We start from the raw sequence: 57528 nt of genomic DNA on the forward strand, positions 1-57528 counted from the left end.
CCTTGCTGCTGGGCCTGCCCGCCGCCACCGAGACCCTCGGCCTCGCCCCCGCCGCCACCGCCGTGATCGAGACCGACGGCACCCTGGAGCAGGCCGACTCGCTCAAATCCGCGTACGAGGGGGCGGCCGCCACCGGGATGGCGCTGCGGACCCACAGCTTCGACGAGTTCCTCGACCATCCGGGGCTGGCCGCCCGCCAGCTCGGGGCGGCGGCCCTCGCCGACACCTGCCGCGCCTGCGAGCTCGTCGCCGTCTGCGGCGGCGGCCACTACCCGCACCGCTACCGCGCCGGCGAGGGCTTCCGTCAGCCGTCCGTGTACTGCGAGGACCTCCAGGCCGTCATCCGGCACATCGCCGCCGCCCTCCACCGCGCCGCCGCAGACGCGGCCGCCCCCGACGCAGCCGTCCCACGCGCGGCCGCTCCCGGTGCGGCCGTCCCGCGCGCAGTCGTCCCCGGTGCGGTCGTCCCCCAGGCGGCCGCCTCATGACCGGCTCCCCCGCCGGCTCCCTCGCCGCCTTCACCGTCGCCCCGCCCGTCCTGCGCGCCCTCGCCTCCACCGAACCCTCCGCCGAGGGCAGCCGCCTCGTCCGCGACATCCGCCGCTCCAAACGGCTGGTCCTGCTCCGCGCCGTGCTCGACGCCGCCCCCGGCGGCCGGTCCGGCGAAGCCGCCGACCACTGGGCCCTGCTGGAGGAGGCCGAGCGGCACGACCCCGACGCCGTCCGCGACGTCCTGCACTACCCGGCCACCGGCGTCTGGGCGGAGGAGGCCCTGCGCCGGCTGCACGCCCCGCACGGGCCCGCCGCCGACCTCGGCCACCTCGGCGCCCTCGCCGTCGCCGCCGCCCTGCGCGCAGGCATCGGCTTCAAGGCCACCCTGAAGCCCGTCGGCGGCCGCCTCGCGCTCCCCACCCTCGGCCTGCTCCGCCCGGCCCGGCCCGGCCCGCTCGCCCTCACCGAACGCTCCTGGGACCCCGACGACCCCGCCGCCCTGCCCCTGCACGCCCTGCCCGGCGGCCGCACCGCCCTCGACGACCTCGACCCCTACCGGGCCCCCGGCCACGCCCGCCCCGCGCCCGTCCGCGCCGCCCGCCGCCTCACCCCCAAGGGCCACAAGCGCTGGGACACCCAGTGGGCCGGCGCCCTCACCCTGCTGGAGCGGTACGACACCGCCCGCGCCGGCGAGACGGGCCTGCTGCTGCGCTCCGTGGTCCCGCTGTCCGGCGGCTCCCGCTCCAGCGGCGCCACCCTGCCCGCGGCCGCCGGCTCCGTCCTCGCCCGCCCCCAGGCCCCGCCCGCCCTGGCCGCCACCCTCGTCCACGAGGTCCAGCACGGCAAACTGACCGCCCTCGCCGACGTCCTCACCCTGCACACCGCCGACGCCGCCCCCCGGCACTGGGCCCCCTGGCGGGCCGACCCCCGCCCGCTGGAGGGGCTCCTGCACGGCGCGTACGCCCACCTGGCCCTCGCCGGCTACTGGCAGCGCGCCGCCCTCTACGGCGCCCGCGGCGCCTGGGCCCAGCACGCCCGCACCCGCGCCCAGGTGGCCGCCGTCCTCCCCGTGCTCCACTCGCATCCGCAACTGACGCCGACCGGGCGGGAGTTCACCGCGGCGATGGCCGCCGCCGAACGGGCCATGGACGAGCTGCCGCCGCCCGGCGACCAGCACGCCGTCGCCCGCCGCGCCGTCGACCGGGCCCGCCGCGCCTGGTACGCGGAACACCCCGAACTCGCCCCGCACGAACAGGGCTGACGGCCCGTCGGCTGCGGTACCTTTTCAAACCCGTCCACTGCCCGGATTCCAGGGAGACGGCCGCATGACCACCGGTATTCGGCAGGAACGCGATCCGGCCCCCGCGCGGCCGCAGCGCTTCCTCATCAGCTTCGCCGGCTTCAACCGGCCCTGGGCCGTGTGGATCGCCCACCGGCTGGAGGAGCACGGCCACCGCGTCGCCCTGCAGCGCTGGGACCCGCAGTTCGAAGGCGGCCTCACCCAGGCCCTCGACGACCTGGCCCGCAGCGGCAGCCGCGTCCTCCTCATCCTCAGCGAGCGGTTCTTCTCCGCCGGCACCCACTCCGACGAGGAGTGGAACACCGCACTGCGCGCGGTCACCGACAGCCACCCCGACCGGTTCGCCGCCGTCAGCCTCACCGACGCGCCCCTGCCCAGCGCCGTCGCCGTCCTGGAGAAGACCGACCTGTGGGGCCTGGACGCGTACGAGGCCGAGTACCGCGTGCTGCGCCGCCTGGAGCTGCCCACCGACCGGGTCGGCACCGAGACCGGCCGCCGCGGCCCCCGCTTCCCCAACGACCCCCCGGAGATCTGGGGCCGCGTCCCGCGCCGCAACCCCCGCTTCACCGGCCGCAACGACGTCATCGGCAGACTGCGCGCCGCCCTCAGCGAGGCGCCCCCCGGCGCCTCCACCGTCACCCTGCTCGGCCTGTCCGGCGTCGGCAAGACCCAGGTCGCCACCGAGTACGCCTACCGCTTCGCCTCCGAGTACGACGTCGTGTGGTGGGTCCCCGCCGAGGACCGGCCCACCCTGCGCGAACGGCTCGCCGACCTCGCCCCCGAGATGGGCCTGCCGCGCGGCGCCGGCAGCTACGGCGAGCAGATCCGGTCCGTCCTGGAGGCGCTGCGGCGCGGATCCCCGTACAGCCGCTGGCTGATCGTCTTCGACGGCTGCGACAACCCCGACGACCTCACCGACCTGCTGCCCGCCGGCGCCGGCGACGTCATCATCACCTCCCGCAACCGCGAGTGGGCCTCCCGGCACACCAGCCTCGTCGAGGTCCCCCTCTACGCCCGGCCCGAGTCGGTCACCTTCATCCGCCGCCGGGCCCGCCGGCTCACCGGCCCGGAGGCCGACCAGCTCGCCGAGGCCCTGGAGGACTACCCGCTCGCCCTCGACCAGACCGCCGGCTGGCTCGCCGACTCCCCGCTGACCGTCGACGACTACCTCGCGCTGCTGCGCCGCCGCCTGGACTCCCACGAGGCCGTCACCGTCTCCGACGACTACCCGCTGCCCTTCCCCACCGCCCTCGCGATACTGCTCAACAACGTCCGCGAGAACTTCCCCGACGCCCTCGCCCTGCTCCGGCTGTTCGTGTTCTTCGCGCCCGGCCCGGTGCCGCTGCGGCTGCTGCGCGAGTTCCCCGTCGACGACGTACCCGAGCAGCTCGCCGGGCTGATCAACGACCAGATCCGGTGGAACGCCGCCCTCAACAAGCTGGTGCAGTTCTCCGTCGTCCGCCTGGAGTACTCCGACCTGGCCGTGGAGGAGGGCGGCGGCGGGCTGGAGACCGTACAGCTCCACCGCATGGTGCACGGCATCGTCCGCGAGAACCTCTCCGAGGAGGAGGCCGGCCCCCTCGCCCGAGCCGTCCGCCAGGTCCTCGCCGCCGCCGACCCGGGCCGGCCCTCCGACTCCCGGCTGTGGCCCCGCTTCGCCGAGCTGATCCCGCACCTGGAGACCGCCGGCGTGCTGACCAGCAGCAACCCGCGGATCCAGCACTTCCTGCTGAACTGCCTGCGCTACCTGATCCTCGCCGGCGAGTACCGCACCTGCCTGCGCCTCGCCGAGCAGACCGACACCGTCTGGCGGGCGATGCTCGGCGACGACCACGACCAGGTCCGCGAACTCAGCTACCACTACGGCGGCGCCCTGCGCATGCTCGGGCACTTCAAACAGGCCGAGGCCCTCGCCAGGACCGTCGCCGACCGGCTCCTCGCCGAACGCGGCGACCGCGACCTGGAAACCCTGCGCGCCACCAGCACCTACGCGGGGGTCCTGCTCGGCACCGCCAAGTTCGAGCAGGCCCGGAAACTGCTGGAACACGCCTTCGCCCGCTACCGCGAGCTCCTCGGCGAGGATGACTCCACCACCCTCAACGCCGAGAACAACGTCGCCGTCGCCCTCCGGCTGCTGGGCCGCTACCAGGAGGCGTACGAGACCGACCTCGACACCCTGCGCCGCCGCGAGCGCGTCCTGCGCGTCCGCCACATCGCCACCCTCTCCTCCGGGATCGGCTGCGCCATGGGGCTGCGCCTGATGGGCCGCTACCGCGAGGCCCTCGCCCGGCAGGAGCAGGGCCTCAAGCTCAACTCCCAGGTGCTCGGCCCCAACCACCCGCAGACCCTGCGCGCCGAGCACAACCTCGGCATGTGCCTGCGCCGCTCCGGGGACATCCCCGGCGCCGGGGCCCGGCTGCGCAGCGTGCTGGAGCGCTCCACGCGGGTCTTCGGTGCGGAGTTCCCCTGGACGCTGATGGTGGCCTCCGACTACGCCACCTACCTGCGCGAGTACGGGGACATCGGCGAGGCCCGCCGGATCTCCGAGGAGGTCGTGCGCGGCTACCAGACACAGCTCGGCCTCGCGCACCCGTACAGCATCGGCACCGTCGGCAACCTCGCCCTCGTGCTGCGCGCCCAGGGCGAGCGCCGCGAGGCGCTGAACCTCGCCGAGCAGGCCCTCGTCGGCATGCGCGGCGCGGTCGGCGAGCGGCACCCGTGGGCGCTGGGCTGCGCCCTGAACGCCACCGGGCACCGCAACATCACCGGGCACCTCCAGGACGCGCTGGACCTCAGCCGCGAGACGCTGCGCAACTGCGAGCAGGTGCTGGGCCCGGACCACCCGATGGCGCTGAGCGCGCAGATCGCCCTGGCGGCGGACCTGCGCGCCGTACGGGAGGACACGGAGGCGGCCAAGCACGAGGACTCCGGCCTGAAGGCGCTGACCCGCACCCTGGGCCCGCAGCACGTCCACACCGTCTCGGCCCGCCAGCAGATGCGCCCGTACTGGGACTTCGAGCCCCAGCCGTAGCGGACGGCAGCGCCCCGCCGCGGTACCGCGCCCCGCAGGGGCGCGGGGAACTGCGCGACCGGCCCCCACCGGCCCGCAGCTTCATGGGCCCGCAGTCTCATGGGCCCGCAGTCATGACCGGACTCCCCGCGGAGCGCCTAGGCCAGCCAGCCCTGCCGGACGGCGCGTACGCCCGCTTCGAAGCGGCTGCGCGCCCCCAGGCGTTCCATCAGGCCCGTCGCGATCCGGCGGGCCGTCCGGTGCGAGACCCCCAGCCGCTTGGCGATGGCCTCGTCGGTGAACCCGTCCGCCAGCAGCTTCAGCGCGGTCGACTCGGTGTCGGTCAGGCCGTCCTCGTCCCGGTGCGCCTTCTCGCCGAAGGGCTTCGCCGCCTCCCAGACGCTCTCGAACAGTGCGCTGAGGGCGGCCAGGGTGCCGTGCCCGGTGAGCACCACCGCGCCCGCCGAGGTGTCCTCGCTGTCGACCGGGATGACGGCGGTGCTCCGGTCCGTGATGATCATCCGGATCGGCAGGGTCGGCACGGTCCGCGCCTGCCGGCCGAGCTCGCCCAGCCATTCCGCGTAGGCGACGGTGTGCGGGCTGTTGCGGACGCTGTCCAAGTAGACCGTGCGCATCCGGATCCCCCGCTTCAGCAGGGCTTCGTCCAGCGGCCGGGAGGCCTCCAGGTTCTCCGGGGTCTGCTCGCCGTCCGGGGCGAAGACCATCACCTCGCGCTCGACATCGCGGTGCAGCAGTGTGAGGCGCTCGCGGATCCGGTCCAGTCCGACCAGATGCTCGACGCCGGGCTCGGAGGCCGCCGGCCGCAGGTCCGCGTACTCGGAGATGAGCTGGGCGGCGGCGGCCCGGGAGGCCTCGATCCGCTGCTGCTGGGCGGCGAGTTCGGCCTGCTGCCGGGCGAGCAGCACCTCCATGCCCACCTCGGGGCTGACCGCCCGCAAGCGGCCGGGCTCCTCGTACGAGGGCCGGACCAGGGCCAGTTCGCTCAGCTGGTCAAGGCCGGAGCGGACGGCTTCCTCGGGCAGGTCCAGGCGGGCGCACAGGCCCGCCACGCCGTCACCGGGGTGCCCCAGCATCGCCCGGTAGACGGCTTCCGTTGTTCCGTCGAGACCCAGAAGGGTCAACATGCGCATCCCCCCAATGCGTGATCCTCACTCTTGATCATCGCATGATCACGGCGAGGCGTGGAGGGCCGACGGAGCGGTTGGCCTCTTCCGTCCAGAGCCTCAACGGGCCAGCGGGGCACACTGGTTGAGAAGCTCCCGGATTGCCAGTCTCGGAACCATGTACCTGATTCATGCTCAGTTCCGCGCCCCCTTCGGCAGCGCCCTCCCGGCCGACGCGGCCCGCCGCGCGCTCGCTCTCGCGCAGGCCGGTGAAGGCGTCGAACACGTCAGCGCGCATCCGTACGCCGAACCCCATCCGGTGCTGGGGCTGTTCCTGACGGCGTCCTCCCTGCGTGAGGCCGAGGGGCGGGCGGCCGGGGTCTGCCGGCGCCTGCTGCGGGAGCACACCGGCATGTCCGGCTGGGCGCTGGTGAGGGCGGAAGTGCCCCTGCTGGCCCCATTGGGACATGGCCCGTTGGGTCCACCGGAAAGCCCTTCCACCACTCCCGGCCTGCGGCGAAAGTAGTTCTCGCCGGAAGGGAACACCGCCCGGCAGGCAACACCGGCGCCACGTCACCGCGGGATGCGGGGCTGGATCCGTCCCACAGCTTCCCCGTTTGCCGAAAGGTCAACTGCCATGAACGCCGTCCGTGTCGCCAAGGCCGCCGCGGTCACCGTCCTCGCCGCCGCGTCCGTTCTCCTCGGTTCCTCGACCGCCCAGGCCGTCGACCTCGGCACCAACGACTTCGGCTGGCAGACCGTCTCCGCGGCCCCGAAGAACGACTTCGGCTGGCAGACCGTGACGGCGGCCCCGAAGAACGACTTCGGCTGGCAGTAGTCGGCCCGCTCGCCCCCCCACAGCTGCACCTGCAGGGCAGCTGTCCCCCTGACCGGGCGAGCCGCACGCCTCTGACGCAGGACACGCCGAAGGCCCGGCCCCGTGACGGGGCCGGGCCTTCGGCGTCAGACCGCAGTGCCGACTAGGCCTCGAAGACCTCGTTGAGCAGCTGCTGCTGCTCGGCCTGGTGCCGCTTGGCGGAACCCACGGCCGGGGACGAGCCGTGCGCACGCGAGATGCGGCGCAGGCGCTCGCCGGCCGGGATGTCCGCGCCGACGGCCAGGTCGAGGTGGTCGATCAGGTTGAGCGCGATGAACGGCCAGGCACCCTGGTTCGCCGGCTCCTCCTGGGCCCAGATGTACTTCGCCGCGTTCGGGTACTTGGCGATCTCGGCCTGGAGCTCCGCACCCGGCAGCGGGTACAGGCGCTCGATGCGGATGATGGCGGTGTCGGTGATGCCGCGCTTCTCCCGCTCGGCCTCCAGGTCGTAGTAGACCTTGCCCGCGCAGAACACGACCTTGCGGACCGCGTTCGCGTCGACGGTCGAGTCGCCGATGACCGGGCGGAACGTGCCGCTCGTGAACTCCTCCGCCTTCGACGCCGCGGCCTTCAGGCGCAGCATCGACTTCGGGGTGAAGACGACCAGCGGCTTGTGGTGCGGGTTGTGGACCTGCCAGCGCAGCAGGTGGAAGTAGTTCGACGGCAGCGTCGGCATGGCGACCGTCATGTTGTTCTGGGCGCACAGCTGCAGGAACCGCTCCGGGCGGGCCGAGCTGTGGTCCGGGCCCTGGCCCTCGTAGCCGTGCGGCAGCAGCAGGGTGACGCCCGACGTCTGGCCCCACTTCTGCTCGGCCGAGGAGATGAACTCGTCGACGACGGTCTGGGCGCCGTTGACGAAGTCGCCGAACTGGGCCTCCCACAGGACGAGCGCGTCCGGGCGGGCCAGCGAGTAGCCGTACTCGAAGCCCATCGCCGCGTACTCGGAGAGCAGCGAGTCGTAGACGTTGTAGCGGGCCTGGTCGTCCGTCAGGTGCTGCAGCGGGGTGTAGTCCTCGCCGGTCTCACGGTCGATCAGCACCGCGTGGCGCTGGCCGAAGGTGCCGCGGCGGGAGTCCTGGCCGGACAGCCGGACCGGGGTGCCCTCCATCAGCAGCGAGCCGAAGGCGAGGGTCTCGCCGAAGCCCCAGTCGATGGTGCCGTCGTCGACCATCGCCGCGCGGCGCTGCAGCTGCGGCAGCAGACGCGGGTGGACCGTGTGCGCCTCGGGGATGCTGACCTGCGACTCGGCGATCCGCTTGACCACCTCGAAGGAGATGGAGGTGTTCACGGTGACCGGGAACTCGGCCTGCTCCATCGGGGCGGGGGCGCCGACCGCCGGCTGCGTGGCGGCCTCGCGGACCTCCGCGAAGACCTTCTCCAGCTGGCCCTGGAAGTCCTGCAGGGCCTGCTCGGCCTCTTCCAGGGTGATGTCGCCGCGACCGATGAGGGACTCGGTGTACAGCTTGCGCACCGAGCGCTTCTTGTCGATCAGGTCGTACATCAGCGGCTGCGTGAAGGCCGGGTTGTCCGACTCGTTGTGGCCGCGGCGGCGGTAGCAGATGAGGTCGATGACCACGTCCTTGTTGAACGCCTGGCGGAACTCGAAGGCGAGCCGCGCGACGCGGACCACGGCCTCCGGGTCGTCGCCGTTCACGTGGAAGATCGGCGCCTCGATCATGCGGGCCACGTCGGTCGCGTACATGGAGGAACGCGAGGACTCCGGGGCGGCGGTGAAGCCGACCTGGTTGTTGATCACGACGTGGACGGTGCCGCCGGTGCGGTAGCCGCGCAGCTGCGACATGTTCAGGGTCTCGGCGACGACACCCTGGCCGGCGAAGGCCGCGTCACCGTGCAGGGCGACCGGCAGGACGGTGAAGTCCGTGCCGCCCTTGTTGATGATGTCCTGCTTGGCGCGGGCGACACCCTCCAGGACCGGGTCGACGGCCTCCAGGTGGGAGGGGTTCGCGACGAGCGAGACCTTGATCTGCTCGCCGTCGAGGCCCGTGAAGGTGCCCTCGGCGCCCAGGTGGTACTTCACGTCGCCGGAGCCGTGCATCGACTTCGGGTCGAGGTTGCCCTCGAACTCGCGGAAGATCTGCGCGTACGACTTGCCGACGATGTTCGCGAGGACGTTCAGGCGGCCGCGGTGGGCCATGCCGATGACGACCTCTTCGAGGCGGGCCTCGGCCGCGGAGTCGATGACCGCGTCGAGCAGCGGGATGACGGACTCGCCGCCCTCCAGCGAGAAGCGCTTCTGGCCGACGTACTTGGTCTGCAGGAAGGTCTCGAAGGCCTCGGCCGCGTTCAGGCGGCGCAGGATGCGCAGCTGCTCCTCGCGCTCCGGCTTGGAGTGCGGGCGTTCGATGCGGTCCTGGATCCAGCGGCGCTGCTTCGGGTCCTGGATGTGCATGAACTCGACGCCGGTGGTGCGGCAGTACGAGTCGCGCAGCACGCCGAGGATGTCGCGGAGCTTCATCATCGACTTGCCGGCGAAGCCGCCGACCGCGAACTCGCGCTCCAGGTCCCACAGGGTGAGGCCGTGCTCGGTGATGTCGAGGTCGGGGTGCTTGCGCTGCTTGTACTCCAGCGGGTCGGTGTCGGCCATGACGTGGCCGCGGACCCGGTAGGAGTGGATCAGCTCGAAGACGCGGGCGGCCTTCGTGACGTCGTCGTCGTGGCTGGCGTCGATGTCGCGGTTCCAGCGGACCGGCTCGTACGGGATCCGCAGCGACTCGAAGACGCGGTCGTAGAAGCCGTCCTCGCCGAGGAGGAGGTTCGCGACGATGCGCAGGAACTCGCCGGAGGCCGCGCCCTGGATGACCCGGTGGTCGTAGGTCGAGGTCAGGGTCATGACCTTGGAGATACCCAGCTTGTTCAGGGTGTCCTGGGAGGTGCCCTGGAACTCGGCCGGGTAGTCCATGGAGCCGACGCCCATGATGACCGACTGTCCGGGCATCAGGCGGGGCACGGAGTGGACGGTGCCGAGGCCGCCCGGGTTGGTCAGGGAGACCGTGACGCCGGTGAAGTCGTCCATCGTCAGCTTGCCGACGCGGGCGCGGCGGACGATGTCCTCGTAGGCCTGCCAGAATTCGAAGAAGTTGAGGGTCTCGGCCTTCTTGATGCCGGCGACGACGAGCTGGCGGTCGCCGTTCGGCTTGACCAGGTCGATCGCGAGGCCGAAGTTGACGTGCTCCGGCTTGACCAGGGTCGGCTTGCCGTCCTTCTCCGCGAAGGAGTGGTTCATCGACGGCATGGCCTTGATGGCCTGCACCATCGCGTAGCCGATCAGGTGCGTGAAGGAGATCTTCCCGCCCCGGGCGCGCTTCAGGTGGTTGTTGATGACGATGCGGTTGTCGAACAGCAGCTTCACCGGGACGGCGCGGACCGAGGTGGCCGTCGGCACGTCGAGGGAGGCGTTCATGTTCTTCGCGACCGCGGCGGCCGGGCCGCGGAGCGTCACCAGCTCGGGGCCCGCCGGGGCCTCGGTGGTGGCAGCAGCGGGCGCGGCGACAGCCGCTCCGGTGGAGCCGGTGCTTGCACCGGGCTTCTGGGCGGCGACGGGGGCGGGCGCGGCCGGAGCGGCGGCCGAGGCCTGGGAGGTGACAGTCACAGCAGGGGCACCAGAGGGAGTGGCAGGAGCAGGGGCAGGAGCTGACACGGGCGAAGAGGTCGGCACGGCGCTCGCCGCCCCCGTGGCGGCGGCGTCGGAGGCCTTCGCGGCTTCGCTGACGGCGGCGGCCTGTGCGGAGGCGCCGTCCGTCGGGGTCTTCACCGGCTCCTCGGCCTTGGCGGGAGCGGTCGCGCCCCCCGGCTTGTAGTCGGCGAAGAAGTCCCACCAGGCCCGGTCGACCGAATTCGGGTCCTGGAGGTACTGCTGGTAGATCTCGTCGACGAGCCACTCATTGGCGCCGAAGCCTGAGGCAGGGGTCTTCCCGCCCTCTGCTGCTTCGGTCGTGGTGCTCGGGTTACTCGGGGACTGTGGCGACACGGCGGCAACCGCCCTCTTCCGCTTCACAAGGTATGGACAGCGGGAATAAAGGCTACGCCTCCCTGGCGGGGAGATGCAGACCGGGCGGGACTTACGTCATGTAGGTCACACCGAACGGCGGGTTTCGCCGCTCTGAATGGCGGGAAACCAACGGGGTTCGGGTATGCGGTAGCCGGGTTGCGACCCCCCTGGCTTCGCACCCCTGACGGACCTCGTGCACGTGTGGCCGAGATCATGTCCTTCCCAGTCGAACCCTACGTCAATGCGACGCCGCGGGGCTGCCCGGAAGCGTGACGAGGATGCGGCAGCCGCGTGACGATTCGGCCACGCGGATCCGGCCGCCGTGCAGCTCCACGGCCCAGCGGGCGATCGCCAGGCCCAGCCCGGTGCCGCCGTCGCCGCCGTTCGCGCTGCCCCGGTTGAACCGCTCGAAGACGCGGTGCCGCTCGGCCTCGGGAATGCCGGGGCCCTCGTCCACCACCTCCAGCGCCAGGCTGCCGGGGGTCTCCCCGGCCCGGGCGCGGACCGTGACCCGGCCGAGGGCGGGGCTGTGCTTGACCGCGTTGTCGATCAGGTTCGCCACCACCTGGTGCAGGCGCTCGGCGTCCGCGTACGCCGTCAGCCCCGACGGGAACACGTCCAGGTGCAGGTGCACGTCGTTGCGGGTGTGCCCGCCGGAGCCCGAGGCCAGCCCCGGCCGGCCCGCGGCGGCCAGGCCGGACTCCTTCAGCACCCCGGACAGGTACGGCCACACCTCGAAGCGGCGGGCCTTCAGCGGGACCACCCCGTTGTCCACCCGGGACAGGTCCAGCAGCGTCTCCACCAGCCGGCCCAGCCGCTCGGTCTGCTTCAGCATCGTCCGCATGGTCTCCGGATCGGCCTCGGAGACCCCGTCGACCACGTTCTCCAGCACCGCGCGCAGCGCCGCGATGGGTGTGCGCAGCTCGTGCGAGACGTTGGCGACCAGCTCCCGGCGGTGCCGGTCCACGGCCTCCAGGTCGTCCGCCATCAGGTTGATCGTGGAGGCCAGGTCGCCGAGCTCGTCGCGGCGGCCGGCCCCCCGGACCCGACGGGTGAAGTCCCCGTGCGAGATCGCCCGGGCCACCCGGGTCATGTCGTCCAGCGGGGCCGTCAGGCTGTGCGCGACGAACTGGGTGATCAGCATCGACGCGATCACCGAGAACACCGTGATGAAGCGGAGCTCGGTGTCCGTGCGCAGGGCCACCAGCAGCAGTCCCGTGGTGATGAACACCGAGACCACGACCAGCGTGCCCAGCTTGGTCTTGATCGAGAACGGCGAGAACGGGCGGAGCCCCCCGCTGCAGGCATCGGCTCCGCCGGAGCGGCCGGCGCCGCGCCCCCTGCCGGGGCGTCCGCCGCTCACGCCTGCGCCGGGGTCTCCAGGGCGTACCCGACCCCGTGGACCGTACGGATCCGCTCGGCCCCGATCTTCCGGCGCAGGGCCTTGATGTGGCTGTCGACGGTACGGGTCCCGGACGCGTCGGCCCAGTCCCACACCTCGGCCAGCAGCTGCTCGCGCGAGAGGACCGCCCGCGGGGTGCCGGCCAGGCAGACGAGCAGGTCGAACTCGGTCGGCGTCAGGTGGACGTCCTCCGCCTGCACCCGGACCCGGCGCTGCGCGTGGTCGATCTCCAGGTCCCCCAGGCGCAGGGTGGCCCCGCGCGGGGCGGTCGCGGCCAGCGTGGCGCGCTCCACCCGGCGCAGCAGGACGTGGACCCGGGCCGCCAGCTCGCGCATCGAGAACGGCTTGGTCATGTAGTCGTCGGCCCCGACGCCGAGCCCGACCAGCATGTCGGTCTCGTCGTCGCGCGCGGTGAGCATCAGCACCGGCACCGGCCGCTGGGCCTGGACCCGGCGGCACACCTCCAGGCCGTCGAAGCCCGGCAGCATCACATCGAGCACCAGCAGCTCGGGCTGCCAGCTCTCGGCCGCCGCCACGGCGGCCGGCCCGTCGTGGGCGGCCTGCACCTGGAAGCCCTCGGCGCGCAGCCGGGCCGTGATGGCGTCGGCGATGGTGCGGTCGTCCTCGACCACGAGCACGCGCCGCTGAGCGCCGGGGGTGGCCGCGGCGCCGCCGGTGTGGGTGGTGTGTGTCTGTTCCATGTCCCGCCCCTGGAGATCCGCGTGATGGGGTGCAGCGTAGAGGAGCCACCGGCCTGCGGCTATGCCGGGTTCGGACAGTGCGTCAGGCGGAGGTGTTGATTCCGATTGCGGTCGGAATGGGGATATGGGCGGCGATGCCGGGTGGGATCGGGGCGGCCGGGAGGGCGCTCCCGGAGGGGTGCCGGGGGCCTGTTCCCGGGGGGTTGTCGGGATCCGCCGAAGCCTCGCGGGGAGTCGCCCCGCGGGCTCGGTGAAGTCCGGTGGGATACCCGCGTCCCGTAGGGGCGCGGGGAACTGCGCGACCAGCCCCACCGGCCCGCGGTGTCGTGACCGGACTTCCGGCGGAGCCCGCGGAGGGCTGCCGGGGTCCGCCCCGGAGATGCCGCGGGGGCGCGCCCCGGGGACCGTCGCGGGGGCGTCCCCCGGGACGGCCGGGGGCGGTCGCGGCCGGGTCAGCGGGCTTCGAAGGAGGGCAGTGCCGACAGGACGTCCGCCAGGCCCGGCGGGATCGACCCGTCCTCGGCGGCGACCTCGTGGCCGCCGTGCACGAAGGCGTACCGGAACCCGTCGTAGATCGTCGGCCCGCCCGTCGCGACCCGGGGCAGGCGGGGGAAGTCCGCCGCCGCGAGCGCGGCCCGCAGCCTCGCGAGCCCGTCCGGCGACAGCTTCCCCGAGCCGATCTGCCGGGCCTTCCCGTCCAGCCGGGTCCACGAGCCGTCGCCCTTGACCACCACGCTCGTCGTCAGCCCGGCGAAACCGCCGCTGCGGGTGACCGTGACCAGGCGCCCGTCCGCCGAGGACGGTGCGGGGGAGGGGGGCGACGGCGTGGCCGTCGGGCCCGGTGTCGCGGGAGCGCCCCCGCTGGGTGCCGGGCCGTCCGGGGCCGGGGCGTTCGACGCGGGCGGCGCACCCGCCGTGCCCGGCTGCGCCGAGTCGGCCGGGGGGCTCGCCCCGCCCGCATCGCACCCGGCCAGGGCCGCCGCACCCAGCAGCACCGCCGCCACCGCTCGTACCGCGCGCACACCCCACCTCCGCAGGATTTCGGGCCGACCCCGAGTATGGAGTCCGCCCGCCCGTACGGAAAGCACCCGGAGGACGACATCCGCACCGCCGCCCGGCGATGGCTGCCGCCGCTCCTCGCCCTCCTCCTCGGCCTGTGGGGCCTGGGCCGGGGCGGCAGCATGTGGCGCGACGAGTCCGTGACCTGGCAGGTGGCGCACCGCCCGCTCGGCGGCCTGGCCGAGCTGTCCGGGCAGGTGGACGCGGTGCACGGGCTGTACTACCTGCTGATGCACGGCGTGCTGGCGGCCGTGGGGCCCGACCCGTCGGCCGCCGGGCTGTGGCTGCTGCGGCTGCCGTCCGTCGCCGCCACCGCCCTCGCCGCCGCCGGGGTGGCCGCGGTCGGCCGCCGGCTCGCGGGGGAGCGGGCCGGGCTGCTCGCCGGCGCCGTGTACGCGGTGCTGCCGCCGGTGCAGATGTACGCCCAGGAGGGGCGCTCGTACGCCCTCGTCACGGCGGCCGTGGTGTGGGCGACGTACCTGATGCTGTGCGAGCGGTGGACCGCGTACGCCGCGGTGCTGCTCCTCGGCTGCTGGCTGCACGAGTTCGCCGTGCTCGCGCTGCTCGCGCACGCCGTCACCGCCCGCCGCTCGCCCGGCTGGCGGCGCAGCGCGGCCGCCGTCCTCGTCCTGCTGCTGCCGCTCGCCTGGCTCGGCGCCCGGCAGGTCGGGCAGCAGCTGGGCTGGCTGGGCCGGCCCGGCTGGGGGGACTGGGCGGCGTACGGGGCGGTCGCGGCCGCGATGTGGCTGCTGACACGGGGGAGCGCGGTGCCGCGGGAGCTGGTGCGGGTCGCCGTGCCGCTCGCGCTGCTGCCGCCCGGGCTGCTGATCGCCGTCTCGCTGGTGCACCCGCTGTACGTCGACCGGTACGTGCTCTACGCCCTGGCCGGGCTCGCCCTGGCCGCCGGGGCCCGGCTCGCGGCCGTGCGCCGGTGGCGGAGGGTGCTGCCGTGGCCGCTGGTGGCCGCCGTGCTGGTGCCCTTCGGGTGGTGGTCGGTGTGGCTGCGCACCCCCGACAGCCGCAAGGACGACGCGCTCGCCGTGGCCGCCGCGGTCCGGGAGCGGGCCCGGCCCGGGGACGCGGTGCTGTTCCTGCCGGCCCGGCGGCGCGAGTGGCTGCTGTCCTCGCCCGCCGTGTACCGGGGGCTGTGGGACCTGGCCCTGGACCGCTCCCCGGCGGCCTCGGCGAGCCTGTGGGGCACCGAGCTGCCCTCGGCGGAGATCTGGGCGCGGCTGGTGGACGGCGCCCCGCGGGTGATCGGGCTGATGGACCCGGCGGGGCAGCCGCTCGACCGGTACCCGCGGGAGGCCGTCAAACGGCAGACGCTGGTCGCCCACTTCGAGCTGTGCTCCGTGGACGAGGTGCGGGGGGCCCGGATCGCGGTTTGGGCCCGCCCCGGCGGATGCCCCTGAGGCGGCCGGCCGGGGCAGGATGGGTGCCGTCGATGCTGCACGAGGCCCCGGGGGGACCCACCGCATGACCGAGAACACGCAGACGCACACCACCACGGGCGCAGGTACGGAGCCGGAGCCGGAGCTGGCGCCGGGGCCGGGGCCGGGGCCGGAGGGTGCCGGGCCCCTCGTCGGGGCGGACTGGCTGGCCGCCCGCCTCGGCACGCCCGGCCTGGTTGTCCTCGACGCCTCCGTCGGCGCCCACCGCGGCGCCGCCCGGCGGATCCCGGGCGCCCGCCCCTTCGACCTCGACGGCGCCCTCTCCGACCACGACGCCCCCGCCCCGCACACCATGCCCGGCCCGGCCGCGTTCACCGAGGCCGTGCGCGGCCTCGGCATCGACGACACCGGCACCGTCGTCGTCTACGACGGGGCCGGCATCTACTCCAGCGCCCGCGCCTGGTGGATGCTGCGCGCCATGGGCTTCGACCGGGCGGCCGTCCTCGACGGCGGCCTGCCGGCCTGGACCGCCGCCGGGCTGCCCGTCGAGGAGACCGGACCCGCGTACGAGGGCCCCCGCGGCTCCTTCACGGCCCGCCCCCGCGCCGGGCTCCTCGTGGACGGCGACGCCGTCGCCGCGGCTCTGGCCGACCCGGCCGCGGCCGTGCTCGACGCCCGGACCCGGGAGCGCTTCACCGGCACGGCCCCCGAGCCGCGGCCGGGGCTGCGCGGGGGCCACATGCCGGGGGCGGTCAACCTGCCGTTCGGGGAGCTGCTGGGGGAGGGCGGCCTGATGCGGCCCGCCGGGGAACTCCGCGATGCCTTCGGCGCGTTGGCGGGGAGCCGGGAGCGGCTGTACTTCAGCTGCGGGTCCGGGGTGACGGCCTGCGTCCTCGCGCTCGGGGCCGTCCTCGCCGGGTACCCGTCCGACACCCTCGCGGTGTACGACGGCTCGTGGACGGACTGGGCCATGCGCCCGGAGCTGCCCGCCGTGACGGGCCGGCGGGTGGAGCTGGTCCCGGGCCAGGCCTCCGAGCGGCGCTTCGCCGGGCCGGCAACCGGCGACGAGCGGAGCATCCTCACCGGCGTCCTGGAGGCGCAGCGCACGACGCTGGAGCTGAAGTGCGCCGGGCTGGACGGGGAGCTGGCCCTGCGGGCGGTCGAGCCGTCCACGCTCTCGCTGCTCGGCCTCGTCCGGCACCTCGCCGACGTGGAGCGGCGCTGGTTCCGGCGGGTCCTGGCCGGGCAGGACGCGTCGGCCCTGTTCTCCTCGGCGGCGGACCCGGACGGCGACTTCGACTTCGACGGGGCCGGCCGGCCCGGCCCCGCCACCGCCGGGACCGCGAAGGAGGCGTGGGAGGCCTGGCACGCCGAGGTGGCGTTCGCCCGGGAGTTCACCGCGGCCGCGCCCGGCCTCGACGCGGAGGGGGACGACGCGTGGCGCGGACGGGTGTCCCTGCGCTGGGTGCTGGTCCACATGATCGAGGAGTACGCCCGCCACAACGGCCACGCCGACCTGCTGCGCGAACGCATCGACGGCACCGTCGGCCTCTGACGGCGGCCGGGGACGGGGCCGGCGGACCCGGACCCGCCGCCGGCCCGGACCCGCTGCGGGCCGGGGGTTCGGGCGGCGGCGGGCCGGGGGATATCCCCACCCCGGATACGGGTACCGGCACTATCGGCATGCCGTGGCCGTCCCCGGCAGAGTCGGGGGCATGACATTCCGCCGCTTCCCCTCCCGGTCCCTCCGTGCCGCGGTCGTCGCCTCGGCCGGCGTCCTGCTCCTGTCCGCCTGCGTGCTCGACGACCGGCCGGTGACGCTCTCGGACGACGCCGAGGTCACCGAGGCGGTCACCGCGGTGGAGGTGCCGGACGCCCGGAGCGGCTCCGTGGAGGTGGTCCCGGGCACCGGCCCCGGCGTCCGGCTCCACCGCACCGTCCGCTACCGCGGCGACACGGAACCGGTGCCCGGCCGGCAGCTGTCGCAGGGCCGCCTCGTCCTCACCGACGGCTGCGCGAAAGACTGCCGCACCGACTGGCGCCTGGAGGTCCCGGCCGGCGCCACCGTCAAGCTGGCCGGCAGCAGCGGCAGCCTCACCGTCACCGGGGTCGCCGCCGCCGACCTCACCTCCACGTCCGGCGACGTCCGGGCCGAAGGGGTCACCGGCCCGCTGCGGGTCCGCACCACCTCGGGCTCGGTCACCGCGACCGGCCTGACCGGGCCGAGCGCCGACGCCGTCGCCTCCTCGGGCAACGTCCGCCTGGAGTTCGCGAAGGGGCCCGGCTCCGTATCGGCCGAGTCCACCACAGGCGACGTCACCCTGCGCCTGCCCGCGGCCCCGTACCGGGTCGAGGCGAGCACCGACTCGGGCCGGCGGGACGTCTCCGTCCCCACGGACCCGGCCGCCGCAGCCCGCCTCACGGCCCGCACCTCCTCCGGTGACATCCGCGTCTCCGCCTCGTAGGACACCCCGGCGAGGCGGGGGCGGCTCAGGAGATCCACATGAGCATGCCGTCCCCGTCGCGGGCCGCGGCCCGGAAGAACCCCGCCAGGTCCCGGTAGCAGACGGTCACCCACTCCAGCTCCAGCGGTTCGCCGCGCTCCCACACCGCCACCGGGTAGATCTCCGCCGCCGCCAGGTCCTGCGGGGTGACGCCGTCGACGAGGGCCGTGTGCGGTGTGGCCGCCACGGCCTGCGCCGCGGCCGCGACGCGCTCGGGGGCCAGGTGGCGCGGCGGCGCGTAGCCCCAGTCCTCCGCGCCCGGGATCCCGGCGTCCCCGTGGACCACGTCGACGGGAAAGCCGATGCGGTCCAGGAGGAAGGAGAGCGCGTGCCAGGCCTTGTCGGTGCTGTGGCAGCGCGCCCGGGACGACTCCGGCGGCGCGTCGAACTCCGCGTCGGCCAGCGCGTCCACGAACTCCTGCGCCCACTCCGGCTCGCGCAGCGCCCGCTCGAAGTCGTCGGGACCGAGGCGTACGTACTCTCCGATCATGCTCATGCCCGGAGACTGGGGCGCACCACTGACATCCCCCGGCCGGGGGCGGCAGTCGGCCGAGGTCCGGTTTCTCGCCAATCATTCGGCCACTTGCCGTTCTTCACGGCGAGGAGCCTGTTGAGTGGGGCGTCGCGGCTCCCGTCCCACGTATCGAGGTTTTGCCCGTGCGCTCATTGACTTCGGCCATCGTGCTTCCCGTGGTCGTCGCGTTGGCCGTTGGAATGTCCGGGCCGCTCCTGCAGGCGGCGGGCGGGCCGGCGGGGCACGTGGTGGGCGTCGCCCTCGTCTCGGGGTGGATGTACGCGCTGATCGCCTTCGGCACCGGCCTCGTGGCCCGGTCCAGGGCGGGCGCCGCCCTCACGGCGTGGGGCGCCCTGGTGGTCACCGTCATCGCCTACTACGCGACGAAGGCGGCCCAGGGCGACTTCAGGGTGCCGGACTTCGACGACCCGGCCAACCGGGCCGAGGTCTTCGGATGGAACGAGTTCCTGTCCGTGATCGCCGTGTGGTGTGTGTTCGCCACCCTGCTGGGGCCGCTCTGCGGACTCGCCGGACACCTGTCCCGCGCCGGCTCCGGCCCCCGCCGGCCACTCCTGCGGCTGCCCTTCCGGCTGGTGATCCCGGCGGTGGTCGTCGTCGAGACCACCGTGCGGCTGGCCCACGAGACCGGCGGCCCCGACGGGTCGGTGGTGGGCACGGTCTGGACCGTCACCCGCCTCCTGGCCCTGGCGGCCGCCCTCCTCCTCGTGGTCGCCGCGGTCGTCACCACGAGGCGCCTCCGCTCCGCCGCCGCGTCCTCGGCTCCCTGAGGGCAAACCGGCCCGAAGCGGGACGGTGATGTCCGGTCACGGTCGATGCTGCAACGTGTCCGTACACCGAGCTGCGAAGTGAAGGAAGCTGCTGGTCTGTCGGTCCTGAGACTGTGCGGATGAACTTTGCATGTTCGGGTGCGAGAGGTGGTCGTGTCTCGTCGAGCCGGATCGCGGGCGGCTCGTTGGGAAGGCCAGCGTGACCTTGCGTTGACGGGCGGGGCCATCCCGCTCTGGCTGGGGGTCGTTCGCGGAAGCTTCCCCGAGCGTGGCATGAGAGTGCACAACCGGAAGACGAAGTGCGCATGTGGGCTCTACGATTCTGCCTCCTGCAGTGAAGGCGACAGTGGAGAGTCGGCATTGATCAAGAGGGTTCAGTTCACACGGTTCAAGCAGTTCGACCAGTCAACCTTCAGCTTTAGTCCATCAAGCGTCACCTTTTTGGCAGGCGGAAATAACTCCGGAAAGTCATCCATTCTGCACGGGTTGGCGGTTTGGGAGTTCTGCAAGATTGCTTCCCTGATGGAGCGAGGTGACGACGCCTTCCTGGCCGTGGCTGAGGGGCGCCAAGGATTCGGGCTCGGAGATGACGAATTCTCGCCGATCAACGTCCCGTCCCTGAAGCATCTATGGACTAACTTGAAGACCGCCAAGGGGGAGTCAGACCCTGACGGATACACGCTGAAAATTCGATGCGACTGGGACGACTTGAGTGAGGAGAAACACCTAGAGTTCGCGCTCTCTCTTGCGAATGATCGGCTCTTTATTAAGCCCACTTCCAGCAATCTTAACGCCGCAGATCGCGTTCCGACTGCGGCGCTGCTGCCGCCATTCGCAGGAATTGCTGCCAGGGAGGCCCGAATCGTAGGCGCCCTTCGGCGCCGGCGAATCGGAGAAGGGTTGGCTGGTGCCGTTCTACGGAACCTCCTACTTGAAATGCATCAAGTTAACCTGAAGGAGCGCGAGAAGCTGCGGCAGGGTAGGTCAAAGATTGCCGACAATGATCTCCGCCGCCTTCGCGAATCCGATCCCTGGGAGCTCCTGCAGGGCGCCTTGAGGAGGACTTTCTCCGCCGAGCTCGCCATTGGAGAGTTCCGGGAGGAATACCACTCGTATATCAATGTGCAGGTCTCCAAGGGAGACGTAGACGGCTACAAACTCACGCGATGGCCTAGGTACAACCCCAGAGACCTCATGGTCGAGGGAAGCGGCTTCTTGCAGTGGCTGAGCGTTTTTACCCTCGCTACTGCTGACGATGTAGACGTCCTGCTACTGGATGAACCGGATGCCCATCTGCACCCGACACTCCAGGCTCAAATGGTTGATCAACTCGAAGAGCTCGCGAGTCGAACCGGGAAGCAAGTCCTACTAGCTACGCACTCGACGGAGATTCTGCGGAATGTCAGTCATGAAAGAATCTTTCAAGTGAGGAAGCAAGGGGCGGGCTACCTGAAGAAGGATGAGCAGAGGGTTGGCCTGTTGGCCGGTATTGGGTCAGATTATGCGCCCCGATTGGATCGTGTGCGCAAGACCAAGCGGATCTTCTTCATTGAAGGGTCGTCCGATATACCCATCCTGAAGAAATTCGCAGAGATCCTCGGAATCGAGTGGCATGATGCATGGATTCCCTGGCAAACGACAGCGCCACACAAGGAGAGGGCTCACATATTTAAAGCGCTGTCCGAAGAGGTGAGTGGTTTGATTGCCTATAGTTTGAGGGATCGCGATGATGAGGTAATCGAATCCGTAGGAGAAATGCTTGAAGAGAAGGGGTACCGTGCTCCGTCTGGTTTCAAAGCCAGGAAATGGCGGCGGCGGTACATCGAGGGGTATCTGATTAATCCGCGAGCCATTGCCGAGGCTGCAGGCATCGCGGAAGAAGAGGTGTCATCGCGACTTCGAGACGAGTTCGCCTACGCGATTGGATCAACCTTCCAGAAGTCTTCAGCGCCGGCTGCGATTCTTGATATGCGAGCTAAGGAAGTGCTGAGTGCGTTCAAGGTGTCGCCCCACTCAGTTGCTGCCTGCTTCCGGCTTGAGGAAATATGTGACGACATTACGACCCTCCTTCAACAGCTGGCGTCGGATGCAGGCTGACCGTCATTGGATGAGTCGCTGAGGTTCAGTGTGTTACTGCCTGACGGGCTGCACTACTCAGTTCACCGATGAACTCCCGGAACACATCCTGCTTTCCAGAAGTGCGCAGGGCGTGAATGTAGGGACTCATGACACTCGCGCGTAGAGCCACGAGGGAGCTGTCTTTTGTATAGTCATTCTTCGCATTACGGAATTCGTATCGGTTGAAGAACTTGCGGAGACCATTGTAGGGGTAATGTTTGGGGTCTAGCGTCGTATGTGACAGGAAGAATGGCTGGCTATAACTGTAATCCCGCTCGCCGAGCTCACCACTGATCGAGAAGCGGCGGTACACTTCTTCGGTAAGTTCATTCATGGACTTAATGGTGTGGCGACCCCTGGGCCTTACGGCGAATAGCACAAGGTTTGTGTCCGGAGGGTCAAGTTGATAGCGGATAAACTCAAATAGCTTGTCCCCTGACTCCAACCGCGACCAGTTCCTAAGCCACTCCCATAGTTCCTGAGCTGCAAGCACTGAGGAACGAATCAACTCTCCGTGCCCTTCGCTATCTAGTGGCATTAGTTGCATACTGAGACGGAGAGCGGAAGCGGCCGATCCAGGCCGCGACCCTTCCAAAGTGAAGGGGGAAAGTGAAGCCACTCTGGTATGTCCGTCACTCCACGGACGTCCTTCTGGTATTTCAAGATGCCGAGGAGGATTGTGCAGTAGTGCATTATGTTTTGAGACGGTAATGTATGGAGCATCCTGAGTGACAAAGTGGCGGACTCGGTCATTGCTAAATGCCACAACGCCACACGGATATCCAACGTATCCGAGCTTATGCGGGTCCACCGTTATTGATTCGACCTCGGGAAAAGCGTGCAATGCGCTGCATACGTCCGGATCGGCCCACTCGAGGCGAACCTTCCGGCGATTTACTCCGTTAGTGATGAGGACGTCTTCTGCCAGATTTCCCCTGGCGTATTCGATCATGTCATCGAGTCCGTATGCGAAGTCGCCTTCCTCAATCCCGTGGTCCCCCTGCGGGAGTGTGGCTCGAGAACGCAGATCCAGTAGGGAAGACTTGAGAGCGTGAAGATACTCATGCGGAGGAAGTTCCGGCGAGGCCTTGCGCAGGCCTGCCTCAAGCCTCCGTAGCGTGGACTTATTGGCTCGCGAATTCTCCGCAAGTTGCCGGAGTTGTTGATGCCATGCGACAACGTTACCGGGGTAATCAATTCCTAGCTCGCGGCCGATTCGAGCCAGGATCAACTGCCGTTCCTTTTCAGGGGGCAGTCGGAAGAGGGTTCTGAAGTATCCTCCCCATGCCGCATCGACATGTACCCAAAAACTGATACCTTGCCTCTCCAGCTCTCTGCGGAGTTCAATTACTTTATGAACCGGGTCTACTGAACCTTGAGCTGTGGTGCCAACTGTGGCTATCACGGCGACAGGGGCGCAGTTTTGGTCAACCCTGTCTAGAATCTTCTGCCTCAAGTCGTCCGGGTCCATACGGAAACGCTCATCTGTATTGATTGGCTCAATGTTCCCTCTCCCGATGCCAATCACGTCTGCAGCTTTCTCGACGCTGTAATGTGAGGTGCCGCTCACGAAAAGGCAAGGAGGATACTCGGCTGCCGCCCTGAAGAATCCCGAACTTGGGCCGTAGTCGCTTAGCGCCAATGCTTCCTTCGCCTGGTCCGCAGCCTCTTTGGCGTCGAGATCGTTCTTCTCCTGCATTGCCTTTACTAGCTTTGCGAGTAGGTAGATACTCTCATTCGGCTTGAGGAGAATTGTCTGCTCGGGAGACAGGTCTCTCAGATCACTGGTGGTGTCCGGTGCATGACTCGGAAGTTTCACAGAGATCGCAAGTTTCTCTTTGGCGGCTACGTCATATACAGCCAAAGGGAAATAGCGGATGACGCGGGCAATCCACAATGCCTCGATGTTGGCGGAGGTTCCTCCAGACGTCAAGTGTGCCCAACCGAAGCCGGCGCGCAGATCATTCAAGTATCTCGCCTGATCACACTCTGTTGTTGGTACTTCTGGTGGAGCTCTATATCCGAGCATTCTTAGCAACTCTGAACACACCTCAATTTCCCAGTCCGTTGTTACCGGGGCGGCTTCGGGCGTGGCATTATTGGGGTTGTACAGTTTTCCTGCGATTTCGCCAATGAGGGCGGGGATACTTACATCTGAAAGCTGGTGAGCGATGTAGCGAGGAGAGTGAAAAGGGAAGTTTCGGCGAAGGTCCGCCAGCATCTGTCGTACATGCGTTTCCAGATTGTCTAGTTCCGCTTCCAGGTCGCGCTGTGTGCTCTTGGTGAGTAGAGCTGGATCCCCGGGGAAGTAGTTGCGTCTCCAGAAGATTACGTCTCTGATGACGTCTAGAAGCAACTCTTCCAATATGTCGGCGTTTTCTGCCTTGGGGCCGAGGAAGAACGCGCTGGCTGCCCGGTTATTCATGGACTCTCCCCGTGTGGCCTGCCTATTGGTGGCGTCGCCTTCAATCCCAGGATGCACCTCTCGCTTCCAGCTCGCAGTTCGAGGAAGGAGTTACGCCTGCGGTTCAACTGGTGGTGCCGTAAGGGGCTGACGGCTGGTCGTCCACTGCCTGCATCACCGAGGAGCTTGCGGTATCCACAAGGGGGCAGGCTGACCGCCGAACGTCAGCGGTTACGGCTTCAAGCGGCGAAGCGGTTCACCCAGGATGAGGCGAGTCTCCAAGCACCTGCGGGTCAGCGTCCGGTCGGTGTAGCGGTGGCGGCGGACGTGGAACGAGGGCGGGCCGCGGGCTCTGCGGTCGCAAGAGCCGGCGTCCCCTGCCGCGCGAGAAGCCGTTCACGCAGCTGGACGCGGAGCCGACCAAGGGGCCCGGCCGCGCTCGGCTGGGAGGGCCAGTGGTGGACGCTGGCGCAGATCACACTTGACCTACACGATCCGGGGTGTGCGGAAGGCTCGCAGCGGCCCGTGGAGCCTGGCTTGCATTCGCGGGCGAAGTCGACTTCTCGTCGGTGCCCTCGCGATGTCTTTTTTGGGCCGCTTCGTGATTGTTCCTCAATGCGATGAGGTAGTGGCCCAACTCGGCTCTGTAGAGTGCCGCGTCGACCCGGAACGCCGCATCGAATCGCCTGGTTTGATGGATGGCCTCGTCGATTGGCTCGTGTCTCTGATTCCACTCACGTGCGATGACTGGTCGGATGTGATTGTGTCGGAGTAGCGCGGATCCGACCCGGCGTTCGATAGCAAAATGGAATCCGCTGTTGAAGTCCCGTTTCAGCTGAGTCTCACTGGTAGGCGCGACGATGCCGGTCGACCGGGCGGGTGAGTACGTCCTCATGGGTCGGGAGGGCGGGCGCCAGGCGAACGCGTCGCTCCAGTGGGCGATGGAATCGCTGCCTCCCGGGTCCTCACTGTAGGGATAGGTGATGCGGCGGCTCATCTCTTCGAAGAACCGACTGCGGCCCGGATGTCTGTGATCGGCAGCCCGCCGCCAATACGGAGAGGCCAGGAGGGCAGCGATCTCTACGGCCTGCGGATATACGGCAGCGAAGAGCTTGGATGTGCTGTAGTTGAGGTAGGCAAATCCTGCTTCTTCGTCGGGTGGGATGAGGATGAGTGCACGGGCTTCCCAGATCTGTCGGATGTCGGTTGCTTCTGAACGCGACGGGCTGTTCCAGATATGTCCGCAGATCATGAAGCCTGTCAGCACAGCATCGAATGTGAGTTCCCAGCCGCGTCGGCGCATGAGACGCAGGTGGCGTCGTTGGGCCTTGACGACAGCGGGGAGAAGGCTCAGATCAGCGGCGTTGCCGTTGATGTCAGGTGGGCCGATCCAGGTGCGGTGCCGCAAGCAGACGTAGCGATGATGCGGAAGGAGCCGAGTAACCACGCCGCCTGGGTACTTGGCGTCGCAGAGATGACATCCGACTTGCGGCTGGTGGCGGAACATCGCCCAGTTTGGCTGCGGATCGCGAAGTTCAGGCATGGCGCCAGCGAGGTCGTGGATGTCGCGGCCAGTGAGGGTGGCCAACTTCTCCGGAACGACAACGCGGCGCATGCCTCCGGATGCCTCTCGTTGGGTGACCTGAACCCACAGATGGCTGATGTCGAGGCCATGGATGGTGGCCAGGCGGCTGATGTAGGAGGCGGCCATCTCGTGGCGAGCGGGCGGCACGGGATCAGGCAGACGGCGCATGAGGTCAGGCACTCTGCTTCCGCCGTGAGGACCTGGCGGGAGCTGTCAGCCTTTCGGACTGCTCGGCTGCGTAGTCGATCGGAACGATGTCCAGCAGATCCTTTGTGATCTTCTCGCTGCCGTCCTCGATCGCCAGGACAGCGGCGCCTCGGATGAGCTGGGACAGACTGCCGATCATGCCGCCCGTGCGATGGAAGAGATCCTCACTCAGCTCAGTGAGGGTGTTCGGTCGGTGATTGCGCAGCCTGAGCATGGATTCGAGAGTGTGCACCAGGGCCCGCCAGGTGCCCTGATCATCGGCGGTTGCGTGGGAGAACGGGGCTGCTGGGATTACGACAAACCGTCCGGCGATCTGCCGCCCGCGAGTGCCGGCGAACAGGCCCTGGGACTCGATGTCGATGCCCGCGTAGGCGAACGTAACAGGGAGCCGTTCAGCGAAGTACTTCAGCTGGTCGGATGCTTCCGCACCGGAGCGTGTGGCCAGATTGAGGTTGTGCAGTTCGTCTACGAGCACGAGGTCGACGTGGACGTGTGCGGCTGTGGCGCAAACCCCGTCGACGATGTCGGTGAGGTTGGCCCCGACTGGGAAGGTCAGGCCAAAGAACCGGACGAATTCCTTTGCGAGCATCTTCGGTGTTGCAGCGGGCGGGACAGTCACGTAGACGACTGGGAGCCGGTTCCTATCACGGGCATGACGCTTGCGGATCGCGAGTTCATGGGCCCGCCCTAGTTGCGTCAGAGCCGTGGTCTTTCCCGTTCCTGAGGCGCCGCTGAGGATCACGCCCCGACGGGCGGAGATCTGATTTCGGTTGAGTTGGATGAGTAGACGGGACGTGGCGATGACCTTGCGGATCGTCGGGGTGTTCACCATGGGGAGGCTTGCGTGATACTCGCGATGCAGATCGTCCTGTTGAAGGCACTCTCGCTCGTCAAGGGCGGCTCGTTCGGCGGCTGACAGCAGCACGGGAGGGGCGGGCTCGTGCTCGACGAACCTGCGCCATCCCTCCTTCGTAGTCAGCGGACTATCCGGGGGAGGTTCCTTGGATCGGACGGGCCTGGTCATAGCCACCTTTCGGCTTCTGCGTGGGCATCGAATACCTCGAAGGCCACCTCGGTCTTGGGCAGATCTGCTGCTGCGAATCGTGCCGGTTCCGCTGGGGGATCCGCCTTGGCAGTAGTGCCGGGCGGAAGCCCGGAGGCCGCGGCGCGCGTACGGCCGACCACTTTGGCTGCGCGTCTGTCCGGTCCGTGATCTGCGCGAGTCAGGAGTCCGTCCAAAACGCGAGCAACAGCGGCTTCATGGGTGTTGTCCAGCCCGGTCTCAGCGGCCAGGCGGCGAGCCTGCTGCCAGGTGAAGTCAGCGAAAGGCGCTGTAACCAGCGGCAGATGAACCCAGGGGGCAGTGATCCAACCCTGTTGGGTGCGTACGAACACGTGAGAGAGGTCGTAGGGGTCGAAATGGACCTCCCAGAGTCCCCGCTTGGAGGCGTTCCCTGAGTGCTCGCGTCGCCACGGGCCGAGATCAGGACTGTCGTAGGTGCGGTAACCGATGCGGATGCCGTAGTCGTTGATCGTTCGCCAGGCCACCGGCAGCAATTCCAGATAGTCCTCGCCGCGAAGAACCAGTGGCAGGTAGCCGCTGGCCGCGACCAGGGAGGCGTACATGTCGTTCGGCGAGATCGCCCTCTTGGGGAGGAAGGGGTCTCTCAGAGCGTCGTGTGGTCGCATCTGCCAGCCAACCACCAGCCATTCGTCCAGCAGGTCCTGAAGTTCAGGAACCGTCCAGGCGGCTTGCTCCTCGACGCGGTGCCCGCGGCGCGAGACGTTCGGTCCGGTGTAGCCGACCAGGTGCTGGCAGAACAGAGTGTTGATCGCCGAAAATGTGGCCTCCACAATCGCCTTGTCCGTGGGCGTGCGGGGCCTGGCCCGCTGGACGGAGATTCCGAGGCGACTGCAGGAGCGGATGAATGTGTCCGAGATAAACACCTTTCCGCCGTCGATGACCACGCCGTCCGGCACGATCACTGGCTTCGCGGCTGCTTGAGCCATCCGGGCATCCACCTCCAGCAGACGTCTGTGCGGCATGCGCGAGGCGGCCATCCGAAGCGATTGGGACCAGCCCGGCCGCATAGGCTCCGGGACCAGCATTCGGGCCAGCAAGAGCGAGGCATCCACGGCTTTTGTGCCCACCGGCCGGAGCACAGCGGCGCAGATCGTGCGCGTGGCGACGTCGACCGCAATCGTCAGATCCGCCCGGGCCGTCAGTCCAGAGTCCAAGACCACCATCACATCCAGCGGGGTGGAGTCGATCTGCACCTGTTCCCCGGGCCGGGCAGCGAACGTCGGTGTGAACGGTCCCTGGGGCCGGTTTGCCATCTGCCGTCGGGTGACCGAAGAGCCGAAGGTGTGGCGGCCGGCGGAGAGTACGCCGATCAGCTTGTAGAAGGTGTTCTTGCTCGGCAGTGGCACCTCCCCTTCACCGTGGGTGGCCTCCACCATCTTGATCACCCGGCGGATCAGGCGGGATCGGGTCCCCGTGGAGCTGTGAGTCTCTGCTTGCAGTGCTTCCTGGATCGCAGCGACGAGACGGGCATCAGCCCTTCCGGTCACCCCTGACAGCCGCACCATGCGTTGGTCGACCAGACCCCACAAGCCCTGCTGGGCGTAGCGCGACCGTCTGCCTTGAACCGTGCGAAGACTCACCCCCAGCTCCGTGGCTTTAGCCTCGGCCCTCTGGAGCAGCGAACGCGAAGCGGGGTCGTACTCCGGCCGCGGACTCGTGCCCGGCGCAGCGTTGGGCCGCAGCCCCGTGTCGACCTCCACGACATGCTGTTCCCACTCGATGGCCGCCATGCGAACCGAGTCCGGCAGCGTCGCCAGCAGCCCGAACGGCTCCAGCGCCGGCAGTGGCTCAGTGCCAGTGACGGAGAAACCTGGGGATGCCATCAAATAGGAGGCGAGGACGACCGACTCGGCCCCGTCCTCCGACCGCAGCCGTACCGAGGTTCCGGACAGGGCCACCACTTGGTGGTCCCCGTCAGCGTACGTAATCCAGTCGCCTGGCCTCAGCACAGAGCCGTTCTCGCTGGTATTCACCGCCACACTCCGGGCGACACGAGTGAAGCAGCGTGCAGCGGGACGGAGACGTCCACCACCAGCTCATGTAGCCACAACAGGTGGAACAACACAGGCAGAACCGCGATGGGGTCTCCCACCCTGGCAGCCCCGTCCATCAACGGCCTCGGCTCGGCGAACACTCGCCGCAGGTCGGAAACGGCATCCTCTACGCGATGCCTCGGGTGGCGGTAACCGGCCAGCCACCGAACGTTCCGCATCACGATCCCGTCCGGTGCACCCACCAGCCTGAAGTGCCATCCGACCTGGTTGCAGGCCGCCTGTGTCGCCTCGAATTTCACCCAGTCCCGAGGCCGACGCCGGTCCACCGGGCGGCAGTCGACCACAACCGCCGAGCCATCCTCCCGCCTCGCGAAGTAGTCCGGAGCGTGCGAGAGGCCCTTGCCGGTATCGGAGGCCCAGAACAGCCAGAACGGCTGCGACGAGACCCCGACCACCGACGGATCGAAGTCGAGCAGCATCACGTGATCCCGCTCCAGCCAGGACTCGTACCCGATGTGCCCGCCCATCGTCGACGACCACCAAAGGCCAGGCAGGTGCCGCTGGCCCTTGTACGACTTGAAATCGCGAACCGGCACGCAGCCCTCGAACCGCACCGCCCACACGTCCGCCAGCGGACGCCGGAACTCCGACCCGCTTTGGTCGACGTAGCCGACCTCGAACCCCTCGGGCGGCGTCCCGCTCGCACCACCTGCCACCAGGTCTAACGCATGTCTCACGACCAGCTAACAGTGCCGCCGGATGCAAGGTCACGCTGACCAGTGCAAAGTCCCGTGCAACCTCGACCTGACCTGTGCAAGGTCCGCCGCTACAGGACAGGTGAGGCGTGTTCGCCGGAGGCGAACGGGAGTTGGGGAACACCGGGAGGCGCACATGCATTGAGTCGGCATAGCTCAACTTCACTGCCGGAGGGAAGATCATGGCTTCGACGTCCGTAAAGCTCACCCTGCCCGTGCTGCCGCTCGACGACGAGGTCGTGCTGCCCGGCATGGTCGTCCCCCTGGACCTGACCGACGCCGAGGTGCGCGGCGCCGTCGAGGCCGCCCAGGCCGCGGTCCGCAGCGGGAAGCCCCGGGTGCTGCTCGTACCGCGCGTCGACGGGAAGTACGCCGGCACCGGTGTGCTGGGGACCGTCGAGCAGGTGGGCCGGCTCTCCGACGGCGATCCCGGCGCGCTCATCCGCGGCATCGGCCGCGTCCGCATCGGCGCCGGGACCACCGGCCCCGGCGCCGCGCTCTGGGTCGAGGGCGAGAGCGTGGACGAGCGGCTCGCCGACCCGCTGCCCGGATCGGTCGCCGAGCTCGTCAAGGAGTACAAGGCCCTCGCCACCAGCTGGCTCCAGAAGCGCGGCGCCTGGCAGGTCGTGGACCGCGTCCAGCAGATCGAGGGGGTCTCCGCCCTCGCCGACAACTCCGGCTACTCGCCCTTCCTGACGGTGGCCCAGAAGGTCGAACTGCTGGAGACCGCCGACCCCGTCGCCCGCCTCAGGCTCGCCGTCACCTGGCTGCGCGACCACCTCGCCGAGCAGGACGTGGCCGAGTCCATCGCCAAGGACGTCCAGGACGGCGTCGACAAGCAGCAGCGCGAGTTCCTGCTGCGGCGCCAGCTGGAGGCCGTCCGCAGGGAACTGCGCGAGCTGAACGGGGAGAAGGAGGGCGAGGCCTCCGACGACTACCGGGCCCGGGTCGAGGCCGCCGACCTCCCCGAGAAGGTGCGGGAGGCCGCGCTCAAGGAGGTCGACAAGCTGGAGCGGTCCAGCGACCAGTCCCCGGAGGGCTCCTGGATCCGCACCTGGCTCGACACCGTCCTCGAACTGCCCTGGAACGAGCGCACCGAGGACGCCTACGACATCACCGGCGCCCGCGCCGTCCTCGACGCCGAACACGCCGGGCTGGACGACGTCAAGGACCGCATCACCGAGTACCTGGCCGTGCGCAAGCGCCGCTCCGACCGCGGCATGGGCGTCATCGGCGGCCGCCGCGGCGGGGCCGTCCTCGCCCTCGTCGGGCCGCCGGGCGTCGGCAAGACCTCCCTCGGCGAGTCCGTCGCGCACGCCATGGGCCGCAGGTTCGTCCGTGTCGCGCTCGGCGGCGTACGGGACGAGGCCGAGATCCGCGGCCACCGGCGCACGTACGTCGGCGCGCTGCCCGGCCGCATCGTCCGCGCCATCAAGGAGGCCGGGTCCATGAATCCGGTCGTGCTCCTCGACGAGATCGACAAGGTCGGCTCCGACTTCCGCGGGGACCCGGCCGCCGCCCTGCTGGAGGTCCTCGACCCGGCGCAGAACCACACCTTCCGCGACCACTACCTGGAGGTGGAGCTCGACCTGAGCGACGTCGTCTTCCTGGCCACCGCGAACGTGCTGGAGGCCGTCCCCGAGGCGCTCGCCGACCGGATGGAGCTCGTCCGCCTCGACGGGTACACGGAGGACGAGAAGGTCGTCATCGCCCGCGACCACCTGCTGCCGCGCCAGCTGGAGCGCGCCGGCCTCGGCGCCGACGAGGTCGTCCTGGAGGAGGACGCCCTGCGCAGGCTGGCCGGCGAGTACACCCGCGAGGCGGGCGTGCGCACCCTGGAGCGCTCCCTCGCCCGGCTCCTGCGCAAGGTTGCCGCACAGCACGAACTGGGCGAGCGCGAACTGCCGCAGCGCATCGGCGCCGACGACCTGCGGGCGCTCATCGGGCGGCCGCACCACGTGCCGGAGTCCGCGCAGGATCCGGCCGAGCGGCGCACGGCCGTCCCCGGCGTCGCCACCGGCCTCGCGGTGACCGGCGCGGGAGGCGACGTGCTCTTCGTCGAGGCCTCCCTCGCCGACCCGGAAACCGGCGCCGCGGGGCTCACCCTGACGGGCCAGCTGGGCGACGTCATGAAGGAGTCGGCGCAGATCGCGCTGAGCTTCCTGCGCTCGCACGGCGCGGAGCTGGAGCTCCCGGTCGCCGACCTGAAGGACCGGGGCGTGCACATCCACTTCCCGGCGGGCGCCGTCCCCAAGGACGGGCCGAGCGCCGGCATCACGATGACGACCGCGCTGGCCTCGCTGCTGTCGGGCCGTCAGGTCCGCACGGACGTGGCGATGACCGGCGAGGTCTCCCTCACCGGGCGGGTGCTGCCGATCGGCGGGGTCAAGCAGAAGCTGCTCGCGGCGCACCGGGCCGGCCTGACCACCGTCATCATCCCGAAGCGGAACGAGGCCGACCTGGACGACGTCCCGACCGAGGTGCTGGAGCGGCTGGAGGTGCACCCGGTGACGGACGTGCGCCAGGTGCTGGAACTGGCCCTCGCCCAGGCGCAGACGGCGGCCGTCAGCGCCGCCGCCTGAGCCCGCCTGAGCCCGCCGGAGGCCCCTCGGGGCCGGCCCGGACGCCCGCGCACGGCCCGGGACCCCGCTCCGGCGGGGCCCCGGGCCGCCGCCGCACGCTCTGCGAAATACTGGAGGTGACCGGCACAGGGGGTGCCGGACACACGAACGGGAGCGGCACGTGCACGGCAGCGAAGACCAGGAGTTCCTTGCTCTGGAGCGGGAGCTTTCCGTCTTCCTCCGGCGGGCCCGCGCCTCCTCCGGGGAGATGGCCCGCGCCCTGCACCCCGAGCTGGAGCCCGCCGCGTACGGGCTGCTCGTACGGCTGGAGGCCGCCGGCCGCCAGCGGGCCACCGACCTCGCCGCCTACTTCGGGGTCGGCAAGGCCACCATGAGCCGGCAGCTGCGCGCCCTGGAGGTGCTCGGCCTCATCGCCCGCGAGCCGGACCCCGCCGACGGCAGGGCCTTCCTCGTCGGGCTCACCGAGGAGGGCCGCCGGCGGTTCCTGCGGGTCCGCGGCGCCCGGCGCGAGCGGTACATGCGCAAGCTCGCCGACTGGGACCGCGGCGAGGTCGCCGAACTGGCCCGGCTCCTGAACCAGCTCAACCAGGGCGAGGAGTAGCGGCCCGGGGCCCGGCCCGCGGCGCTACAGCTCGGCGAAGGCCGCCGACGCGTCGTCGTGCCGCTTGCCGCGGGCGAGCGGGCGCGCCGGATCGGCCTCCAGGGCCCGCACCCGGCCGATCAGCCCCTGCGCCCCCTCCTCGCGCAGCACCGCCACGCACTGCGCCCAGTCGCCCTCCCCGAAGGTGTCCGTCCACCGGCTCGCCCCGTCGGTGAGGGCCGCCACCGCCCGGACCTCCCCGCGCGGGCTGCGCCCGGTCACCGCCCGGGCCGCCACCGCCGGATCCGCGGCCGCCGTGAAGAAGCCGCCCTCCGCGTTGCGCAGCGCGTCCGCCGACGCCCGGGTGCGCAGCGCCTCCCGCGGGAGCCGGTCCAGCCGGTCGTCGAGCACCGCCGTCACCCCGCCGTCCGGGGCCTCCAGGAGGAGGACGGAGTCCGAGAGGACGAGGTGCTCCACGTGCGCCTCGTCCCAGCGGACGACCACCACGGTCGCCTGCGGGGTGCGCACGTGAGAAAGGTCACAGGTCCCGCGGTGGGTGTCGGCCGTGTCCCGGATGGACTCCGCCAGGATCCGGGCCAGCGGCATGTCCCGCCGCGATCCGGACAGTTCGGTCAATCGGCCCCCGAGCCGGGCCGTGAACCACGGCACTCCGTGCGCGCAGCCGACGTCCCCGGGCGGCGGGGTGACCCCGTCCAGGGCGACGAGGACTCCGCCGCCCGCCGCGGGCGTCGCGGCTGATAGCCAGTCCTCGTTGGGGCGTTCCGCGTCGCCGGGGGCCGTGGCGAGGTCGATGCGCATACGGGCATTCTGCCCGCGCGGCCGCGGCCCGGGCCCGCGGCGTACGCAAAAGTCCGGACCGGGACGGGGAGGCGTGCGGCGGCCGCCGGGCCGCCTCCGCGCCCGGTGCGCGGGCGCTCCCCGGGACATGTGGGCGCGCATACTGCCAAGCCCCCATCGATCTTTCAACCACCCGCCCGCGAAACGGCCCCGGAAGCCGCCTGCCGAGTTGGTTGGCAACTCTTCCGTGATGTTCACTCGTTCGAGTGGCCGGGTGGGCGATGTGAGGCTCTCTCCCCATCACACTGCAAAGGTCTGAGGCGGTACTGAGGGGACAGGGGGCGTTTACTTGTTGACCGGCCGTTACCTCGGCCACACGAGTAGACGAGCACGAGCACACGTACAGGATTGCGAGCACCGGTGCAGAAGAAGCGGTCTCGGAAGAACGGCACCGCCACCGACGGACCCGCCCCCGCAGGACGCCGCGTCCACGTACGCAGCAGGCTGGTCGTCGGCGTCGCCGTCGCCAGTCTCACCGTCCTCGCGGCCGGAGCCCCCGCGGTGGTCACGGCGACCCGTGAGCTGAACGACTCCCAGCAGCTGGTCACCCTCGCCGAACAGACCCGGCACACCCTCACCCTCGCGCACCTCCTCGGCGACGAGCGCGACGCCGTCGTCGAGTACGTGGCCAAGGGCCGCCCCGGCGCCCCGGCCAAGACCCCCGTGCAGGAGCGCACCGCCCTCACCGACCGGCAGCTCGACGAGGTCCGGTCCGAGGCCGACGAACCCCTCGCCAAGGCCCTCGCCCGCGTCCAGGCCGTCCGCGCCGAGGCCGTCGACGGCAAGGGCAGCGCCCTCGCCGCCCACCAGGCCTACGCCGGCGTCATCGCCGAACTCCTCGCCCCGGGCGCCAAGCTCGCCGACCAGACCCCGCCGCGCGCCGAGGACGCCCTCGTCACCACCCGCCCCCTGGCCCCCCTGGGCCAGGCCGTGGAACAGGCCTCCGCCACCCGCGGACTGCTGCTCGCCGCGCTCGCCGTCCCCCGCGCCGACCAGGCCCCGAACACGGCCGTCGCCGACGAACTCTCCGCCGCCGCCCAGCGGGCGCGCGTACGCGAGCAGGCCGCGCTCGAAGACTTCACGCGCGCCTCCCGCCCCGAGGTGCGCCAGACCCTCGCCGCCACCGTCACCGGCCCCGAGGTCAAGACCGCCGACGACTACCTCAAGCGGCTCACCGAGCGGTCCACGCTCTCCGCGGCCGACCGCAAGCTCGACGCCGCCGCCGTCGGCTCCGCCCTGACCGCCCGCATCGACCGCATGCGGTCGGTGGAGGCCACCCTCGCCGGGGGGCGGGCCACCGCACTGGCCACCCTGCGCGACGACGACGTGACCCGGCTGGAGATGCTCGTCGCCGCCCTCGGCGTGCTCTTCCTCGTCACCGTCGGCGTCTCCACGGCCGTCGCCCGCTCGCTGACCCGGCCGCTGTCGGTGCTCCGGCGCGGCGCGGCCCGGCTGGCCACGCCCGAGGGCTCGGTGGAACCGGTCCGGTTCACCGGCCGCAACGACGAGTTCGCCGAGGTCGTACGCCACCTCAACGCCGTACGGGACCAGACGGTCTCCCTCCACACCAAGATCGCCGGCCTGGACGCCGACCGGAAGCGGCTCATCGGCCGCAACGACGCCCTGTCCGCGGGCCGGGACGCGCTCGAATCCGAGCTGACCGCGCTCCGCGAGGCCCTGGAGGAGCAGCGGCGCGTCATGTCGACGACGTCGGTCTCGCTGTCGCTGCGCACCCTCGGCCTCGTCGAGCGCCAGCTCGCGGTCATCGAGGAGCTGGAGGCCAAGGAGCAGGACCCGGACCGGCTGGAGACCCTCTTCAGGCTGGACCACCTGGCGACCGTGATGCGCCGCCACAACGAGAACCTGCTCGTCCTCGCCGGGCAGGAGCACGGGCAGGGCACCGGCGCACCGGTACCGCTGGTCGACGTCATGCGGGCCGCGGTCAGCGAGATCGAGCGCTACGAGCGGGTCGACCTCGCCGTGCCGCCCTCGTTCACCCAGGTCGCCGGGCACGCCGCCGATGACATCTCGCACGTGCTCGCCGAACTGCTGGAGAACGCGACGGCGTTCTCGCCGCCCGGCGCCAAGGTCAAGGTCTGCGCACGGCACCTGGAATCCGGCGACGTGGTGCTCTCCGTCGTGGACGAGGGCATCGGCGTCACCCCGGACCGGCTGGCCGCGCTCAACGCCCGCCTCGCCACCCCCGAGGCCTACGACGAGGAGCCCGAGGCGGAACACGGCCTCGGCCTGGGCCTGTACGTCGCCGGCCGCCTCGCGGCCCGGCACGGGGTCACCGCGGAGCTGCGGGCCTCGCAGCCCGGCGGCATCGAGGGCCTGGTCGCCATCCCGGCGGCCCTGCTCCCGGACGGGCCGCCGACCTCCCCGGTGCACACCTTCGCCTCCCCGGGCCTGCCGCGGTTCCAGCTCCCGGGCGTGGTCGCGGAGGCCAACGAGAACACCCTGCCGCCCCGGATCCGGCCCGCGCAGGAGCCGGCCGACGCGGACGCCGCCCCGGCTGCGGACGCGGACTTCGCCCCGGCTGCCGACCTGGCCGCGACCCCGGTCTTCGACGCGCTGGCCTCCGACACCGCGGCCTTCGGCCCGGTGGACGGCGACGCCGACGCCTTTGACGCACTGGCCGACGCCTTCGGTGCCGCCCCCGGCCCCGATGCCGGTGCGGACACCGACGCGTCGGTTGCGGACGCGGCTGCGGACGGGGCTCCGGTCCTGCATCCGGACCTGCCCGAGGCCGGTGCCGGTGACGAGGCCCCGGCCGGGTCGACCGAGCCCGCCGGCTTCGGCGGCGGCACCACCCCGGACGGGGAGCTGCTGCCTCCGGCGGAGCAGGTGTCCACCGCCCCGGCCCCCGAGGCGGCTCCTGCCCCCGAGGCGGCTCCTGCCCCGGCGGTCGCGGCCACCCCGATGACGCTGCACGAGCGCGCCGCGCGGGAGGAAAAGCCGCCCGCCGACGAGGCGTTCACCGCGCAGGCCCCGGCCGACCGGGACCCGGGCGACGAACTCCTCGCGCGGGTCGTCCCCGACGCAGAGCCGGGCGCCTTCGCGGTGCCCGACCACACCGGCCCGGCGGCCGCGGGCGCGCCGGACGGTACCGCGCAGCCGGTCGACGTACCGGAGACGAGCCCCACCCTGCCCGAGCAGGCCGCCGTACCCGCCGCACCCGACGCGGAACGGCAGCCCCCGGCCGACCGGGTCTCCACCGCGCGCGGCGACGCACCGGCCGAACCGCACGGGCACGCACCCGCCGAGACCGACTGGGTCCCCCGCCAGGGGAGCCACGCCGACCACGACGGGCCCCGGGACACCGTCACCGCCAAGGGCCTGCCCAAGCGCACCCCGCGCACCCTGGCCGGCCGGGCCTTCCCCGGCTCCACCGCGGGATTCGCGGCGGGCCCGGGCCCGGCGGCCCCCGTCCCAGCCCCGGGCGCAGGCACCACACCCCCCGCGCCGCGCCGGGTCGACGCGGAGGAACTGCGACGCCGGCTGGGCGGGTTCTACCAGGGGACGCGGGACGGTCGGCGCGTCGTCGCCGCCGAGCTCGCACAGGACACCGACCAGGGGGACACCGCACAGGAGGCACGCACATGACCGCGCCCAGTACGTACGGACTGAGCACCCAGGCCCGCAACCTGCAGTGGCTGCTCACCGACCTGGTCGAGGAGGTGCCCGGCGTCAACTCCGTCGCCGTCGTGTCCTCGGACGGGCTCCTGCTGCTGTCCTCCGACTCCGGAGGCGCGGCCGCCGGCGCCGCCCCCGGCCAGGGCCAGGGCCAGGGCCAGGCCCCGGCGCGGACCAAGGGCCCGCGCGGCGCCTCCGCCGACCTCGCCACCATCGTGTCCGGGCTCGGCAGCCTCACCACGGGCGCCGCAGCCCTGATGGAGTACGGCGAGGTCAAGCAGACCATGGTGGCGATGGAGCACGGCTCCGTCTTCGTCATGGCCATCAGCGACGGCTCGCTCCTCGGCGTGCACGCCACGCCGGACTGCGACATGGGCGTCGTCGCGTACCACATGGCCCTGTTCGTCGGCCGCGCCGGACACGTCCTCACCCCCGAAGTCCGCAGCGAGCTGCGCCAGTCCATGGAGAACACCCCGTGAGAAGCACGGCCTCCGACCGGCTGCCGATACGCGGAGCCGATCGCCGTCCCGCCCGCGTCCGCCCGTACTCGCTCACGGGCGGCCGCACCCGTTTCGCGCAGGTCCTGCACGTCGAGACCTTCGTCGCGGCCCTGGACACGCGGGTGTCCGAGCCGCAGCAGCCCGCCGCCGGCGGCGCCGCCGCCGATGCCGACGAGCGGATACCGGAGATGCCCGCCATCGTCGAGGTCTGCCGCCGCATGCGCACGATCGCCGAGATAGCGGCGCTGCTGAAGCTGCCGCTTGGCGTGGTCCGCGTCCTGGTCAGCGACCTCGCCGACCAGGGGAAGGTCCGCGTCTACGGAACCGGGCACGGCCCCGGCCGCCCCGACCGCGCACTGCTCGAAAGGGTGCTCAGTGGCCTTCGCCGTCTGTGAAACCGCCCTCGGCGACGATCCCGTCCAGCCCTGGCAGTACGACCGCTCCCGGTCCCCCGTCGCCGTCAAGGTGCTGGTGGCGGGCGGCTTCGGCGTCGGGAAGACCACCTTCGTCTCGTCCGTCTCCGAGATCGCCCCGCTGCGCACCGAGGCGGTGATGACCGAGGCCAGCATCCCCACCGACGACCTGTCGGCGACGCCGGAGAAGAACACCACCACCGTCGCGATGGACTTCGGCCGCGTCACCCTCGCCGACGACCTCGTGCTGTACGTGTACGGGACCCCCGGCCAGGAGCGGTTCTGGTTCATGTGGGACGACCTGGTCCGCGGCGCCGTCGGCGGCATCGTCATGGCCGACACGCGCCGGCTGCGCGACTGCTTCCCGGCCCTCGACTACTTCGAGAGCTGCGGGCTGCCGTACGCGGTGGCCGTCAACCACTTCGAGGACTCGCAGTCGTACGAGCCCGAGGACGTGCGCGAGGCGCTGACCATCCCGCCCCGCGTACCCGTGCTGATCATGGACGCGCGGCGCCGGGAGACGGTCGTCGAATCGCTGACGACGCTGGTCGGCCACGCCCTCGACGCCACGCCCGAGTAGCGGCCCCGCCCCACCCCCGTACCCCTGAAACGAGAACGTGAGATGCGCAAGATACTCGTCGTGGGCGCCGGCCAGTCCGGTCTCCAGCTCGCCATCGGCCTCCAGGCCAAGGGGTACGAGGTCACCCTCATGTCCAACCGGACCGCGGACGAGATCCGCACCGGGCGGATCATGTCGACGCAGGTCATGTTCGACACGGCGCTCCGGCACGAGCGCGACCTCGGCCTCAACTACTGGGAGCGGCACACCCCGCGCATCGAGGGCGTCGGCGTCTCGGTCACCGGCCCCGACGGCAGCCGCGCCGTGGACTGGCTGGGCCGGCTCAAGGCGTACGCGCAGTCGGTCGACCAGCGGGTGAAGATGGCCGGCTGGCTCGACACCTTCGTACAGCGCGGCGGCCAGCTGGTCGTCCACGGCGCGTCCGTCGCCGACCTGGACTACTTCTCCCGCGTCTACGACCTGGTGCTGGTCGCGGCGGGCAAGGGCGAGCTCGTGTCGATGTTCGGCCGGGACGCGGCACGCTCCCCGTACGGCACGCCGCAGCGCGCGCTGGCCGTCTCGTACGTGAACGGGCTCGAACCGCGCCCCGAGCACCCGGGCACCGAGGCCGTGCGCTGCAACCTGGTCCCCGGCGTCGGCGAGCTGTTCATCATGCCCGCGCTGACCACGTCGGGACGGGCCGACATCCTGTTCTGGGAGGGGCTCCCGGGCGGGCCGCTGGACGTGTTCCGCGGCGTGAACGATCCTGCCGAACACCTCAAGCTCACCCTGGCCCTGATGGAGAAGTACACGCCCTGGGAGCACGCTCGGGCGGCGAAGTGCGAGCTGACGGACGCGGGCGGCACCCTCGCCGGCCGGTACGCGCCGGTCGTCCGCAACCCGATCGGCCGGCTGCCGGGCGGCGGGGTGGTGCTCGGCGTGGCGGACGTCGTCGTCGCGAACGACCCGATCACGGGGCAGGGGTCGAACTCGGCCGCGAAGTGCGCGGCCTCCTATCTGTCGTCGATCCTGATGCACGGTGACAAGCCGTTCGACGAGGCGTGGATGAAGGCCACGTTCGACACGTACTGGTTCGCGACCGGCAAGCCGGTGACCCAGTGGACGAACGCGATGCTGGCCCCGCCGCCGGAGCACGTGCTGAACCTGATCGGGGCGGCCGGGCGGCACCAGCCGGTGGCGGACCGGTTCGCCAACGGCTTCGACAACCCGGCCGACTTCGACGCGTTCTTCTACGACGCCGAGGACGCGGCGGACTACCTCGCCGAGGTGGAGTCGTCCGCGGACTCCCCTGCGCCGGTCGGAGCCTCGGCCGACGCGTAGCCGGCATCGTCCCCGTCCCCGTCTCCGTCTCCGTCCCCGTCGTCGTCCGCTGCTGACGCGGCTGCGGCGCCGAGCAGCGGCGGCGGGCTGTAGGAGGCCAGCGGAACCCCGCCCGGATCCGGGCGGACCGCCCCGAGCAGCGGGTTCGCCGCGATGGGCGACACCTTGACGGCGGCTCCGGGACGCGGGGCCTGGACCACCATCCCGTCACCGATGTACAGGGCCACATGGGTGGCGGTGGGGAAGTACACCACCAGGTCCCCCGGCCGCAGCCGGTCCAGCGCCACCTTCGGCAGCTGCGCCCACTGCTCCTGGCTGGTGCGCGGGATCGCCCGGCCGGCATGCGCCCACGCCTGCGAGGTCAGCCCGGAGCAGTCGAAGGCCCCCGGCCCCTCCGCCCCCCACACGTACGGCTTGCCGATCTGCGCGGTGGCGTAGGCCAGGGCCGCGCTCCCGGCCTCCGACGGCGTACGCGTACGGGCCGCGGGGGCGCCCAGCCGGCCGGAGGCCAGCAGCTTCCGCTGCGCGGCGGCGGTGTCCGCGGCCTCGCGGGCCCCGACCTCGGCGAGCCGGCCCGCGGAGAGCGCGGACAGCATCCGCTCGACCTCCCGGAGGCGGAGGTCGGCCTCCTCCTTCAGCCGCTTCGTGCGGGCGGCCCCCGCCTGCTGCGCGTCCAGCGCCCTGCGGGCGGCCGTCGCGAGGTCGTCGGCCCGCCGCTCGCCGCGGGCGAGGCGGCCCAGGATGCCGGCCTGCCGGGTGCTCTCCCGTTCGGTCAGCCGGCGCTGGTCCTGGGCGGCCCGCAGATCACCGGTGAGCAGCATCCGGGCGTACGGGGACAGGCCCCGGGCCCCCTGATACTGCTCGCGGGCGATCCGCCCGGCCGCGGCCCGCTCCGCGCCGAGCGCGGCCCGCGCCCGGCTGAGCTCCGTGCCGAGCCGCCGCTCCTCCTCCTGGCGGGCCTTGAGCACGGCCTCGTTGGCGTTGTAGGCCTCGGCGGCCTCCTCGGCCTGCCGGTAGAGCCCCTGAAGCCGGGTGAGCAACCCCCCGACGGAGTCGACCACCCCCTTCCCCGGAGCCGAGGCCACCGCCCCCGCCTTCCCCGCACCTCCGGCGGCGGTCCCCTCGGCCGAGGCACTCGGGGCGGCCTCGCCGACCGCTGAGGCGGAAGCACTCGGGCCGCCCCCGGCATCGGCGGCGGCATCGGTGGCGGCAGCGGCGGAATCATCGGTGGTGACATCGGCGGTGGTCTCGTCCGCGCCACGCCGGGCGTTGCCGGCGGTCCTGCGCCCGGCTCCGGCGTCGGCGGTGGCCTTGCCCGAGGCGCTGCGGGCAGCCTGCCCCGAGTCCTCGCCGACGGCCCCGGGCTTGGCCGCGGCCGTGGCCGTGGCCCCGACACGACCGGCGGCCCCGCCTCCAGCGCCGACGGCGCCCCCGGAGACAGCGGCCGTGGCACCAGGCGTGACCTCGGGGGCCGCTCGGGGGGTGACCTCGGCGGTGGCACCGGGGGTGACCTCGGCCGTGGCACTGGCCGTGGCACTGGCCGTGGCACTGGCCGTGGCACTGGGCGTGGCCTCGGCGGTGGCACGGGGCAGCGGCTCGGCGTGGGGAGTGGGCAGCGGCCCGGCGGCGAGGAACAGGGCGGCGACACCGGCGGCGTGGAGCAGGCGGCGTGACATGGGATCACCTCCGGCCGCCGATGCTGCCACGCAAGATATGACAAACACCCTGATCCGCTGCGGCCCTGCCGCCCCGCTCACCCTCCCGGCGGTACCCGGCACCCCGAGCAGCCCACGCAGAACAAGGCGCGCCCGCACGACTCCGGCACCGGCTTCGCGGGCGGGGGAGATCGGCGCGCGAACCGGGTCAGGGATTCAGGAGGCGGGACTTGGCTGCGGAGAACTCCTCGGGGGTCAGGAGCCCCTCACGGGCAAGGGCGGCGAGCTGCGTCAGATGGGCCGTGAGGTCGGCCCCGGTCTCCGGAGCCGCCGACTCGGGCGACGGCCCCGCGACGCCGCCGCCCGCGGCGCGCGGCGGCGCGGTGGCGGCCGGTTCCGCCTCCGCCTCCGCACCCGCACCCGCCTCCACCTCCGCAGCTCCGGCGGCGCCACCGGCTTCGGCCGAGCCGCCTGCCCCGGCCCACCCGGCCGGCGGCGCCGGCGCGGCGGTCTCGGCCGGGCCGGCGGTGGGCGGTGGCGCCGCGGCTCCGGTGTCGTGCTGCGCGATCCACGCCGGCATCTGGGCCACGTCCCAGACGTAGGCTCCGCGTGCCAGGCTCCCCCGCAGCAGCGGCCGTCCCGCGGGGCGGCGTGCCGGGTGGACGACGGGGCCGACGGGGCGGATGAACATCAGGCCACCCCCAGTCGTTCCGCCGGGATCCGGACCGAGCCCGCGATCCGGCCGCCGGCCGCCCGTACGGCGATGGCGGCGTCCTCGGCCCACACGTGCTCCACCACGAGGAGGAGCGCGCAGCTGCCGCGTTCGAGCAGGTCGGCGGCTTCTTTCACGTCTTCCGGGCCGATCAGCCGGGCTGCTTCTCGGTGGGCGAGGAGGCCCTGGAGTTCGACGAACTCGTCGAACTCCGCGGCCAGCACCTCGCCGCCGGCGGTCTTGGTGGCCACCAGCCCGTCGATGAGCCGCACGTTCCCGGTCTTCCGCAATCCCAGCACCGCCTCGACCGCCGGCACCCGCAGCTGCTCCTCCGGGAAGGCGAGGACGATGAACTCCACAGGTCCCATGTACCGCCGCTCCCACTCCTGACCGATTCTGACGATTCTTCGGCACCCTATGACATAAGCGGACATGTCACCCGTTCACTTGCTACGTTTCCCGTATGACCGCTCTGACGGCTGAGGTGGCGGGGGAGCCCTTCCCGTACCTGCCCCCCGGCGTCCGTCCGCCCCGGCGCGGGGGAGCCGAGCTGGCGCTCCTCCTCGGGGCCGTCCTCATCAGCGTCCTCGGCCACCTCTACGTCGGCTTCGCCGCCACCGGCCGGCTGCCCGGGACGGCCGCCCGCTATGCGGCCGGGCTCGGCTGCGCCGCCCTCCTCGCCCACCTCGCGGTCCGCCTCCGGGCCCCGTACGCCGACCCGGTGCTGCTGCCGATCGCCTTCCTGCTCAACGGGCTCGGCCTGGTCCTCATCCAGCGCCTCGACCTGGCCGGCCCGGCCGCGCACGCTGCCGCCGGGGGCCAGTTGCGCTGGTCCGCCCTCGGCATCGCCCTGTTCGTCCTGGTCGTCGCGGCCGTGCGCGACCACCGGGTGCTGCAGCGCTACGCGTACCTGTCGGTGGCGGTGGCCCTCGTGCTGCTCCTGGTCCCGGTCTTCTTCCCGGCGGTCAACGGGGCGCACATCTGGATCCGGTTCGCGGGATTCTCGTTCCAGCCGGGGGAGTTCGCGAAGATCCTGCTGGCCGTGTTCTTCGCGGCCTATCTCGCCGCGAACCGCACCGCCCTCGCCCTGACCGGCCGCCGCCTCTTCTGGCGGCTGCGGCTCCTGCCCGGCCGGGTCCTCGGCCCGATCCTCGCGATCTGGCTGCTGAGCGTCGGCGTGCTCGTCCTGGAGCGGGACCTCGGCACCTCCCTCCTCTTCTTCGGACTGTTCGTGATCATGCTGTTCACGGCCACCGGCCGGATCGGCTGGATCGCCATCGGGCTCGCCCTGGCCGCCGTGGGCGCGTACGCCGTCGGGAGCCTCGAACCGCATGTGCACGGCCGGGTGGACGACTGGCTGAATCCTTTTGCCTCCATCGACCGCGGCGAGGGCCCCGGCCAGCTCGCGCAGTCCCTCTTCGCGTTCGGCGCCGGCGGGCTTCTCGGCGCCGGACTCGGCCACGGCCAGTCCTTCCTCATCGGCTTCGCCGCCACGTCGGACTTCATCCTCGCCACCGCCGGCGAGGAGCTCGGCCTCGTCGGCCTCACCGCGATCCTGCTGCTCTACGGGATCCTCGTCGACCGCGGCTTCCGCGCCGGGCTCGCCCTGCGCGACTCCTTCGGTCGGCTGCTGGCCACCGGGCTCGCCTCCGTCGTCGCCCTCCAGGTGTTCGGCATCGCCGGGGGAGTGACCGGCCTGATCCCGCTGACCGGAATGGCCATGCCCTTCCTCGCCCAGGGCGGCTCCTCCGTCGTCACCAACTGGATCATCGTCGCGCTGCTGGTCCGGCTCAGCGACAGCGCCCGCAGACCGCGCCCGGCCGCCGTCCCGCGCGCCGGAGCGGGGGACGGTGCCGGAGCGGGCGCTGCCGCCGGGGAGGGCGCTGCCGCCGGAGAGGGGGGCGCCCGGTGATCCGCTACATCCGCTGGTGCGCGTGGTTCTGCGCACTGCTCCTCGCCGCCCTGCTGGCCAACGTGGTCCGGGTGCAGGTCTGGGAGGCCGCGGCCTACGGGGCCAACCCGGCCAACAAGCGCACCGCCGTCGCGCGGTACGCCCAGCCGCGCGGCGACATCCTGGTCGAGGGGCGGCCGGTCACCGGATCCCGGGACAGCGGCCAACTGCTGCGCCACGAACGGACGTACGCCGAGGGCCCGCTCTACGCGCCCGTCACCGGCTTCTCCTCCCAGACGTACGGCAGCAGCCTGCTGGAGCGCGCCGAGGACCCCGTCCTCGCCGGGACCGACCCGGGCCTGTCCGTCTTCCCGCTCTGGTACGACCTGTCCCGCGGCCGCCCCGACGGCGGCGACGCCGAGACCACCGTCCGGGCGGCCGCGCAGCGGGCCGGGTACACCGCGCTGGCGGGCAAGCGAGGCGCGGTGGCCGCGCTCGAACCCGCCACCGGGCGGATCCTCGCCCTGGTCAGCAGCCCCTCGTACGACCCGGGGGTGCTCTCCGGCACGGGCCCGGCCGTCACCGCGGCCTGGGCGCGGCTGAACGCGGACCCGGCCCGGCCGATGCTCAACCGGGCGCTGCGCGAGACGTACCCGCCCGGCTCCACGTTCAAGATCGTGACGGCGGCCGCGGCCCTCGACGCGGGCGTGGTCAAGGACGTGGACGCGCCGACCGGCACCCCCGACCCCTACCCGCTGCCGGGCACCCGCACCCTGCTGCCGAACGCGGGCACGGGCACGGACTGCCGGGACGCCTCCATGGCGGAGGCGGTGCAGTACTCCTGCAACACGGTGATGGCGAAGATCGGCGTACAGGTGGGGCTGCGGGGGATGGCGGAGGCGGCCGGCCGGTTCGGGTTCAACGACGACGGCCTGCGGGTGCCGGCCTGGGTGTCCCGGTCGACGTTCGACACCGACATGAGCCCCGACCAGCTCGCCCTGTCCTCGATCGGGCAGTTCAACACCAAGGCCACCCCGCTGCAGATGGCGATGGTGGCCGCGGCCGTCGCGGGCGGCGGCGAGGTCAGGACCCCGTACCTGGTGGAGCGCACCGCCCGGGCCGACGGGAGCCAGGTCCGGCGCACCGGCCGGCGCAGCCTCGGCCGCGCCATGAACCCGGCGACGGCGCTGCGGCTCCAGCAGCTGATGGTGAAGGCGGTCGAGGACGGGACCGGGCGCAACGCGGCCATCCCGGGCGCGCAGGTCGGCGGGAAGACGGGCACCGCCCAGCACGGCGTCGGCAACGCGGGCACCCCGTACGCCTGGTTCATCGGCTGGGCCAAGGCCGCGGACGCACCGCTGCCGGGGGTCGCGGTCGCGGTGGTCGTGGAGGACGCGGCGGGCGACCGCGGGCACATCAGCGGCAACAGCGCGGCGGCCCCGATCGCCCGCGCGGTAATGGAGGCGGCCCTACACGACGACAAAACACGGACGACCGCCCCCCGCACCCCATAAGGGCCGCGGGGAACTACGCCCGCGTACCCGCACTGCCCCGCGTACCGCCCGGCGGCCGGGCGATCCGTTCAGGCGCCCCGCTACCGGGCCCCGTAAGGGGCGCGGGGAACTGCGCGATCAGCCACAGCAAACCCGCAGCCCGCGTACCCGTACCGCCCGGCGGCCGGGCGGTACGTTCCGGTGCCCCGCTACCGGGCCCCGTAAGGGGGGCGGGAACTGCGCGACCAGCCACAGCCGGCCCGCAGCCCGCGTACCCGCACTGCCCCGCGGAGCGCCCGGCGGCCGGGCGGTGCGGTCGGCGTCCCGCTACCGCGCCCCGGGCCCCGACCCCGTACGGCCCGGCCCATCCCCGGCAGGGGTTCCGGCCCCCTCGGCGATGGCGGCGGCGACCTCCGCCACCCGCGCCGCCTCCTCGGCCGCGAACCGCCGGCGGTCGAGGGTCTCGGCGACTTCCTCGTCCTGGCTCATCAGCAGGTCCAGGTTGGAGTCGCCCATCTCGAAGACCCCCATGTCCAGGTAGGCCCTCTGCAGTCGCGGCCCCCACAGGCCGATGTCTTTCACGCAGGGCACGATCCGGCTGAAGAGCAGCCTGCGGAACAGGTGCAGGAACTCCGACTGTTCGGTGAACTGCAGCGCCTCCTGCCGCGGGATGCCGAAGTTCTCCAGTACGTCCACCCCGCGCAGCCGGTCCCGCATGAGGTGGCAGCCTTCGATCACGAACTCCTCGCGTTCGCGCAGCTCTGCGTCGGTGAGCTGCCGGTAGTAGTCGCGCAGTGCCATCCGTCCGAACGCCACGTGCCGTGCCTCGTCCTGCATCACGTACGCCAGGATCTGTTTCGGCAGCGGTTTGTCGGTCGTGTCGCGGATCATCCCGAAGGCGGCCAGCGCGAGCCCTTCGATGAGCACCTGCATCCCCAGGTAGGGCATGTCCCAGCGGGCGTCGCGCAGGGTGTCTCCGAGCAGTCCCTGCAGGCTGTTGTTGATGGGGTAGAGCAGGCCGATCTTCTCGTGCAGGAAGCGGCCGAAGACCTCGGCGTGCCGGGCTTCGTCCATGGTCTGCGTGGCGGAGTAGAACTTGGCGTCCAGGTCCGGGACGGACTCCACGATGCGTGCCGCGCAGATCATGGCGCCCTGTTCGCCGTGCAGGAACTGGCTGAAGTTCCAGGAGGCGTAGTGGCGGCGCAGCTCGCCCTTGTCGTGTTCGGTGAGTTTCGGCCAGTAGCGGGTGCCGTGGAGGGTGAGGGCCTCGTCCGGGGTGCCGAGCGGGTTGTGCGGGTCGACGGGCAGGTCCCAGTCGATGCGCTTTGCGCCGTCCCACTGTTTGTCTTTGCCCTTCTGGTAGAGCGCGAGGAGCCGTTCGCGGCCCTCCGCGTATTCCCAGTTGAAGCGGGCGGTGCCGGTGGCCGGGATCTGCCAGACGTCCTCGTCCGGGACTGCGGTGTAGAGATCGTGCGTCGACACTGACGCCCCCTCGCCTCGCGTACTGCCGTGCAGGACAGGATCGTTGGCAATGTCACACGTTGGTAGACGCGCAGTCAACAAGTGACGCGCAGGGGATTGACGGTCTTGCTGACAAGCAGTCTCATAACTGGTGACCGCACCGGGAGATCGCAGCCGTGACCCCAACCCACCCCGGAACAGGGCGAGGTGCCCCGCCATGACGACCACCACCGACCACACGGGCGACCGCACGAGCGACCCTTCGGGTGACCGCCGCCGAGTTCTCCAGGACGCCCTCGGCCTCCTCAAGGACCGCGAGGAGACCGCCGCCCGCCTCCTCGACTCCTCGGCCAAGCACTCCTTCGACCCCGACAAGGAGCTCGACTGGGACGCCCCGCTGGTCGACGGCGCGTACTACATGCCCCCCGAGCTGCTCTCCCTCTACGACACCCCGCTGTGGAAGCGGATGGGCGAGGAGCAGCGCGTCGAGCTGTCCCGCCACGAGGCCGCCTCGCTCGCCTCCCTCGGCATCTGGTTCGAGATCATCCTCATGCAGCTGCTGGTCCGGCACATCTACGACAAGCCCCTGACCAGCAATCACGTCCGCTACGCCCTCACCGAGATAGCCGACGAATGCCGGCACTCGATGATGTTCGCCCGCATGATCCAGAAGGTCGGCGCCCCCACCTACCCGGTCTCCCGCCTCAACCACAACCTCGCCCGCGTCCTCAAGACCGTCTCCACCACCCCCGGCTCCTTCGCCTGCACCCTGCTCGGCGAGGAGATCCTCGACTGGATGCAGCGCCTCACCTTCCCCGACGAGCGCATCCAGCCGCTGGTCCGCGGCATCACCCGGATCCACGTCGTCGAAGAGGCCCGGCACGTCCGCTACGCCCGCGAGGAACTCCGCCGCCAGATGCTCACCGCCCCGCGCTGGGAGCAGGAACTGACCCGGATCAGCTGCGGCGAGTCCGCACGCGTCTTCTCCCTCGCCTTCGTCAACCCCGCGGTGTACGAGAACGTGGGCCTCGACCGGCGCGAGGCCGTCGCCCAGGTCAAGGCCAGCGGCCACCGCCGCGAGGTCATGCAGACCGGCGCCAAGCGGCTCACCGACTTCCTCGACGACATCGGCGTTCTGCGCGGCGTCGGCCGCAGGCTCTGGCAGAGCTCGGGACTCCTCGCCTGAGGCGGGTGCCGTGCTGTGGGGCGTCGTCCCCGGGGGTGCCCGCCGTGCCGGGGGCGCTTGCCGCGCCGCGGTCCGGCGGCTGCACCGCGGCTGCTCTTGCGGCGGCTGCCTTGCCGGGGCGGCCACCCGCAGCCCCCCGCGGCCCCCGCCGCCCCCCCCGCGGCCCCCTGCGGTTGCCCCGTGGCGGCTACCCTGCGGGCATGACCGCACCCGCGTACCGCAGGCTGAGCGTCGAGGAACGGCGGGCACAGCTCCTCGACGCGGCGCTGTCGCTCTTCGCGCACCGGGCGCCGGAGGAGGTCTCCCTCGACGACGTCGCCGAGGCCGCCGGCGTCTCCCGGCCCCTCGTCTACCGCTACTTCCCCGGCGGCAAGCAGCAGCTGTACGAGGCCGCCCTGCGCTCGGCGGCCGACCTGCTGGACCAGTGCTTCGCCGTCCCCCGGACCGGCCCGCTGACCCTGCGGCTGGCCCGGGCCCTGGACCGCTACCTGGCCTTCGTCGACGAGCACGACACCGGCTTCGTCGCCCTCCTCCAGGGCGGCAGCGTCGTGGAAACCTCCCGCATGACGGCCACCGTCGACGGCATCCGCCGCGCCGCCGCCCGCGAGATCCTGCTCCACCTGTCCGTCCCCGCCCCCGGCCCGGGACCCCGGCTGCGCATGATGGTCCGCACCTGGATCACCGCCGTCGAAGCCGCCTCCCTGATATGGATCGACGAGGGCAAACAGCCCGACGCCGGCACCCTGCGGGACTGGCTGGTGGACCAGTTCATCGCCCTGCTCACCGCCACCGCCGCCACCGACCCCGAGACGGCGGCCGCGGCCCGGGCGGCCCTGGCCCTGGAAACCGCCGACGGCCCGGCCGGCGTCCTGGCGCGGCGCGTGATCCCGGTGGTCTCCGAGGCCGCCCACCTGCTGTGACACTGGAGGGGTGAGAAGCGAACCCACCCCCTTCGAGGGCGGCCCGATGGACGGCCGCACCCTGCCGATCCTCGTCGGCCCGACCGGGCACCCCCCGAAGTGGTACGAGATCCCGGTCCCGGCTCCGGACGGCGGCCCCCCGACGGTTCTGCTGTACGAGCGCGTGCCCGCGGGCTACACGAAGCGGCTGGGCCTCCAGAAGGGCTGGAAGTACGCGTACTCCCCGAACGGCGAGAAGCCCAGGCTCCGCTGGCCCTGGACCAAGCCCACCCCGCGGAAAACCCCGCCGACGGAGTAGGCCGCGCCCGGCCCTGGCGGTGGGCGGGCCGCGCCGGCCTTCCGACGGGTGGCGGTACTCCGGCAGTCGTTCGACGGTCAGGCCGGTGGTCGGCCGATGTACGGACGTGACCTGCGGGAAGGGGTCATCTCGGGCCGGGGCGAGCTCTCGGCTGCCGGTCCGAGGGCGGTAGCCGAACCCCTCCGGACCGCGGAGCCGACCCGCGTGCGTGCAGACGGACGGGGTGGCCGCGCCGGCCATCCCGATGGGTGGGCTGCGCGGGCCCACCCGGCGGGGTGGGCAGCGCCCCGAAGGGGCGCGGGGAACTGCGCGACCGGCCGCGGCCGGGCCGCAGACGACCGCCGGGCCGAGCGCTCAGCGCCGTCCGTCTTGTGCGCCCGGTTCGCCGGGAATGCCCGGCGGGGTCTTCGGGAGGGTCAGGGTTGCCAGGGCGCCGCCGTCCTCGGCGTTGTGGAACTCCAGCCGGGCCCCGATCACCTCCGCCTGCCCCGCCGCGATCGTCAGGCCCAGCCCGTGCCCGCCGGAGCCCCCGCTGCGGAACCGCTCCGGTCCGTGCTCCAGCAGGTAGCCGGGGAAGCCGTCCCCGTGGTCCCGGACCGTCACCACCGGCCCGTCCACCGTCAGCACGACCGGGGTCCGGCCGTGCCGGTGCGCGTTGGCCACCACGTTGCCCAGCACCCGCTCCAGCCGCCGCCGGTCCGTCTCGACGTGCGCGTCCCGGACGACCACCACCTCCGTGTCCGTGCCGGATGCCCGCACCACCCGCCGGGCCAGCGGCGCCAGCTGGTGCAGGTCGCTCTCCACCACCTCGCTGCCGGTGTCCAGCCGCGAGATCTCCAGCAGGTCCTCGGTCAGCCCCCGCATCGTCCGCACCCGCTCCTGCACCAGCTGCGTCGCCCGCCCCTCCGGCAGCAGCTCCGACGCCGCCTGCAGCCCGGTCAGCGGGGTCCGCAGCTCGTGCGCGACGTCCGCCGTGAACCGCTGCTCGCGCAGCAGCTTCGCCTGCAGGGTCCCGGCCATCGTGTCCAGCGCCGCCGCCACCGTCGCCACCTCGTCCTGGTGGCGCGCGGGGTCCTTCGTCCGCGGGTCGTCGACCCGCGCGTCCAGGTCGCCCTGGGTGATCCGCCGGGCCACGGTCGCCGTCTGGTGCAGCCGCCGCGTCACCCGGGTCACCGCGAAGGCGCCGAGCAGCAGCGTCCCGCCGATCGCCAGCACCGAGGAGCCGATGATCGCCTTGTCGAGCCCGCTGATCGTCCGCGCGCCCTGCGCATGGTCGACGTACGTGGCCAGGGCCTTCCCGTCCGCCGGCGCCGCCGCCCACATCACCGGCCGGTCCTCGTCCAGCATCGTCCCGCGCCGCCCGCTCACCGCCAGCTGCCGCAGCGGCGGCGGCAGCCCCGCCGGATCCAGCCCCGCATCGGGCGGGAGGGGCTCGCCCGCCTCGTAGTCCCGTACCACGCCCTGCAGCTTGTCCAGCGCCTTCTCCCGCGCCGTGGACACGGTCTGCCGCGTCACCTCCACGTGGACGAGCACGCCCAGCGCGGCGGCCAGCGCACAGCACATCACGACGATGAAGCACGCCGACTTCCAGGTCAGCGACGCCGTCCACGCGGGGGCTCTCATGCCGGCCGCCCCTGCGGCCCCTGCGGCTCCTGCGGCTCCTGCGGCGAAGCCTGTGGCACGCGGACGATGTGCTCCCGCGTCGGCAGCATCGTCCGCTCCTTGGAGTCCCAGGACCACGCGGTGATCAGCTCGTAGCCCGGATTGCCGCTCGGCACCCGCAGGATCACGTCCTGCCCGGCGAGCTCCACCCCCACCACGGACTCCGTCGTCGCCATGATCCGGTTGAGGAGCCCGTTCCGGTCCGCCGTGTACACGCGTACGGACATCTTCCCGTCGGGCATGTCGATCCCGACGATCAGCTCGTCCCGCCCGTTCCCGGTCAGGTCCCGGTAGTACGGCGTCAGCACCGGGCACGCCTTCGCCGGCTCCCTCCCGCAGGCCGCGACCGCAGCCGCGGTCTCCGGCGGTACATCGGCGCTCCCCGCTGCCACCTCGGCCTTGACCAGCGCGACCGGGTCGACCCCGTGCACGTTCTGACCCCGGACGGGCGGCAGCCCCGGCACGTACACCGGGGGCACGCCCCCCGGATCGGCGGGCGGTACGGTCGCCCCCCGGCGGCCCGGCCACAGCTGCACGGGCCCGCTCGCGGTCGGCGTGGGCCCCGCGCTGACCAGGCCCCCGCTCTCACCGCACCCGGCGGCCAGCAGCACGGCCACCGGCAGGAGCGCCGCGCGCAGGACAGATGCCCTCACGGCCCCGGGACCTCCTCTCCGCGGTACGACCGCACGGAGAGATATGCCCCGCTTCCGGAAATATCCTCCCGGAATCAGCCGTCGGTACGCCCGCGCCGCAGCATCGCGTACCCGAGGCCGGCGGCCCCCACCGCCGCGATGCCGCCGCCCGCGGCCAGCAGCAGCACCCCGTCCCCGGGCTCGTCGGCCAGCGTGTCCAGGTGGAGCACACCCGTGTCGGGTGCGGCGAGGACGACCCCGTCCCGGGTGCCCGTCTTGTGGCCGTCGGGGGTGTGGCCGGAGGGCGTGCGTCCGTCCGGCGCGCGCCCGGTGCCGGACCGCGGGTCGCCGACCCAGGACGTGATCCGGCCGTCGGACCGCAGGTCGGCGTGGAGCGCCCCGCCGCCGATCTCGACCGCGCCGTCCCCGCTGTCCAGGGTCGCCGCCCTGGCGCCGTCACCGCCGAGGATGTCGGCCTGGTACACGCCGTCCGCAACCCGGTAGACCTCGGCCCGGGACACCCCGTCCGCGAGGGCCACCCGCTTGACCAGCGTCCGTGCCGCCGACGCGGCCGGCACGCCCTCGGCGAGGGCCGCGGCCGCGGGCAGCACCAGCAGACCTCCCGCGCACGCGCTCACGGCGGCGACGCGGACCAGGGTGCGGACACGGACGATGCTCACGCGGACCTCCTTCGTCATCACCCCCAACCTAGGAGCCCGCCGTTGCGGTACCGCGATGAGCGTGTAACAGGAACCCGGCAGACTCCCGTAGAAGCCGTTACGCGACCGAGAACTCCCCACGGGGGATTGCCCCCGGGCGCACGCCCTGCTCCCATGGACCCGGGGGTGACGTCCATGACGCCCGTGCGCGGACTCACAGTGCTGCCGAGCGGCCGCCCCGGCCGCGGCCGGCTCTACGTGAACCTGCCCGACGGCCAGGCCGTGGCCTGGTACGACCGGCAGGCCAACCGGATCAGCATGCTCGCCGAGCAGCACCGCGAAGCCGTACTCGCGGCCCTGCGGCCGTACCTGACCGGCGCCTGGACGGTCGGCCCGCCGCCCGTCCCCACCCGTGCGGAACTGCACCGCCTCGCCCTCCCGCCCGACGAGGACCTCGCCCCGAACCGCCCGGGCGAAATCCTGCTCGGCGAACTCGCCCACGGCTCCGCGGGCACCCGCACCCGACACCGGCTGCGCCAGGAACTCCTCGCCCAGCAGCGCATCGGCGGCCTCCTCGACGCCCTCGAAGCGGATGGCTGGCGCGTCCTGCACTGCATTCCGTTACGCACCCTGGGCCCCCTCGACCACCTCCTGATCGGCCCCGCCGGCATCTTCTGCATCCGCAGCATCCCAGGCCGCCGCCAACGCGCGGTCGTCGGCGACCTCCTCCTCGGCGTGGGCCGCGCCGACCCCCGCCCCGACCCCCGCTGGATCCGCCGCGCGGCCTCCGCCGCCACCCGCGCCCTGGGCGCCCCGGCCACTCCCTCACTCGCCCTGGTCGACGCCTCCCGCGTCGAGGTGGCCCCCACGGTCCGCGACATCCGCGTCCTCGAACCGGAAACCGCCTCCGCCGCCCTCGCCTCGTCCCCGCCCGGCCTCAAACCACCGGACGTCGAAGCCCTGTTCGCCCTGGCGCGCGATGCGCGTACGTGGCAGCGCCGCTGACCGGCCGACGGCCGCACCCTCTCGGGGGCGGTTTACGCGGAGGCCCGCTTTCGCGTCGTCGCCTTCTTCGCGGTCGCCGTCTTCTTGGCCGTCTCCTTGGCGCCTGCGGCCGTCTTGGCCGACCTGGCGGTCTTCGCCGTCTTGGTCGTTTTGGCCGTCTTGGCCGTCTTCGCCGTCGACTTGGTCCCGGTCGGCGCGGCCGTGGACTTTCCGGCCCCCGTCGCCTTCTTCGCGGTGGCCGTCGACGCGGTCGACTTCTTCCCGCCCACCGCCTTCGGCGCGGCCGGAGCCCGCTTGCGTGCCGGGGGCCGGCGGATCGGTGTCACCTCGGCCTCGTCGGCCTCGCCGGCCTCGGCCGCGCCCTCGTCCCCGCCGGTCCGGGACGCCTTCGCGGCCCGTACGCTCTTCTCCAGGGCCGCCATCAGGTCGATCACCTTGCCGCCGGCCGGTTCCACCTCCGCCTCCGACGGCGGCTCGAAGGCGCCCTCCGCCTTCGCCTCGATCATCGCCTCGACCGCCTCGCGGTACTCGTCGGTGAGGGACGCCATGTCCACCTCGCCCAGCGTCGCCATCAGCGCGTCCGCCAGGTCCAGCTCTGCCTCCCGTACCGACACCGAGGCCTCGGGGGCGACCCCTTCCGGCTCGCGGATCTCGTCCGGCCACAGCAGGCCGTGCATGGCGATGACGTCGCCGACGACCCGCAGCATGCCGAGCCGCTCCCGCCCGCGCAGCGCGTACTTGGCGATCGCGACCCGGTGGCTGCGCTTGAGCGCCTCGCGGAGCAGGGTGTACGGCTTGGCGGCCGTGGCCCCGTTCGCCGCCAGGTAGTACGCGGAGTCCATCTGGAGGGGATCGATCTCGTCCGCCGGCACGAACGACACGATCTCGATCGTTTTCGCCGTGGCGATCGGCAGCCGGGCCAGGTCCTCGTCCGTGATCGGGATGATCGAGCCGTCCGCCTCCTCGTAGCCCTTGCCGATCTCGGCGCTCGCCACCTCCTCGCCGTCCAGCTCGCACACCTTGCGGTAGCGGATGCGGCCGCCGTCGTCCAGGTGGATCTGGCGGAAGGAGATGGAGTGGCTCTCGGTTGCGTTCACCAGCTTGATCGGGATGCTGACCAGGCCGAAGGAGATGGCCCCGTTCCAGATGGATCGCACGGTTCCTCCCGTTTCGTGGCAGTCTCATCGTATGACGCCGATCACGATGGTGGAGGGGCGCCGCATCTCGCTCAGCAACCTGGACAAGGTCCTCTACCCCGAGACCGGTTTCACCAAGGGCGAGGTGCTGCACTACTACGCCACCGCCGCCGTTCCGCTCCTGGCCCACATCCATGACCGGCCGGTGTCGTTCCTGCGCTATCCCGACGGGCCGGAGGGGCAGCTGTTCTTCACGAAGAACCCGCCGCCCGGTACGCCCGCGTGGGTGAAGACCGCCGCCGTACCGCGGTCGGACGACCCCTCGGCCGAGCAGGTGGTCGTCTCCGATCTGCCGTCGCTGATGTGGGCGGCCAACCTGGTGGTCGAGTTCCACACCCCGCAGTGGCCGGCGGGCAGCCCTGCCGTCGCCGACCGGCTGATCCTCGACCTGGACCCCGGTGCGCCCGCCACCGTCGTCGAGTGCTGCGGCGTCGCGCTCTGGCTGCGCGAGCGGCTCGCCGCCGACGGGCTGTCCGCGTACCCCAAGACCTCCGGGGCGAAAGGGCTGCACCTGGCCGTGCCGCTGGAGCCGACCCCGTCCGAGGCCGTGTCGGCGTACGCGAAGACACTGGCCCAAGAGGCCGAGCGCGAGCTCGCCGACCTCGTCGTGCACCGCATGGCCAAGTCCCTGCGCCCCGGCAAGGTCTTCGTCGACCACAGCCAGAACTCCGCCGCCAAGACCACCGCCGCGCCCTACACCCTGCGCGCACGGGCCCGGGAAACGGTCTCCGCCCCGGTCTCCTGGGCCGAGGTCGAGGCCTGCCGGGTCCCGTCCGACCTGGTCTTCCTCGCCGACGACATCCCGCCGAGGGTCGAGCGTGACGGCGACCTGTTCGCGCCGCTCCTGGACCCGGAGCGCGCCCGCCGTCTTCCCGGGGCCGGGCCGTGATCCAGGTGGCCCTCGCGGCCTCCGTACGGACCCTGCCGCGCGGGACGGGCCTGGCCTACGAGCCGAAGTTCGACGGGCACCGGCTGGTGGTCGTCGTCCGTACGCCCGGGGACGTGCTGCTCCAGGCGCGCTCGGGCCGCATCGTGACCAGGGCCTTTCCCGATCTGGTCGCCGCGGCGCGCCGGCTGCCCGCCGATACCGTCCTCGACGGGGAGGTCGTGGTGTGGCACGGGGGGCGCACCGACTTCGCCCTCGTCCAGCGGCGGGCGGCGGCCGCCACCGCCGCCAGGGCCGCCGCCCTCGCCCGGAGCCTGCCGGCCTCGTACGCCGCCTTCGACGTCCTCGAACTGGCCGGCGAGGACGTGCGCGGGCAGCCGTACGAGCGGCGCCGGGCCCTCCTGGTGGACCTGCTGTCCCCGCTCGGCCCGCCGCTCCAGCCGGTCCCGATGACCACCGACCCGGACGTGGCCGAGACCTGGTACGAGACCCTCCCCGCCAGCGGCATCGAGGGCCTGGTCGTCAAACGGCTGGACCAGGCGTACCCGGCGGGCCGCCGCGGCTGGCAGAAGCTGCGGCACACCGAGGTGCGGGACGCGGCGGTGATCGGCTACACCGGCACGGCGCGCCGCCCCCGGGCGCTGGTGCTGGTGCTGCCGGGCGAGGACGAGACGCCGCTGGTGTCGAGCCCGCTGACGGCCGCGCAGCGGGCGGAACTGTCGGCGGAGCTGGCCCGGCGGGCGGAGGAGGCCGCGGAGGCTGCGGAGGCCACGGCCACGGCGATCGGGATCGGGATCGGCGAGGTCCCGTACCACCCCCTGGACCCGCCCCTGGTCGCCGAGGCCCGGCACACCTCGACCCGGCACCCGCCGCCCGAGGTGCTCAGACTCCGCACAGACGCCTGACCTGCGCCGCGGGCAGACGGCGCAGGCCAGAGACGGGTGAGTGAGGGGGAGTGCGAGGGGGAGGGGGCGGGTGCCCGGGGCGGTCAGGCGTGGGCGCCGCGTCCCGCGTTCGGAGGCGAGCCGGGCTGGGGGTGCGGTCCGGGGCCCTTGGGGTGCTCGTAGCCGGACTCGCGCCGCCTGCGGACCTCGTCGGGGTGGGTGGACTCGGTGTCGCCGAAGTTCCCGTAGCCCTGCATCTCGTGGGGGCGCAGGCCGCCTTCGGGGATCTCCAGCTGGTCGCGCTCCTCGCGCACCTCGTGGACCGCTCCGCCCTCGGGCAGGTGGGGCTGGCTCTCGGGGGTGGGCGGCGGGGGCTCCTTGGCCCGGACGCGCTGGCCCAGCTTGAAGCCGGCGAGCAGGAACCCGGCGATCAGGATGCCCACGAAGAAGAACCACGCGATGCTGCCGAGGGTCGCGTCGACCGCGAGGTAGCTCAGTGTCGTGTTCATACAGGTCATATTCCCGGCTTTGGTCGGGATTCGCCCGATAAGAGGCAGAAATATGGGTGCCGCGCGACTGCCGGCCGGTGCTGCGGGTAGGCGAACAGCAGCCCGGACCGGAAGGAGGGGGTCAGGCCATGCCCCGCGGATCCTCCCCCAAGCGTGAACGCCAGTACGAACACATCAAGGAGGGTGCCGAGGAGCGCGGCGTCCCCGAGGAAGAGGCCAAGGAGATCGCCGCCCGGACGGTCAACAAGGAGCGGGCCCGCGCCGGCGAGTCCGAGACCGCGAGCCGCCTCTCCCTGGAGGACATGTCCTCCTCGCGCCGCGGCGGCCTGCGCTCCCACTCGGGCGCGCAGGGCCCCACGCACGCGCAGCTCTACGAGGAGGCCAGGCAGCGCAACATCCGCGGCCGCTCGGAGATGACCAAGGCCCAGCTCAAGCGCGCCCTCGGCAAGTGACGCGCCCCGCCCCGCAGGGGCGCGGGGAACCGCGCGACCAGCCACCACCGGCCCGCAGACGACCGCCGGACCGCCGCGGCACCTCCCGCGGAGCGCCCGGCGCAGCAGCTACCGAAGCGGCCCGCCCGACTCCCGCAGCCCCGGCACCCCGGGCGCCCCCGGCACCCCCCGCGCCTCGTGCCCGCTGAGCACCGCCAGGATCTCGGCGCAGATGGCGAGCGCCGTCTCCGCCGACGTGCG

Annotated in this window: 48 protein-coding genes and 1 pseudogene (2 of these 49 only partly in view); 27 read left to right on the plus strand and 22 right to left on the minus strand. The window is 71.9% G+C overall.

Going from position 1 to position 57528, the window contains the following annotated elements; all coding sequences use genetic code 11:
• The 3 genes from ACIQUT_RS24695 to fxsT form a co-directional block, all read left to right on the plus strand.
• Positions 1–488: the 3' portion of an FxsB family cyclophane-forming radical SAM/SPASM peptide maturase gene (locus ACIQUT_RS24695; protein WP_403565691.1), read on the plus strand. Its footprint begins 847 nt before the window's first position; only the last 488 of its 1335 coding nucleotides appear in the window; its start codon lies beyond the left edge, outside the window; it ends in the stop codon at positions 486–488.
• Entirely contained in the window at positions 485–1753 is a 1269-nt protein-coding gene (locus ACIQUT_RS24700; protein ID WP_403565692.1) for an HEXXH motif domain-containing protein, read from the plus strand. Before ACIQUT_RS24695 ends, ACIQUT_RS24700 begins: the two co-directional genes overlap by 4 nt.
• Positions 1754–1817: 64 nt before the next feature.
• The gene (fxsT, locus tag ACIQUT_RS24705) at positions 1818–4823 is read left to right on the plus strand and encodes an FxSxx-COOH system tetratricopeptide repeat protein (protein ID WP_403565694.1); all 3006 of its coding nucleotides are present in this window, start codon (positions 1818–1820) and stop codon (positions 4821–4823) included.
• 137 nt (positions 4824–4960) lie between these two features.
• Here fxsT and ACIQUT_RS24710 read toward each other — a convergent pair whose 3' ends face one another.
• Positions 4961–5947 carry a LuxR C-terminal-related transcriptional regulator gene (locus ACIQUT_RS24710; protein ID WP_403565695.1) on the minus strand — a complete coding sequence of 329 codons (987 nt, stop codon included), beginning with the start codon at positions 5945–5947 and terminating at the stop codon, positions 4961–4963.
• A 157-nt stretch (positions 5948–6104) separates the two neighbouring features.
• Here ACIQUT_RS24710 and ACIQUT_RS24715 point away from each other — a divergent pair, with 157 nt between their 5' ends.
• Positions 6105–6452, plus strand: coding sequence for a hypothetical protein (locus ACIQUT_RS24715; RefSeq protein WP_403565696.1), 348 nt, complete (start codon positions 6105–6107; stop codon positions 6450–6452).
• A gap of 111 nt (positions 6453–6563) precedes the next feature.
• Positions 6564–6764, plus strand: coding sequence for a hypothetical protein (locus ACIQUT_RS24720; RefSeq protein ID WP_403565698.1), 201 nt, complete (start codon positions 6564–6566; stop codon positions 6762–6764).
• Between the two features lie 142 nt (positions 6765–6906).
• Here ACIQUT_RS24720 and ACIQUT_RS24725 read toward each other — a convergent pair whose 3' ends face one another.
• The 4 genes from ACIQUT_RS24725 to ACIQUT_RS24740 form a co-directional block, all read right to left on the minus strand.
• Positions 6907–10791, minus strand: coding sequence for a multifunctional oxoglutarate decarboxylase/oxoglutarate dehydrogenase thiamine pyrophosphate-binding subunit/dihydrolipoyllysine-residue succinyltransferase subunit (locus ACIQUT_RS24725; RefSeq protein ID WP_403565700.1), 3885 nt, complete (start codon positions 10789–10791; stop codon positions 6907–6909).
• A gap of 259 nt (positions 10792–11050) precedes the next feature.
• Complete coding sequence (locus ACIQUT_RS24730) at positions 11051–12175, minus strand: ATP-binding protein (RefSeq protein WP_403565701.1); 1125 nt, start codon at positions 12173–12175, stop codon at positions 11051–11053.
• On the minus strand, positions 12172–12915 hold the full coding sequence (locus ACIQUT_RS24735) for a response regulator transcription factor (RefSeq protein ID WP_179176443.1): 744 nt from the start codon (positions 12913–12915) through the stop codon (positions 12172–12174). The genes ACIQUT_RS24730 and ACIQUT_RS24735 overlap by 4 nt, the downstream gene beginning before the upstream one ends.
• A gap of 452 nt (positions 12916–13367) precedes the next feature.
• On the minus strand, positions 13368–13937 hold the full coding sequence (locus ACIQUT_RS24740) for a hypothetical protein (protein ID WP_403565703.1): 570 nt from the start codon (positions 13935–13937) through the stop codon (positions 13368–13370).
• Positions 13938–13973: 36 nt separating this feature from the next.
• On the opposite strand from ACIQUT_RS24740, the gene ACIQUT_RS24745 reads away from it, so the two are divergent.
• The 4 genes and pseudogenes from ACIQUT_RS24745 to ACIQUT_RS24760 all read left to right on the plus strand — a co-directional run bounded on the left by ACIQUT_RS24745 (position 13974) and on the right by ACIQUT_RS24760 (position 17830).
• Positions 13974–15386 carry a hypothetical protein gene (locus ACIQUT_RS24745; protein ID WP_403565705.1) on the plus strand — a complete coding sequence of 471 codons (1413 nt, stop codon included), beginning with the start codon at positions 13974–13976 and terminating at the stop codon, positions 15384–15386.
• Positions 15387–15450: 64 nt separating this feature from the next.
• Positions 15451–16365: pseudogene (locus ACIQUT_RS24750) on the plus strand (sulfurtransferase); the annotation flags it as partial.
• Entirely contained in the window at positions 16348–16920 is a 573-nt protein-coding gene (locus tag ACIQUT_RS24755; protein WP_403565817.1) for a DinB family protein, read from the plus strand. The pseudogene ACIQUT_RS24750 and the gene ACIQUT_RS24755, both read left to right, overlap by 18 nt.
• Positions 16921–17080: 160 nt before the next feature.
• Complete coding sequence (locus tag ACIQUT_RS24760; protein WP_403565706.1) at positions 17081–17830, plus strand: DUF4097 family beta strand repeat-containing protein; 750 nt, start codon at positions 17081–17083, stop codon at positions 17828–17830.
• Between the two features lie 25 nt (positions 17831–17855).
• Here ACIQUT_RS24760 and ACIQUT_RS24765 read toward each other — a convergent pair whose 3' ends face one another.
• On the minus strand, positions 17856–18365 hold the full coding sequence (locus ACIQUT_RS24765) for a YfbM family protein (RefSeq protein ID WP_403565708.1): 510 nt from the start codon (positions 18363–18365) through the stop codon (positions 17856–17858).
• Positions 18366–18526: 161 nt separating this feature from the next.
• Between ACIQUT_RS24765 and ACIQUT_RS24770 the strand changes: the two genes are divergently transcribed.
• Positions 18527–19171 carry a hypothetical protein gene (locus tag ACIQUT_RS24770; RefSeq protein WP_403565709.1) on the plus strand — a complete coding sequence of 215 codons (645 nt, stop codon included), beginning with the start codon at positions 18527–18529 and terminating at the stop codon, positions 19169–19171.
• 360 nt (positions 19172–19531) lie between these two features.
• Positions 19532–21268: an AAA family ATPase gene (locus tag ACIQUT_RS24775; RefSeq protein ID WP_403565710.1), complete on the plus strand. Its 1737-nt coding sequence runs from the start codon at positions 19532–19534 to the stop codon at positions 21266–21268.
• Between the two features lie 25 nt (positions 21269–21293).
• Here the strand turns inward: ACIQUT_RS24775 and ACIQUT_RS24780 are convergent, their stop codons facing one another.
• The 5 genes from ACIQUT_RS24780 to ACIQUT_RS24800 form a co-directional block, all read right to left on the minus strand.
• Entirely contained in the window at positions 21294–23714 is a 2421-nt protein-coding gene (locus ACIQUT_RS24780; RefSeq protein ID WP_403565712.1) for a pyridoxal phosphate-dependent decarboxylase family protein, read from the minus strand.
• Between the two features lie 454 nt (positions 23715–24168).
• Positions 24169–25446, minus strand: a complete 1278-nt coding sequence (locus tag ACIQUT_RS24785; RefSeq protein WP_403565714.1) for a hypothetical protein — start codon at positions 25444–25446, stop codon at positions 24169–24171.
• A gap of 4 nt (positions 25447–25450) precedes the next feature.
• Complete coding sequence (locus tag ACIQUT_RS24790) at positions 25451–26410, minus strand: TniB family NTP-binding protein (RefSeq protein WP_403565716.1); 960 nt, start codon at positions 26408–26410, stop codon at positions 25451–25453.
• Between the two features lie 95 nt (positions 26411–26505).
• On the minus strand, positions 26506–28542 hold the full coding sequence (locus tag ACIQUT_RS24795) for a Mu transposase C-terminal domain-containing protein (RefSeq protein ID WP_403565717.1): 2037 nt from the start codon (positions 28540–28542) through the stop codon (positions 26506–26508).
• On the minus strand, positions 28539–29279 hold the full coding sequence (locus tag ACIQUT_RS24800) for a TnsA-like heteromeric transposase endonuclease subunit (RefSeq protein ID WP_403565719.1): 741 nt from the start codon (positions 29277–29279) through the stop codon (positions 28539–28541). The genes ACIQUT_RS24795 and ACIQUT_RS24800 overlap by 4 nt, the downstream gene beginning before the upstream one ends.
• 221 nt (positions 29280–29500) lie before the next feature.
• On the opposite strand from ACIQUT_RS24800, the gene lon reads away from it, so the two are divergent.
• Together lon and ACIQUT_RS24810 are read left to right on the plus strand one after the other, a co-directional pair.
• Positions 29501–31900, plus strand: a complete 2400-nt coding sequence (lon, locus tag ACIQUT_RS24805; RefSeq protein ID WP_403565721.1) for an endopeptidase La — start codon at positions 29501–29503, stop codon at positions 31898–31900.
• Positions 31901–32060: 160 nt separating this feature from the next.
• Positions 32061–32501 (plus strand): MarR family winged helix-turn-helix transcriptional regulator, encoded by a 441-nt coding sequence (locus tag ACIQUT_RS24810; RefSeq protein WP_403565723.1) that lies wholly within the window; start codon positions 32061–32063, stop codon positions 32499–32501.
• Positions 32502–32525: 24 nt separating this feature from the next.
• Here ACIQUT_RS24810 and ACIQUT_RS24815 read toward each other — a convergent pair whose 3' ends face one another.
• Positions 32526–33299, minus strand: coding sequence for a hypothetical protein (locus ACIQUT_RS24815; protein ID WP_403565725.1), 774 nt, complete (start codon positions 33297–33299; stop codon positions 32526–32528).
• A 399-nt stretch (positions 33300–33698) separates the two neighbouring features.
• Between ACIQUT_RS24815 and ACIQUT_RS24820 the strand changes: the two genes are divergently transcribed.
• The 5 genes from ACIQUT_RS24820 to ACIQUT_RS24840 are packed head-to-tail and all read left to right on the plus strand — an operon-like array spanning position 33699 to position 39787.
• On the plus strand, positions 33699–36944 hold the full coding sequence (locus tag ACIQUT_RS24820; protein ID WP_403565726.1) for a nitrate- and nitrite sensing domain-containing protein: 3246 nt from the start codon (positions 33699–33701) through the stop codon (positions 36942–36944).
• A complete protein-coding gene (locus tag ACIQUT_RS24825; protein ID WP_403565728.1) occupies positions 36941–37453 on the plus strand; it encodes a roadblock/LC7 domain-containing protein in 513 nt (170 codons plus the stop codon). The genes ACIQUT_RS24820 and ACIQUT_RS24825 overlap by 4 nt, the downstream gene beginning before the upstream one ends.
• The gene (locus ACIQUT_RS24830) at positions 37450–37869 is read left to right on the plus strand and encodes a DUF742 domain-containing protein (RefSeq protein ID WP_403565730.1); all 420 of its coding nucleotides are present in this window, start codon (positions 37450–37452) and stop codon (positions 37867–37869) included. Before ACIQUT_RS24825 ends, ACIQUT_RS24830 begins: the two co-directional genes overlap by 4 nt.
• Positions 37850–38467: a GTP-binding protein gene (locus ACIQUT_RS24835; protein ID WP_403565732.1), complete on the plus strand. Its 618-nt coding sequence runs from the start codon at positions 37850–37852 to the stop codon at positions 38465–38467. The genes ACIQUT_RS24830 and ACIQUT_RS24835 overlap by 20 nt, the downstream gene beginning before the upstream one ends.
• Before the next feature lie 42 nt (positions 38468–38509).
• The gene (locus ACIQUT_RS24840) at positions 38510–39787 is read left to right on the plus strand and encodes a styrene monooxygenase/indole monooxygenase family protein (protein ID WP_403565734.1); all 1278 of its coding nucleotides are present in this window, start codon (positions 38510–38512) and stop codon (positions 39785–39787) included.
• Here ACIQUT_RS24840 and ACIQUT_RS24845 read toward each other — a convergent pair.
• The 3 genes from ACIQUT_RS24845 to ACIQUT_RS24855 form a co-directional block, all read right to left on the minus strand.
• The gene (locus ACIQUT_RS24845) at positions 39721–41463 is read right to left on the minus strand and encodes a C40 family peptidase (RefSeq protein ID WP_403565736.1); all 1743 of its coding nucleotides are present in this window, start codon (positions 41461–41463) and stop codon (positions 39721–39723) included. The genes ACIQUT_RS24840 and ACIQUT_RS24845 overlap by 67 nt on opposite strands.
• A gap of 187 nt (positions 41464–41650) precedes the next feature.
• On the minus strand, positions 41651–42133 hold the full coding sequence (locus ACIQUT_RS24850; RefSeq protein WP_403565738.1) for an SHOCT domain-containing protein: 483 nt from the start codon (positions 42131–42133) through the stop codon (positions 41651–41653).
• Positions 42133–42522: a DUF6325 family protein gene (locus tag ACIQUT_RS24855; RefSeq protein ID WP_385682760.1), complete on the minus strand. Its 390-nt coding sequence runs from the start codon at positions 42520–42522 to the stop codon at positions 42133–42135. Before ACIQUT_RS24855 ends, ACIQUT_RS24850 begins: the two co-directional genes overlap by 1 nt.
• A gap of 95 nt (positions 42523–42617) precedes the next feature.
• Here ACIQUT_RS24855 and ACIQUT_RS24860 point away from each other — a divergent pair, with 95 nt between their 5' ends.
• Both ACIQUT_RS24860 and ACIQUT_RS24865 read left to right on the plus strand, forming a co-directional pair.
• Positions 42618–44066 carry an FtsW/RodA/SpoVE family cell cycle protein gene (locus ACIQUT_RS24860; protein WP_403565740.1) on the plus strand — a complete coding sequence of 483 codons (1449 nt, stop codon included), beginning with the start codon at positions 42618–42620 and terminating at the stop codon, positions 44064–44066.
• Positions 44063–45559 (plus strand): penicillin-binding transpeptidase domain-containing protein, encoded by a 1497-nt coding sequence (locus ACIQUT_RS24865; protein WP_403565741.1) that lies wholly within the window; start codon positions 44063–44065, stop codon positions 45557–45559. The genes ACIQUT_RS24860 and ACIQUT_RS24865 overlap by 4 nt, the downstream gene beginning before the upstream one ends.
• 306 nt (positions 45560–45865) lie before the next feature.
• On the opposite strand, the gene ACIQUT_RS24870 is transcribed toward ACIQUT_RS24865, so the two are convergent.
• Positions 45866–47020: a ferritin-like domain-containing protein gene (locus tag ACIQUT_RS24870; RefSeq protein WP_403565743.1), complete on the minus strand. Its 1155-nt coding sequence runs from the start codon at positions 47018–47020 to the stop codon at positions 45866–45868.
• Between the two features lie 196 nt (positions 47021–47216).
• Between ACIQUT_RS24870 and ACIQUT_RS24875 the strand changes: the two genes are divergently transcribed.
• From ACIQUT_RS24875 to ACIQUT_RS24885, 3 genes are all read left to right on the plus strand, one after another.
• Positions 47217–48185: a diiron oxygenase gene (locus ACIQUT_RS24875; protein ID WP_403565745.1), complete on the plus strand. Its 969-nt coding sequence runs from the start codon at positions 47217–47219 to the stop codon at positions 48183–48185.
• A gap of 200 nt (positions 48186–48385) precedes the next feature.
• Positions 48386–49105: a TetR/AcrR family transcriptional regulator gene (locus ACIQUT_RS24880; protein WP_403565747.1), complete on the plus strand. Its 720-nt coding sequence runs from the start codon at positions 48386–48388 to the stop codon at positions 49103–49105.
• A 10-nt stretch (positions 49106–49115) separates the two neighbouring features.
• Positions 49116–49403, plus strand: a complete 288-nt coding sequence (locus ACIQUT_RS24885) for a hypothetical protein (protein WP_403565749.1) — start codon at positions 49116–49118, stop codon at positions 49401–49403.
• Between the two features lie 354 nt (positions 49404–49757).
• On the opposite strand, the gene ACIQUT_RS24890 is transcribed toward ACIQUT_RS24885, so the two are convergent.
• The 3 genes from ACIQUT_RS24890 to ACIQUT_RS24900 all read right to left on the minus strand — a co-directional run bounded on the left by ACIQUT_RS24890 (position 49758) and on the right by ACIQUT_RS24900 (position 52377).
• Positions 49758–51026 carry an ATP-binding protein gene (locus ACIQUT_RS24890; protein WP_403565751.1) on the minus strand — a complete coding sequence of 423 codons (1269 nt, stop codon included), beginning with the start codon at positions 51024–51026 and terminating at the stop codon, positions 49758–49760.
• A complete protein-coding gene (locus ACIQUT_RS24895) occupies positions 51023–51718 on the minus strand; it encodes a hypothetical protein (RefSeq protein WP_403565753.1) in 696 nt (231 codons plus the stop codon). Before ACIQUT_RS24895 ends, ACIQUT_RS24890 begins: the two co-directional genes overlap by 4 nt.
• Before the next feature lie 74 nt (positions 51719–51792).
• Complete coding sequence (locus tag ACIQUT_RS24900; RefSeq protein ID WP_403565755.1) at positions 51793–52377, minus strand: hypothetical protein; 585 nt, start codon at positions 52375–52377, stop codon at positions 51793–51795.
• A gap of 183 nt (positions 52378–52560) precedes the next feature.
• Here ACIQUT_RS24900 and ACIQUT_RS24905 point away from each other — a divergent pair, with 183 nt between their 5' ends.
• The gene (locus ACIQUT_RS24905; protein ID WP_403565756.1) at positions 52561–53361 is read left to right on the plus strand and encodes a nuclease-related domain-containing protein; all 801 of its coding nucleotides are present in this window, start codon (positions 52561–52563) and stop codon (positions 53359–53361) included.
• A gap of 32 nt (positions 53362–53393) precedes the next feature.
• Here ACIQUT_RS24905 and ACIQUT_RS24910 read toward each other — a convergent pair whose 3' ends face one another.
• On the minus strand, positions 53394–54518 hold the full coding sequence (locus tag ACIQUT_RS24910; RefSeq protein WP_403565758.1) for a Ku protein: 1125 nt from the start codon (positions 54516–54518) through the stop codon (positions 53394–53396).
• Between the two features lie 31 nt (positions 54519–54549).
• Between ACIQUT_RS24910 and ligD the strand changes: the two genes are divergently transcribed.
• Together ligD and ACIQUT_RS24920 are read left to right on the plus strand one after the other, a co-directional pair.
• Positions 54550–55446 (plus strand): non-homologous end-joining DNA ligase, encoded by an 897-nt coding sequence (gene ligD, locus ACIQUT_RS24915; protein WP_403565760.1) that lies wholly within the window; start codon positions 54550–54552, stop codon positions 55444–55446.
• The gene (locus ACIQUT_RS24920) at positions 55446–56348 is read left to right on the plus strand and encodes an ATP-dependent DNA ligase (RefSeq protein WP_403565819.1); all 903 of its coding nucleotides are present in this window, start codon (positions 55446–55448) and stop codon (positions 56346–56348) included. Before ligD ends, ACIQUT_RS24920 begins: the two co-directional genes overlap by 1 nt.
• An 83-nt stretch (positions 56349–56431) precedes the next feature.
• Here ACIQUT_RS24920 and ACIQUT_RS24925 read toward each other — a convergent pair whose 3' ends face one another.
• Positions 56432–56836, minus strand: a complete 405-nt coding sequence (locus ACIQUT_RS24925) for a DUF6479 family protein (protein ID WP_403565762.1) — start codon at positions 56834–56836, stop codon at positions 56432–56434.
• A 128-nt stretch (positions 56837–56964) separates the two neighbouring features.
• Between ACIQUT_RS24925 and ACIQUT_RS24930 the strand changes: the two genes are divergently transcribed.
• Positions 56965–57288, plus strand: coding sequence for a plasmid stabilization protein (locus ACIQUT_RS24930; protein WP_403565763.1), 324 nt, complete (start codon positions 56965–56967; stop codon positions 57286–57288).
• 108 nt (positions 57289–57396) lie between these two features.
• Here the strand turns inward: ACIQUT_RS24930 and ACIQUT_RS24935 are convergent, their stop codons facing one another.
• Positions 57397–57528: the 3' portion of an XdhC family protein gene (locus ACIQUT_RS24935; protein WP_403565765.1), read on the minus strand. The gene runs 882 nt beyond the window's last position; 132 of the gene's 1014 nt are visible here — the last part of the coding sequence; its start codon lies beyond the right edge, outside the window; it ends in the stop codon at positions 57397–57399.

Origin of the sequence: Streptomyces sp. NPDC090445, from assembly GCF_044769385.1 — a bacterium.
Classification (GTDB): domain Bacteria; phylum Actinomycetota; class Actinomycetes; order Streptomycetales; family Streptomycetaceae; genus Streptomyces.

Coding starts and splice junctions, on each gene's coding strand:
- ACIQUT_RS24785 (WP_403565714.1), bottom strand. CDS start 25,446: ATGCGCCGTCTGCCTGATCCCGTGCCGCCCGCTCGCCACGAGATGGCC.
- fxsT (WP_403565694.1), top strand. CDS start 1,818: ATGACCACCGGTATTCGGCAGGAACGCGATCCGGCCCCCGCGCGGCCG.
- ACIQUT_RS24855 (WP_385682760.1), bottom strand. CDS start 42,522: ATGGGACCTGTGGAGTTCATCGTCCTCGCCTTCCCGGAGGAGCAGCTG.
- ACIQUT_RS24735 (WP_179176443.1), bottom strand. CDS start 12,915: ATGGAACAGACACACACCACCCACACCGGCGGCGCCGCGGCCACCCCC.
- ACIQUT_RS24890 (WP_403565751.1), bottom strand. CDS start 51,026: ATGAGAGCCCCCGCGTGGACGGCGTCGCTGACCTGGAAGTCGGCGTGC.
- ACIQUT_RS24710 (WP_403565695.1), bottom strand. CDS start 5,947: ATGTTGACCCTTCTGGGTCTCGACGGAACAACGGAAGCCGTCTACCGG.
- ACIQUT_RS24765 (WP_403565708.1), bottom strand. CDS start 18,365: ATGAGCATGATCGGAGAGTACGTACGCCTCGGTCCCGACGACTTCGAG.
- ACIQUT_RS24930 (WP_403565763.1), top strand. CDS start 56,965: ATGCCCCGCGGATCCTCCCCCAAGCGTGAACGCCAGTACGAACACATC.
- ACIQUT_RS24850 (WP_403565738.1), bottom strand. CDS start 42,133: ATGTTCATCCGCCCCGTCGGCCCCGTCGTCCACCCGGCACGCCGCCCC.
- lon (WP_403565721.1), top strand. CDS start 29,501: ATGGCTTCGACGTCCGTAAAGCTCACCCTGCCCGTGCTGCCGCTCGAC.
- ACIQUT_RS24815 (WP_403565725.1), bottom strand. CDS start 33,299: ATGCGCATCGACCTCGCCACGGCCCCCGGCGACGCGGAACGCCCCAAC.
- ligD (WP_403565760.1), top strand. CDS start 54,550: ATGACGCCGATCACGATGGTGGAGGGGCGCCGCATCTCGCTCAGCAAC.
- ACIQUT_RS24860 (WP_403565740.1), top strand. CDS start 42,618: ATGACCGCTCTGACGGCTGAGGTGGCGGGGGAGCCCTTCCCGTACCTG.
- ACIQUT_RS24760 (WP_403565706.1), top strand. CDS start 17,081: ATGACATTCCGCCGCTTCCCCTCCCGGTCCCTCCGTGCCGCGGTCGTC.
- ACIQUT_RS24700 (WP_403565692.1), top strand. CDS start 485: ATGACCGGCTCCCCCGCCGGCTCCCTCGCCGCCTTCACCGTCGCCCCG.
- ACIQUT_RS24875 (WP_403565745.1), top strand. CDS start 47,217: ATGACGACCACCACCGACCACACGGGCGACCGCACGAGCGACCCTTCG.
- ACIQUT_RS24745 (WP_403565705.1), top strand. CDS start 13,974: ATGGAGTCCGCCCGCCCGTACGGAAAGCACCCGGAGGACGACATCCGC.
- ACIQUT_RS24925 (WP_403565762.1), bottom strand. CDS start 56,836: ATGAACACGACACTGAGCTACCTCGCGGTCGACGCGACCCTCGGCAGC.
- ACIQUT_RS24845 (WP_403565736.1), bottom strand. CDS start 41,463: ATGTCACGCCGCCTGCTCCACGCCGCCGGTGTCGCCGCCCTGTTCCTC.
- ACIQUT_RS24880 (WP_403565747.1), top strand. CDS start 48,386: ATGACCGCACCCGCGTACCGCAGGCTGAGCGTCGAGGAACGGCGGGCA.
- ACIQUT_RS24780 (WP_403565712.1), bottom strand. CDS start 23,714: ATGAATAACCGGGCAGCCAGCGCGTTCTTCCTCGGCCCCAAGGCAGAA.
- ACIQUT_RS24840 (WP_403565734.1), top strand. CDS start 38,510: ATGCGCAAGATACTCGTCGTGGGCGCCGGCCAGTCCGGTCTCCAGCTC.
- ACIQUT_RS24825 (WP_403565728.1), top strand. CDS start 36,941: ATGACCGCGCCCAGTACGTACGGACTGAGCACCCAGGCCCGCAACCTG.
- ACIQUT_RS24715 (WP_403565696.1), top strand. CDS start 6,105: ATGTACCTGATTCATGCTCAGTTCCGCGCCCCCTTCGGCAGCGCCCTC.
- ACIQUT_RS24720 (WP_403565698.1), top strand. CDS start 6,564: ATGAACGCCGTCCGTGTCGCCAAGGCCGCCGCGGTCACCGTCCTCGCC.